Source organism: Ruminiclostridium sufflavum DSM 19573 (genome assembly GCF_003208175.1).
In the GTDB taxonomy this organism is placed as follows: Bacteria; Bacillota; Clostridia; order Acetivibrionales; family DSM-1351; genus Ruminiclostridium; species Ruminiclostridium sufflavum.
Genome location: NZ_QKMR01000015.1, coordinates 57,672 through 115,342 on the forward strand (window position 1 = coordinate 57,672; position 57,671 = coordinate 115,342).

General features: G+C 39.3%; 51 protein-coding genes (2 of these 51 cut by a window edge). 46 read left to right on the forward strand and 5 right to left on the reverse strand.

Annotated features, from left to right (window positions below):
* From purM to LY28_RS12725, 9 genes are all read left to right on the forward strand, one after another.
* A protein-coding gene (purM, locus tag LY28_RS12685; RefSeq protein WP_110462568.1) for a phosphoribosylformylglycinamidine cyclo-ligase crosses the window boundary here: on the forward strand, positions 1 to 464 show its end. The gene continues 559 nt to the left of window position 1, outside the view; only the last 464 of its 1,023 coding nucleotides appear in the window; its start codon lies off the left edge, out of view; it ends in the stop codon at positions 462 to 464.
* Positions 458 to 1,081 (forward strand): phosphoribosylglycinamide formyltransferase, encoded by a 624-nt coding sequence (gene purN / locus LY28_RS12690; RefSeq protein WP_110462569.1) that lies wholly within the window; start codon positions 458 to 460, stop codon positions 1,079 to 1,081. The genes purM and purN overlap by 7 nt, the downstream gene beginning before the upstream one ends.
* Positions 1,082 to 1,178: 97 nt before the next feature.
* Positions 1,179 to 2,723 carry a bifunctional phosphoribosylaminoimidazolecarboxamide formyltransferase/IMP cyclohydrolase gene (gene purH / locus LY28_RS12695; protein ID WP_110462570.1) on the forward strand — a complete coding sequence of 515 codons (1,545 nt, stop codon included), beginning with the start codon at positions 1,179 to 1,181 and terminating at the stop codon, positions 2,721 to 2,723.
* 44 nt (positions 2,724 to 2,767) lie between these two features.
* On the forward strand, positions 2,768 to 4,027 hold the full coding sequence (gene purD / locus LY28_RS12700; RefSeq protein WP_110462571.1) for a phosphoribosylamine--glycine ligase: 1,260 nt from the start codon (positions 2,768 to 2,770) through the stop codon (positions 4,025 to 4,027).
* A 220-nt stretch (positions 4,028 to 4,247) separates the two neighbouring features.
* Positions 4,248 to 4,865, forward strand: a complete 618-nt coding sequence (gene nadD / locus LY28_RS12705; RefSeq protein ID WP_110462572.1) for a nicotinate-nucleotide adenylyltransferase — start codon at positions 4,248 to 4,250, stop codon at positions 4,863 to 4,865.
* Between the two features lie 76 nt (positions 4,866 to 4,941).
* On the forward strand, positions 4,942 to 5,514 hold the full coding sequence (yqeK, locus tag LY28_RS12710; protein ID WP_110462573.1) for a bis(5'-nucleosyl)-tetraphosphatase (symmetrical) YqeK: 573 nt from the start codon (positions 4,942 to 4,944) through the stop codon (positions 5,512 to 5,514).
* Positions 5,515 to 5,562: 48 nt separating this feature from the next.
* Positions 5,563 to 6,078: a LytR C-terminal domain-containing protein gene (locus LY28_RS12715; RefSeq protein WP_110462574.1), complete on the forward strand. Its 516-nt coding sequence runs from the start codon at positions 5,563 to 5,565 to the stop codon at positions 6,076 to 6,078.
* A 290-nt stretch (positions 6,079 to 6,368) separates the two neighbouring features.
* Complete coding sequence (gene rsfS, locus LY28_RS12720) at positions 6,369 to 6,710, forward strand: ribosome silencing factor (RefSeq protein ID WP_110462575.1); 342 nt, start codon at positions 6,369 to 6,371, stop codon at positions 6,708 to 6,710.
* A gap of 59 nt (positions 6,711 to 6,769) precedes the next feature.
* Entirely contained in the window at positions 6,770 to 8,386 is a 1,617-nt protein-coding gene (locus tag LY28_RS12725) for an ABC-F family ATP-binding cassette domain-containing protein (protein WP_110462576.1), read from the forward strand.
* Positions 8,387 to 8,455: 69 nt separating this feature from the next.
* Here the strand turns inward: LY28_RS12725 and LY28_RS12730 are convergent, their stop codons facing one another.
* Complete coding sequence (locus LY28_RS12730; protein ID WP_110462577.1) at positions 8,456 to 10,177, reverse strand: AMP-dependent synthetase/ligase; 1,722 nt, start codon at positions 10,175 to 10,177, stop codon at positions 8,456 to 8,458.
* Between the two features lie 292 nt (positions 10,178 to 10,469).
* Positions 10,470 to 11,789: a D-alanyl-D-alanine carboxypeptidase family protein gene (locus LY28_RS12735; protein ID WP_110462578.1), complete on the reverse strand. Its 1,320-nt coding sequence runs from the start codon at positions 11,787 to 11,789 to the stop codon at positions 10,470 to 10,472.
* Between the two features lie 397 nt (positions 11,790 to 12,186).
* On the opposite strand from LY28_RS12735, the gene LY28_RS12740 reads away from it, so the two are divergent.
* The gene (locus LY28_RS12740; protein ID WP_110462579.1) at positions 12,187 to 12,960 is read left to right on the forward strand and encodes a ComEA family DNA-binding protein; all 774 of its coding nucleotides are present in this window, start codon (positions 12,187 to 12,189) and stop codon (positions 12,958 to 12,960) included.
* 183 nt (positions 12,961 to 13,143) lie between these two features.
* Here LY28_RS12740 and LY28_RS19145 read toward each other — a convergent pair whose 3' ends face one another.
* Complete coding sequence (locus LY28_RS19145) at positions 13,144 to 13,290, reverse strand: hypothetical protein (RefSeq protein ID WP_165835563.1); 147 nt, start codon at positions 13,288 to 13,290, stop codon at positions 13,144 to 13,146.
* Positions 13,291 to 13,472: 182 nt separating this feature from the next.
* On the opposite strand from LY28_RS19145, the gene LY28_RS12745 reads away from it, so the two are divergent.
* The 11 genes from LY28_RS12745 to dinB all read left to right on the forward strand — a co-directional run bounded on the left by LY28_RS12745 (position 13,473) and on the right by dinB (position 25,498).
* On the forward strand, positions 13,473 to 14,006 hold the full coding sequence (locus tag LY28_RS12745) for an ECF transporter S component (protein WP_110462580.1): 534 nt from the start codon (positions 13,473 to 13,475) through the stop codon (positions 14,004 to 14,006).
* A 604-nt stretch (positions 14,007 to 14,610) separates the two neighbouring features.
* Positions 14,611 to 16,518 carry a threonine--tRNA ligase gene (gene thrS, locus LY28_RS12755; RefSeq protein ID WP_110462582.1) on the forward strand — a complete coding sequence of 636 codons (1,908 nt, stop codon included), beginning with the start codon at positions 14,611 to 14,613 and terminating at the stop codon, positions 16,516 to 16,518.
* Positions 16,519 to 16,612: 94 nt separating this feature from the next.
* Positions 16,613 to 18,550 (forward strand): threonine--tRNA ligase, encoded by a 1,938-nt coding sequence (gene thrS, locus LY28_RS12760; RefSeq protein WP_110462583.1) that lies wholly within the window; start codon positions 16,613 to 16,615, stop codon positions 18,548 to 18,550.
* A 192-nt stretch (positions 18,551 to 18,742) separates the two neighbouring features.
* Positions 18,743 to 19,735 carry a glycosyltransferase family 2 protein gene (locus LY28_RS12765; RefSeq protein ID WP_110462584.1) on the forward strand — a complete coding sequence of 331 codons (993 nt, stop codon included), beginning with the start codon at positions 18,743 to 18,745 and terminating at the stop codon, positions 19,733 to 19,735.
* Between the two features lie 20 nt (positions 19,736 to 19,755).
* Positions 19,756 to 21,219 (forward strand): glycosyltransferase family 39 protein, encoded by a 1,464-nt coding sequence (locus LY28_RS12770; RefSeq protein WP_110462585.1) that lies wholly within the window; start codon positions 19,756 to 19,758, stop codon positions 21,217 to 21,219.
* 213 nt (positions 21,220 to 21,432) lie between these two features.
* A complete protein-coding gene (locus LY28_RS12775; RefSeq protein ID WP_110462586.1) occupies positions 21,433 to 22,227 on the forward strand; it encodes a thymidylate synthase in 795 nt (264 codons plus the stop codon).
* Positions 22,224 to 22,709, forward strand: a complete 486-nt coding sequence (locus LY28_RS12780; protein WP_110462587.1) for a dihydrofolate reductase — start codon at positions 22,224 to 22,226, stop codon at positions 22,707 to 22,709. Before LY28_RS12775 ends, LY28_RS12780 begins: the two co-directional genes overlap by 4 nt.
* A 269-nt stretch (positions 22,710 to 22,978) precedes the next feature.
* Entirely contained in the window at positions 22,979 to 23,473 is a 495-nt protein-coding gene (gene infC, locus LY28_RS12785; RefSeq protein ID WP_242981267.1) for a translation initiation factor IF-3, read from the forward strand.
* Between the two features lie 17 nt (positions 23,474 to 23,490).
* Positions 23,491 to 23,688: a 50S ribosomal protein L35 gene (rpmI, locus tag LY28_RS12790; RefSeq protein ID WP_110462589.1), complete on the forward strand. Its 198-nt coding sequence runs from the start codon at positions 23,491 to 23,493 to the stop codon at positions 23,686 to 23,688.
* Between the two features lie 18 nt (positions 23,689 to 23,706).
* Positions 23,707 to 24,060, forward strand: coding sequence for a 50S ribosomal protein L20 (rplT, locus tag LY28_RS12795; protein WP_110462590.1), 354 nt, complete (start codon positions 23,707 to 23,709; stop codon positions 24,058 to 24,060).
* A 235-nt stretch (positions 24,061 to 24,295) separates the two neighbouring features.
* Positions 24,296 to 25,498: a DNA polymerase IV gene (gene dinB, locus LY28_RS12800; protein WP_110462591.1), complete on the forward strand. Its 1,203-nt coding sequence runs from the start codon at positions 24,296 to 24,298 to the stop codon at positions 25,496 to 25,498.
* A 5-nt stretch (positions 25,499 to 25,503) separates the two neighbouring features.
* On the opposite strand, the gene LY28_RS12805 is transcribed toward dinB, so the two are convergent.
* Positions 25,504 to 26,211: a flagellar brake protein gene (locus LY28_RS12805; RefSeq protein WP_165835564.1), complete on the reverse strand. Its 708-nt coding sequence runs from the start codon at positions 26,209 to 26,211 to the stop codon at positions 25,504 to 25,506.
* 310 nt (positions 26,212 to 26,521) lie between these two features.
* Here LY28_RS12805 and LY28_RS12810 point away from each other — a divergent pair, with 310 nt between their 5' ends.
* From LY28_RS12810 to LY28_RS12825, 4 genes are all read left to right on the forward strand, one after another.
* Positions 26,522 to 26,818 (forward strand): YerC/YecD family TrpR-related protein, encoded by a 297-nt coding sequence (locus tag LY28_RS12810; protein WP_110462593.1) that lies wholly within the window; start codon positions 26,522 to 26,524, stop codon positions 26,816 to 26,818.
* Between the two features lie 5 nt (positions 26,819 to 26,823).
* Positions 26,824 to 27,228: a hypothetical protein gene (locus LY28_RS12815; RefSeq protein ID WP_110462594.1), complete on the forward strand. Its 405-nt coding sequence runs from the start codon at positions 26,824 to 26,826 to the stop codon at positions 27,226 to 27,228.
* 297 nt (positions 27,229 to 27,525) lie between these two features.
* Positions 27,526 to 30,267: a preprotein translocase subunit SecA gene (gene secA / locus LY28_RS12820; RefSeq protein WP_110462595.1), complete on the forward strand. Its 2,742-nt coding sequence runs from the start codon at positions 27,526 to 27,528 to the stop codon at positions 30,265 to 30,267.
* A 534-nt stretch (positions 30,268 to 30,801) separates the two neighbouring features.
* A complete protein-coding gene (locus LY28_RS12825) occupies positions 30,802 to 32,181 on the forward strand; it encodes a glycine--tRNA ligase (RefSeq protein WP_110462596.1) in 1,380 nt (459 codons plus the stop codon).
* A 140-nt stretch (positions 32,182 to 32,321) separates the two neighbouring features.
* Here the strand turns inward: LY28_RS12825 and LY28_RS12830 are convergent, their stop codons facing one another.
* Positions 32,322 to 32,927 carry a hypothetical protein gene (locus LY28_RS12830; protein ID WP_110462597.1) on the reverse strand — a complete coding sequence of 202 codons (606 nt, stop codon included), beginning with the start codon at positions 32,925 to 32,927 and terminating at the stop codon, positions 32,322 to 32,324.
* Positions 32,928 to 33,129: 202 nt separating this feature from the next.
* Between LY28_RS12830 and LY28_RS12840 the strand changes: the two genes are divergently transcribed.
* From LY28_RS12840 to cas3, 21 genes are all read left to right on the forward strand, one after another.
* Positions 33,130 to 36,630 carry a DNA polymerase III subunit alpha gene (locus LY28_RS12840; RefSeq protein ID WP_110462599.1) on the forward strand — a complete coding sequence of 1,167 codons (3,501 nt, stop codon included), beginning with the start codon at positions 33,130 to 33,132 and terminating at the stop codon, positions 36,628 to 36,630.
* 77 nt (positions 36,631 to 36,707) lie between these two features.
* A complete protein-coding gene (gene mtrB / locus LY28_RS12845) occupies positions 36,708 to 36,941 on the forward strand; it encodes a trp RNA-binding attenuation protein MtrB (protein ID WP_110462600.1) in 234 nt (77 codons plus the stop codon).
* Between the two features lie 20 nt (positions 36,942 to 36,961).
* A complete protein-coding gene (locus LY28_RS12850; RefSeq protein WP_479692085.1) occupies positions 36,962 to 37,165 on the forward strand; it encodes an LAGLIDADG family homing endonuclease in 204 nt (67 codons plus the stop codon).
* Positions 37,166 to 37,425: 260 nt separating this feature from the next.
* On the forward strand, positions 37,426 to 37,875 hold the full coding sequence (locus LY28_RS12855; RefSeq protein ID WP_110462602.1) for an acyl-CoA thioesterase: 450 nt from the start codon (positions 37,426 to 37,428) through the stop codon (positions 37,873 to 37,875).
* Between the two features lie 248 nt (positions 37,876 to 38,123).
* On the forward strand, positions 38,124 to 38,705 hold the full coding sequence (pgsA, locus tag LY28_RS12860; protein WP_110462603.1) for a CDP-diacylglycerol--glycerol-3-phosphate 3-phosphatidyltransferase: 582 nt from the start codon (positions 38,124 to 38,126) through the stop codon (positions 38,703 to 38,705).
* 200 nt (positions 38,706 to 38,905) lie between these two features.
* On the forward strand, positions 38,906 to 39,784 hold the full coding sequence (locus LY28_RS12865; RefSeq protein WP_110462604.1) for a DUF5685 family protein: 879 nt from the start codon (positions 38,906 to 38,908) through the stop codon (positions 39,782 to 39,784).
* Positions 39,768 to 40,412 carry a DnaJ domain-containing protein gene (locus tag LY28_RS12870; protein ID WP_110462605.1) on the forward strand — a complete coding sequence of 215 codons (645 nt, stop codon included), beginning with the start codon at positions 39,768 to 39,770 and terminating at the stop codon, positions 40,410 to 40,412. The genes LY28_RS12865 and LY28_RS12870 overlap by 17 nt, the downstream gene beginning before the upstream one ends.
* 61 nt (positions 40,413 to 40,473) lie before the next feature.
* Positions 40,474 to 40,989 (forward strand): hypothetical protein, encoded by a 516-nt coding sequence (locus LY28_RS12875; protein ID WP_110462606.1) that lies wholly within the window; start codon positions 40,474 to 40,476, stop codon positions 40,987 to 40,989.
* Positions 40,990 to 41,141: 152 nt separating this feature from the next.
* Positions 41,142 to 41,432 carry a hypothetical protein gene (locus LY28_RS12880; protein WP_110462607.1) on the forward strand — a complete coding sequence of 97 codons (291 nt, stop codon included), beginning with the start codon at positions 41,142 to 41,144 and terminating at the stop codon, positions 41,430 to 41,432.
* 217 nt (positions 41,433 to 41,649) lie between these two features.
* On the forward strand, positions 41,650 to 42,198 hold the full coding sequence (locus tag LY28_RS12885) for a helix-turn-helix domain-containing protein (protein WP_110462608.1): 549 nt from the start codon (positions 41,650 to 41,652) through the stop codon (positions 42,196 to 42,198).
* Between the two features lie 125 nt (positions 42,199 to 42,323).
* Positions 42,324 to 44,012: an AMP-binding protein gene (locus tag LY28_RS12890; protein ID WP_110462609.1), complete on the forward strand. Its 1,689-nt coding sequence runs from the start codon at positions 42,324 to 42,326 to the stop codon at positions 44,010 to 44,012.
* Between the two features lie 63 nt (positions 44,013 to 44,075).
* A complete protein-coding gene (locus LY28_RS12895) occupies positions 44,076 to 46,454 on the forward strand; it encodes an endonuclease MutS2 (RefSeq protein WP_110462610.1) in 2,379 nt (792 codons plus the stop codon).
* Positions 46,455 to 46,718: 264 nt separating this feature from the next.
* Positions 46,719 to 48,536, forward strand: a complete 1,818-nt coding sequence (gene typA / locus LY28_RS12900; protein WP_110462611.1) for a translational GTPase TypA — start codon at positions 46,719 to 46,721, stop codon at positions 48,534 to 48,536.
* A 219-nt stretch (positions 48,537 to 48,755) separates the two neighbouring features.
* Complete coding sequence (gene mltG / locus LY28_RS12905; protein ID WP_110462612.1) at positions 48,756 to 50,033, forward strand: endolytic transglycosylase MltG; 1,278 nt, start codon at positions 48,756 to 48,758, stop codon at positions 50,031 to 50,033.
* 182 nt (positions 50,034 to 50,215) lie between these two features.
* Positions 50,216 to 50,863, forward strand: coding sequence for an O-methyltransferase (locus LY28_RS12915; RefSeq protein WP_110462614.1), 648 nt, complete (start codon positions 50,216 to 50,218; stop codon positions 50,861 to 50,863).
* 97 nt (positions 50,864 to 50,960) lie between these two features.
* Positions 50,961 to 52,181, forward strand: a complete 1,221-nt coding sequence (locus LY28_RS12920) for a peptidase U32 family protein (protein WP_110462615.1) — start codon at positions 50,961 to 50,963, stop codon at positions 52,179 to 52,181.
* Between the two features lie 491 nt (positions 52,182 to 52,672).
* Positions 52,673 to 53,362 (forward strand): CRISPR-associated endoribonuclease Cas6, encoded by a 690-nt coding sequence (locus LY28_RS12925; protein ID WP_110462616.1) that lies wholly within the window; start codon positions 52,673 to 52,675, stop codon positions 53,360 to 53,362.
* A 26-nt stretch (positions 53,363 to 53,388) separates the two neighbouring features.
* A complete protein-coding gene (locus LY28_RS12930) occupies positions 53,389 to 55,143 on the forward strand; it encodes a hypothetical protein (protein ID WP_110462617.1) in 1,755 nt (584 codons plus the stop codon).
* Between the two features lies 1 nt (position 55,144).
* Positions 55,145 to 56,092: a type I CRISPR-associated protein Cas7 gene (locus LY28_RS12935; protein WP_110462618.1), complete on the forward strand. Its 948-nt coding sequence runs from the start codon at positions 55,145 to 55,147 to the stop codon at positions 56,090 to 56,092.
* Positions 56,093 to 56,097: 5 nt separating this feature from the next.
* Positions 56,098 to 56,859 carry a type I-B CRISPR-associated protein Cas5b gene (gene cas5b / locus LY28_RS12940; protein ID WP_110462619.1) on the forward strand — a complete coding sequence of 254 codons (762 nt, stop codon included), beginning with the start codon at positions 56,098 to 56,100 and terminating at the stop codon, positions 56,857 to 56,859.
* A 149-nt stretch (positions 56,860 to 57,008) separates the two neighbouring features.
* Positions 57,009 to 57,671 carry the 5' portion of a CRISPR-associated helicase Cas3' gene (gene cas3 / locus LY28_RS12945; RefSeq protein WP_110462620.1) on the forward strand. It continues 1,899 nt past the right edge of the window, so the window shows 663 of its 2,562 coding nt (coding positions 1-663); its start codon is at positions 57,009 to 57,011; its stop codon lies beyond the right edge, outside the window.

Sequence of the window (57,671 nt, forward strand, 5' to 3'; positions counted from 1 at the left end):
GTAACGGATATTCTCTGGTGAGAAAGCTGGTTAATCCCACAGAGCAGAATTTGAATGAGTATGTTGAGAAGCTCGGCTGCAAATTAGGAGAGGAATTGATAAAGCCTACAAAAATATACGTAAAGACTATACTTGATCTGATAAAGAAATTTGAAATCAAAGGAATTTCACATATTACAGGCGGAGGCTTTATAGAGAATATTCCGAGAATGCTTCCCGAAGGCTTGAGGGTAAATATTCAGAAGGGTTCATGGCCTGTGCTTCCTATATTTGAAATATTAAAGAGCTTGGGCAATATGGGAGAAAGAGAGATATATAATACCTTTAATATGGGTATTGGAATGGTTCTGGCTGTGGATGAGGTCAAAGCGGATGAAATAGTTTCCTACTTGAAGTCAAACGGAGAAGCTGCATATATTATAGGTTCGATAACCGAGGGTGAAGCAGGTGTGGACATATGTTAAACATAGGCGTACTGGTATCAGGCGGAGGCTCTAATCTTCAGGCGATAATGGACAGAATCGAAAGCGGATACTTAAAGAATGTTCAGATTGTTACGGTGGTTTCCAGCAAAACCGGAGTATATGCACTTCAAAGGGCACAGGAGCATGGTATTAATAATACCTGCATATCAAGAAAGTCCTTTGAAAGCATGGAGGCTTATGATGATGCCCTTATCAGGCACTTTGACGCACATAAGGCGGATTTGGTGGTTATGGCAGGATTTTTATCAATCTTAGGTGAAAGCTTTAATAAGTTTTACGATAAAAGAGTAATCAATATACATCCATCGTTAATTCCTGCATTCTGCGGAAAAGGCTTCTATGGAATTATTCCTCACAGGCATGTAATAGAGTCAGGAGTCAAGGTTACAGGAGCGACAGTACATTTCGTTGAATTGGAGGCAGACACAGGGCCTATAATTCTGCAAAAAGCCGTGTATGTAGAGGACGAGGATACACCCGAAAGCCTTCAAAAAAGGGTTATGGAGCAGGCTGAGTGGGAGATTCTTCCCGAGGCGATTAAGCTTTATGCTGAAAACAGGCTGGTTATTGAAGGCAGAAGAGTAAAAATAGTCTGAATAAAGATTTTAACGCATAAAGATAAGCTGAGGACAGAAAAGGAATACATAAATTATGTTAAGGTTTAAAAATTTAAATACATCGGAGGATTAAGTAATGATTAAGCGTGCATTAATTAGTGTTTCAGACAAGACAGGAATAATAGAGTTCGCTTCTGCACTGGTTGCAAAGGGAATAGAAATAATTTCCACCGGCGGAACCGAAAAAGCCCTTTCAGCTGCAGGAATAAAGGTGACAAATATCTCTGACGTTACAGGCTTTCCGGAATGTCTGGACGGAAGGGTTAAAACCCTGCATCCTAAGGTACATGCAGGAATTCTGGCTATGAGAAGCAATGAAGAGCATATGAAGCAGATAAAGGAATTGGGTGTGGACACTATTGATTTAGTAGTTATAAACCTATATCCGTTTAAGCAGACAATTCTTAAAGACGGCGTTGAGCTGGAGGAAGCAATTGAAAACATTGATATAGGAGGCCCTACAATGATCAGGGCGGCAGCAAAAAACTATCAGGATGTTGCGGTTGTTGTTGATCCGGCAGATTATGTGAAAATACTGGCAGAGATAAACGAAACAGGCGAGGTGGATGCAAAAACAAAATTCAGGCTCGCATACAAGGTTTTTGAGCATACAAGCCAATATGATACATTAATAGCCAAGTATCTGAGAGATACTCTGGGAGACCTTGATTATCCGGAAACTCTTTCGGTTACTTTTGAAAAGGCTCAGGAAATGCGTTACGGTGAGAATCCTCACCAAAGTGCTGTTTTCTATAAAGAGGTTGGAGCAAACAGGGGGCTTTTGCCAAGTGCGGTTCAATTGCACGGAAAAGAGCTGTCCTTTAACAATATAAACGATACAAACGGAGCACTCATGCTTCTGAAAGAATTTGACGAGCCGGCGGTGGTTGCCGTAAAGCATACAAATCCATGCGGAGTAGGAAGTGCGGACAATATATATGATGCTTATATAAGAGCTTACGAATCAGACCCTACTTCGATTTATGGAGGAATAATTGCCGCTAACAGGGAGATTGATTTAAAGACAGCAGAGGAAATCAACAAGATATTTATTGAAATAGTTATTGCACCGTCCTTCTCAGAGGAAGCTTTTGCAGTGCTTTCCCAGAAGAAGAACATAAGACTGCTCAAACTTGAAGCAATAGAAGAAAAAGCACCTGCCGGTATGCTTGACATGAAAAAAATTGCAGGAGGACTGCTGGTACAGAAGAATGATTCCTTTATTTTCAATGAAGAGGAGCTGAAATGTGTTACAAAGGTTCAGCCGACAAAGGAGCAAATGGAGGATTTAAAATTTGCAATGAAGGTGGTTAAGCATGCAAAATCAAATGCCATTGTTGTCGCAAAGGATATGAGAACCCTCGGAGTGGGCCCCGGTCAGACCAACAGAATATTGTCGGCAAGGGTTGCCATTGAATATGCGGGAGAGAGGTCAATCGGAGCAGTTATGGCTTCAGATGCGTTCTTTCCATTTTCAGACTGCGTTGAGGTTGCAGCGGGAGCAGGGATAAAGGCAATAATTCAGCCGGGCGGGTCTATAAGAGATCAGGAATCCATTGATGCATGCAACAAGTACGGAATTGCAATGGTGTTTACAGGAATGAGACATTTTAAACACTAAGTTCATTATTTTTGTGCCGGAACTCGGCGTGGAGGGTAATATATATGAAGGTATTAGTGGTGGGCGGCGGCGGAAGAGAACATACTCTTGTATGGAAGCTTGCTCAGAGCCCAAAGGTAAGAGAATTATATTGTGCGCCTGGAAACGGGGGAATTTCCAAGCTTGCCACATGTGTTTCAATAAAAGCGACAGATATAGACGGGATAGTAAACTACTCAAAGGAAAATAAAATAGATTTGGTAGTTGTGGCACCTGACGATCCTCTTGCGGCAGGGATGGTGGACAAGCTGGATGAAGCGGGAATCAGGGCCTTCGGACCTGTAAAGGCTGCTGCTGTAATTGAAGGAAGCAAGGCCTTTTCAAAGGACTTGATGAAAAAATACAACATACCTACGGCAGGCTACAGTGTATTTGAAAACAGCAGCGAGGCATTAAGCTATATTGATTCCTGCGGTGCTCCTATTGTCGTGAAAGCGGATGGCCTCGCACTGGGCAAGGGTGTTATAATTGCCGGAACTGTTGACGAGGCAAAAGCAGCCGTAAAAAGCATGATGAATGACAAGCTGTTCGGTAATGCGGGCAGCAAGGTAGTTATCGAAGAATATATCGAGGGCCCGGAGGTTTCAATTTTAGCATTTACAGACGGAAAAACGATTGTGCCTATGGTATCCTCTCAGGATCACAAGAGAGTATTTGATAACGACAGGGGACCGAATACAGGTGGAATGGGAACTTTTTCTCCAAGTCCTCTGTATGATGAAAAGCTTGCTGACTACTGCATGAAGGAAATCTTTATTCCCACAATTGAGGCAATGAATAACGAGGGACGTAAATTTAAAGGGGTACTGTACTTTGGATTAATGCTTACAAAGGACGGCCCTAAAGTTCTGGAATACAATGCAAGGTTTGGAGACCCTGAGACACAGGTTGTCATCCCGAGGCTTAAAACGGATTTGCTGGAAATATTTGAGGCTATTATTGATGAAAGGCTGGCAGATATCAATATTCAATGGGATGATAATGCCGCTGTTTGTGTAGTTGCGGCATCAGGAGGATATCCGGGGAAATATTCCACAGGCTTGGAAATAGACGGGCTTGATGCTGCGCAGGCAAACGGGGATACAATTATATTCCATGCGGGGACCTCGTTTAAGGATGGAAGGTTCTATACGGCAGGAGGAAGAGTATTGGGTATCACAGCTGTTGAAAAAACCATGGATAAAGCAATAGACAAGGCTTATGCAGGAATCGGGAAAATCAGCTTTGAGGGGATGCATTACAGAAAAGATATCGGAAGAAAGTAAAGATACAGACATAAAAGGGATCTTGTTATACTTAAATGTACAGCAAGGTCCTTTGCTTTTTCCAGTATTTGCTATTGATAAGAAGAGTCTGAGTTGAAAAATTTATGGGCTTTTATACACTGTTTTATGCTATAATATCTTTTGTATTATACTCAAAAGATAGATTTTTTGCAGCAGCGATAATAACTAATAATATATTTATTCTGGAAGGGATCTTTTGATGGAAGGGAAGAGCTTGAAGGTAGGAATTTGCGGAGGCACATTTGACCCTATTCATATGGGTCATCTTGCAATTACAGAGCTGGCAAGATGTGAACTGAATTTGGACAAGGTTTTGTTTATTCCTTCCGGTATGCCTCCGCATAAGGATTTAAATACTGTTACCAGCCCGATTCACAGGCTTAATATGGTCAGGTGCGCCGTCAGCGGCAATCCGTTTTTTGAGGCTGTTGACCTTGAAGTTGAGAGGAACGGATATACCTATACTGTGGATACATTGAATGAGCTTCATAAAATGTACCCGGAAGACACTGATTTTTACTATATAATAGGTGCGGATGTAGTGATGGATTTATTGACATGGAAGAGGACTGAAGAGGTTTTTGCCCTGACGAAGTTTATTGCTGTTATGAGAGCCGGATATCAGGACAAGGCTTTTATCGAACAGATTAAGGTTTTAAGGCAAAAATTTGACATAGAGCTGATACCCTTTGAAGCACCCTTGATTGAGATATCTTCAACGTTTATCAGAGAAAGAATAAGTAAAAATCAATCGGTTAAATACCTTGTGAGTGATTGCGTCGATGCTTATATAAAGGAAAATAACTTATACCGGTAAATAAGCTTGGGCGGCATGAAAATATTTATGGAAAGATACGGCTAAATAGATTTGGTACAAAAAGGAAAGGTTATCAATGAATATAATTGAAATGGATGCATTACTGAAGAGGTCACTCAGGCCGGGAAGGTATATTCATTCTGTAAACACAATGAAAGAGGCAATATCACTGGCGGAGCATTATGGTGAGGACAAGGCTGCCGCTGCTGTTGCAGGGCTTCTTCACGATTGCGCAAAGAATTTGAAGGATGAAGAGACAAGAGAATACTGCCGGGCAAATGGAATAAAATTGAATGAAATTGAGCAGCGACAGGTATTTTTGATGCACGGTGAGGTTGGGGCAATATTGGCAAAAGAACAATATGGTGTTGAGGACAACATTATTTTAAATGCAATAAGGTATCATACCACAGGTTTTGCCAAGATGAGCCCGATGGATAAAATAGTTTTTCTGGCGGATTATATTGAGCCGGGAAGAACCCATTGTGAGGCTGACGATGTCAGAAGGCTGGCATATGCAGACATAAATAAGGCGCTGGTATGCGCTTTTGACAATATAATTAAATATGTTATAATGCAAAATGGCTTGCTGCACCCATTTACAATTGAGGCAAGAAACAAGCTGTTACTGCAGAATAAAGATTTTTAGCATATTTGCATTGGACGGATACAGTAATGCTTGATTATGGAGGTAAAAATGGGTAAGATTTTAAGAATAGGATTTTATGCAATAGGAACCTTTTTATTGTTTTTTTCATCAATTATAGTAGGAGCTAATTTTTATAAGGATTCGGGTGTATTTGATAAAGAAGTGATAGAGGTGAAAAAGCAAGCTCAAGAGGCTGAATCAAGCTCCGGCAAAATAATCATAGATACTGAGCAGAAGAAGGAAACAACAAAGCAATCAGCCGAGCAAACACCCAGCCAGTCTTCGGTTAATAATGAAAAGCTGGTGGTTGAGGTTATAAACTGCACAGATAAAAGTGGCTTGGCAGAGGAAATCAGAGCAATGCTGGAAGCAAAAGGATACACAGTGAGTGCAGGAAATACATTTGACAGTACACAGGGTACATCAAAAATCCTGATAAGGAAAAAAGGAGCAAAAGCTGACGTTATACGTGATTCTCTGAAGATTTCCATAATTAAGGAAGAGCTTCAGCCTGACTCCAGATTTGATATAACTGTTATTGTAGGAGCGGATTTTAACCCGTAACAAATGCTGTCAGTTTTTTTAAGCTTACCAAAGTCAATTACAGTTAAGAGCCTTAGCACAATAAAATACCGGTACGGTATGCATTGCTTTTGACCTGTGGTAATTGACTAAAATCAATTACGGTTCAAGCCTTCGCGACGATATCGTATTTCAGCCTATAGTAATTGATTTTTAGTCAGCTGTTTTGTATATTTGTAAGAAATTAAAGTTGATGCTATAATTAACAGGGTTCTTGAATAGGCATGTCCGATTTACTAAATATATTAAGTGTTGAAGATGAGGTGCATATATTGGATTCAAAAAAATTAGCAGACAAGATAATGGAAGCGATGCAGGAAAAGAAAGCCAAGGATATCAATATGATTGATATTCATAATATTACAACAATTGCCGACTATTTTGTGATTTGCAGCGGTACATCCACTACACATATAAAAGCCATTGCGGATGAAATAGATGTCAAGCTCAATGAAATAGGAGTTGAACCTTACCACAAGGAAGGCTATGACACAGCAAGGTGGATTTTATTGGATTATGCGGATGTAGTTGTCCATGTATTTCATCAGGAGGACAGAGAGTTTTTTAATCTGGAAAGATTGTGGTCTGACGGCGAAATGACCTGTATAAGATAAAAATAAAAGAAAGTGTAGGCTAAAAAGGGTATACTATGCTTGGAAACGGAGATTGGTAAATGATTAGTGCAAACGGTGTTTCTCTGAGATATGGAGGACGAGCTTTATTTGAAAATGTAAACATTAAATTTACGCCGGGTAACTGCTATGGCTTGATAGGAGCCAACGGAGCCGGAAAATCAACATTTTTGAAGATTCTTTCAGGTGAGATTGAGCCCAGCAAGGGAGATGTAACAGTAACTACAGGTGAGAGACTTGCTGTGCTTAAACAGGATCACTTTGAATTTGACGAGTTTGAGGTTCTTAAAACTGTAATTATGGGTCATAAAAGACTTGTTGAAATTATGGAGGAAAAGGAAGTCCTCTATGCAAAAACTGATTTTACTGAGGAAGAGGGAATTAGGCTATCTGAATTGGAAGCTGAGTTTGTAGAGCTGAACGGCTGGGAGGCAGATTCTGATGCCGCTACCTTGTTAAACGGATTGAATATAAGTGAAGAGCATCACTATAAGAAAATGAAGGATCTGGATGCCAATATGAAGGTCAGGGTATTGCTGGCGCAGGCTTTATTTGGGAATCCTGATATTCTTCTTATGGATGAACCTACAAACCACTTGGATGTAGCTTCAATTACATGGCTGGAAAACTTTCTTTCAAATTTTGAAAATACTGTTATTGTTGTATCTCATGACAGGCATTTTCTCAATCAGGTTTGTACACAAATAGCAGACATAGATTTTGGGAAAATACAGCTATATACCGGTAACTACGATTTCTGGTACCAGTCAAGCCAATTGGCACTCCAACAGGCTAAAGACATAAATAAGAAAACAGAAGCAAAGATGAAGGAGCTTCAGGAGTTTATTCAAAGGTTCAGCGCAAATGCATCAAAGTCAAAGCAGGCAACCTCCCGCAAAAAGTTGCTGGATAAGCTGACGCTGGAGGATATAAAGCCTTCCTCAAGAAAGTATCCCTTTGTTGATTTTAAGCCTGACAGAGAAGCCGGGAATGATTTGCTTATGGCTAGCGGAATTACAAAAGAAATTGATGGTGAGCTGCTTTTGAATGATGTTAGTATTATTGTAAACAAGGGAGACAAAATTGCCTTTGTGGGGACATACGGAAAAGCTAAGACAACCATTTTTAAAATATTGATGGGAGAGACAGAGCCGGACAGCGGTGAGTATAAGTGGGGGATAACTACTACTCAGGCCTATTTCCCAAGTGATAATTCAGAATTTTTTGACGGCATAGATTTATCCTTAGTGGACTGGCTCAGACAATTTTCAAAGGATCAGACTGAAACCTTCCTGAGAGGCTGGCTGGGAAGAATGCTGTTTTCGGGGGAAGAAGCTCTGAAAAAGGCATCTGTATTGTCAGGAGGAGAAAAGGTCCGCTGTATGCTTTCAAAAATGATGCTTTCGGGAGCGAATGTTTTGATTCTTGACGAGCCTACAAACCACCTTGATCTGGAATCAATAACAGCGTTGAATAATGGCTTGATAAATTACAAAGGAACTATTTTGTTTACATCCCATGACCATGAATTTGTTCAGACAGTTGCAAACAGAATTATTGAAATTACTCCAAAGGGAGTTATAGACAGACAGATGACATATGACGAGTATCTGGAGAATGAGGATATAGCAGCACTTAGAAAGGAAATGTGGTCGTAAGATTATTATATTTGCCAAAATTAGAAAACCTCCCTTTAAAGGAGGTCTTTTATTTTTGGCTTTAATTGATCAGCCTATGTTTTCTGCATATCTTTTGATTTTCTTTGTTGTTGTTTTTATAAATTCCTCTTCACGTACGGTAAATTCCTTTACCCGTTTGTAAAGCGGCATTTGCTTATTTATTTCCTTTACTTCCGCTTGAATGATTTTGTATATTTCGTCCTTGGAAATAATGTTCAGATGAAGCTTTTCCTTTATTTCGTCCATATCAACAACAATTTGGGCATTAACTTCAGTTTCGCCGGATTCCTCGTCAAACCGGCCCCACACCAAGCTTTCTTTGACATATGACGACTTTGCCAGATAGGATTCAACCTCTTCGGGGAAAATGTTCTTGCCGTTTTTAGTAACAATAACATTTTTTTTCCTTCCTGTGATAAATATATAGCCCTCCTCGTCAATATAGCCTAAATCACCTGTATACAGGCAGCTGTTTTTTAATACCTTATGAGTTGCAATAGGGTTTTCATAGTAACCGAGCATTACATTATCACCTCGTATTACTATTTCTCCTATACCGTCATCACCAATATTATCAATCCAAATATCAATTCCTGCAAGAGGCTTTCCGGCAGAATCGCTTCTGTAGCCCTGATCATTGTTTACTGCAACAATGGGAGCACACTCCGTCAATCCGTAACCCTGTATAATTCTTATACCCATAGCGCATAAATCATTTGAAACATCAGGATTTATGGCGGCGGCTCCCGAAATAACCAGTCTTACTCTGCCGCCAAAGATATCGTGTACTTGTTTAAACAGCTTTTTACGAATGTCAATCTTAAGAAAATAGTATAAAAAATTACTTATTTCAATTGCGGCATTTAATTTAAGCTTGCTGAAAAAGGTACCTGATGCCTGCTTAATAATTTTTTTGTGCATATTCTCCAAGATAAGAGGAACCAGCATCAAAATTGTTGGTTTTACTTCCTGAAGATTTTTGACAATATACTTTAGTCCCTCATTGAATGAAAGGCAGCAGCCATTATACATCATTACAAGAAAGCCGGCTGTACATTCATAAGTATGATGCAGAGGCAAAATAGACAGAGCACTGTCAGCCTCGTTAATAGTGAGCATGGAACAAACCGCCATAATATCGGTTGCAAGGTTTTTGCTTGATAACATAACACCCTTTGCCAAATCAGTAGTTCCTGAGGTAAATATCAATGCGCACATTTCATTTTCATCTATTTCGGCATCCAAATAAGCCCTGTTACCCTTTTCAAGGGAGACTTTCCCCTTTTCAATAAGCCTTGAGTATGAAAGAAAATTATTGCCTTCATCATTAATTGCATCTATATCAATATAATACTCAATAAATTCGGATAATTTACTTAGCGACAGCATATCCTTTCGGTGCTTGGAGGAAAAGATTATAGCGCTGACTCCCGCACGGGATATAAGATTTTCAATTTCATTAAACGGCAATTCCCTGTCAAGGGGAACAACAACACCTACGCCTCCGGTGATAGTCAGATATGAGGTACACCATTGGGCACTGTTTTGAGACAAAATTGCGATTTTTTTATTTTTAAGTCCTAAATCAATAAGGGCAGTACCTAAGGAATCAATATCCTCCTTTAATTCTAGGTAGGTTCTGCCGTGATATTCACCAACATTGTTTTTTATTAAAAAAGCGTCTTTATTTCCAAATAAATTTACACTTTGAGAAATCATATCTTTTAAATCGGTGATTTTCCGTTGCTTGTAAATCGGTTCGGTTTTCATTAATTACACTCCTTTTATAAGCAATAATACCTAAGGTCAATTGCTGTTCTGAGACTATACATGATAAGCCTTCTGTTTTACGCAGCTTGGGTTTTACCTGCTTTCTGAGCTTCAAAAACCAAACTATCGACCGATATAACCGGTTATTCATCCGATAAGTAATTGACTTTATTGCCGTCGGCATAAGCTTGGATATTATTACATACAATAGATACAATACTATACTATAATATAAGTATATTTAAATTAAATCAATATATGAAATAAAAAAACTTTGTCAGTATTTATAATTTTATTTAAATCTTATTCTGTTTCTTTTCCTTCTTCTTGATATTATTCTCAATATTTTTCTTAAAATAAGGAAACATAAAACTACAATTATTACGATAACGATATATTTAAAAATAAGACTTCCGGTGATTTTATAAATAAAAGCTTTTACCTTTGCCTTAAAGCTTTGCTCAACCGTACGTGAAGAAACGACAGTTACTTTTCCTATAGAGGTGCCGTCTCTTTTATATTCAATATTTCCTAAAACATCCCCTTTTTTTATGGGAGCCTTTAAATCTGGTGTTATGGTTACCACCTTTTGAATATTCCATTCATCCTTATTATTCGGGAGCATGGCTTCAAGCTTACCGCTTGTTACAAGATCCAGCTTTCCATCGTCTGAAGCATCTTCTACCTGCACATTTTTAATTAATTCATTTCTGTCAATTATCATTTGATTGGAGAAGTTTTCATAACCTGCCTTTAATAAGGTTTTTGTAAAATCAAAGACAGTTCTGCCCGGTTTATTATTAACTCCGAGAATTACAGAAATTAATTCGAAGCCCTCCTTATTAACCGCAGAGGATATAAAGTTTGCACCTGCACGCATGGTTGAACCGGTTTTTAATCCGGTTATGGTGAACTGATTTCTGTCATCACCTGTGTCAGGGCCATAATTAAAGGATTGCCCCAACAGCTTGTTGGTATTGCTCAGCACATTCCACTTTTCATGCTTGTTAGTCGGAGGAAGCATATTTAGCTGCTTTTGACTGACAATCTCCTTGAATACGGGAAATGTAAGGCACTCCTTTGCTATAATTGCTAAATCTCTTGCAGTTGAAAAGTGCTCAGCATCCTTTTCATATTCATCAATACCGCAGGGATTGGTAAAAGTACTGTTTTTTGCCCCAATCTCGCCAGCCAGCTTATTCATTTCGTAAACAAAGTCTTCTCGGGTAGGATATAGATTTTCTGCAATAATATTGGCAGTTTCGTTAGCTGATGCTATCAGCATGGCGTGAAGCAGGTCATCCAGAGCCAGCTGCTCTCCTTCCATGATGCCGACATTCATTCCGCCTACTCCTATATCGGATACGGCTGCTTGACTTGCAGTCATTACCTGACTTAGCTCCCCTTTTTTTAATGCGACTAAGGCGGTCATTATTTTAGTAGTGCTTGCGGGACGAAGTCTGGTATCTGCATTATATTCATAAAGAACACTGCCTGTTTTTGCATCTATCAATATGTATGCACTTGCATCAATATCTAAATCGCAAAAGGCCGGTGAAACCTGAAGTGACAATATCAGTATAATAATAAGTGCGGTAATTACTTTCTTCATAATTTCTCCTTTGTATGACATTCTAGTAAATATTATAAAGCAAAAAGCTTGATTTTTAAACTCATATTTAATGTATTGAGCTAAAGTTTAAAAATTTTTAACAAATTTTAAGGACAGAGCTATTTTAGTGTGGCTATTATACATTATATGTATTATAATATTAATGTTGCTACGAAAAACCATATCAGCAATTACCAAAGGTCAAAATAAATTCAAACCCAAGCTGCGTTCAAAATCAGCGTAAAAGCTTAATTCGACTAAACCTGTTTCCAGTGCTCTTTTCTTTTAGCCGTATATTAAAAAGATTATTATACTTCAAATATTCGTATATTCATATTTTTATGTGTCTTTTTGCAATTGATTTCAGGCATTATCTTATTAAATTCAAGGAGGAATTATGGAAATAACCTTATTTGGGAGGAAAGTATTTATAAGCAGGGCCTTGTTTTTCTGTTTAATAATAATTCTTATTATTGGAACAGGTTTTTTGGGGTATTTTTTGAAGCAAGTATACAAGCCGCTGTCAGGTTATGAAATACCGGAGGTGAGTATAAGCGATACAAGCAAGGCAGACATAATCCAAGTCGAAGAAGCGGTTGCCGCAGCAGTAACAGAAGATACAGAGGAGGTGCCGGAAATAAAGGTATATGTTGTGGGATGTGTAAACAAACCCGGAATAGTAACAATAAAAAAAGGACAGTTGATTGATGATGCCGTAAAAATGGCAGGGGGAGCAACAAAAGAAGCAGATATTGAAAATATTAACATGGCATATATATTAGATGAAAACACCATGCTGAGAATAAGAGCCAAAGCTTCCGGCTCTAAACCGGCGGAGGATGCAAAACCGGATGGCATACAGAAAAGCAGTGAAGATACGAATAAGGAAAAGAAGCTCAACAGCGGTGTTGACATTGTTACAGACAGCATGGAGGCTGTTGTTGAAGAAAAAAGAGCAGACAGTAAAGCAGAAGGCAGTCTGATAAATATTAATGAGGCTTCACAGGCAGAGCTTGAAAAACTGCCGAATATAGGGCCTGCAACTGCAAAGGCAATAATTGCCTACAGAGAGGAAAAAGGTAAGTTCGATAGCATTGCAGATATAATGAAAATTACCGGGATTAAACAGAAAACCTATGACAAAATTAAAGCTTGCATATGTGTTGAGTAAAATAAACCTGATTTCAAACAAAAAAACCGACTTTCGCCGGTTTTTAAATAATTTTTAAGGAGGAAAATCTTTTAATTTTCAAACCTATTATAATATGTTTTTTCTATAATTCAAATGGCATAAATAAACGATATTTGAGTCGAAAAAGCCAAAATAATATACAAAATCAACAACTGAAAAATTTTATGCAAAAATCGGAATAATAAAAATCTCTGCCAGAACATAAGTAAGGATTAGTGCCATTACAGGTAAAATGAATCCGAACAGCAGCAGCTTGACGTTTTTTTTCTGCCTGAATTTTTTATATTTTTTTAATCTTGTATTTCTCAATTGCTTACCTCCTGAATGTATATGAACTTTTTAAAATAATATTTACTAATATTAATAACTTACGCGGAATTAATGCTATAATAGCTATATTAAACCGTAATACCTATATTATTGCACGAATTGGTGTTTTTATTTGTGTTATGGCAAATTTTGTTTTTGCTTCATTGGAAGGGGTATATATCATGAATGAAAGAGTTTTATGGATTACAAGAACAGCCGCTCTTACAGCCTTGCTTATAATAATGCAGGCGGTGACTTCGACCTTTGGAAATACATTGGTTACAGGTTCGATTGTCAATTTGATATTGATTGTTTCGGTTATGACCTGCGGTGTATCCACGGGGATAACGGTTGCTGTGATTTCTCCGGTATGTGCAAAGTTTTTTGGAATAGGACCTTTTTGGTCGTTGATTCCATTTATAATTGCAGGCAATATTGTCTTGGTGATTCTCTGGAAGCTTATCGGAAAGCATACGATTAAGAATTTGAAAATTTCATATGCAATAGCCTTAGTTGCGGCTGCGGTGTCAAAATTTCTGGTTCTGTATTTAGGTATTGTTAAAATTGCAATTCCGGTTTTATTGAAGCTGCCTGAACCCAAGGCGGCTGTGATTTCCAGTATGTTTTCGGTTCCGCAGCTGATTACGGCACTTATAGGCGGTGTCCTTGCGATTATTATACTGCCGGTATTGAACCGCGCCATTAAGACTAAATAAATATGCCGTACATAGCTTTTGCTAAAAAGGCAGTTCCAAGCCTATGCTAAAAAATATAGAAAATGACAAATGTTGAAGTATTGACACATTAAAATTGTGAGAATATAATTAAGAGAAGATATTTTTAAATGCAAGGTCATAAATATTGAAATTAGCGCTGATGAGAAGAGTACGTAAAAATCAGGGTTTCAGAGATTGAGTGTATCAGCTGAAAGCACTCAGACCTATGCTTTACGGAAGACCACCTCTGAGCTATATCGTTGATTACGTTATAATCATGTGCATAGACGCATATAAGCAATGTGGCGCAAGAGATTGCAGCTGCATATCAAAACAGCATATCGCAGAAAAGGTATATATGGCATTACAATGGCACAGCCGGTAAAGAGCATATATACGCGTAATCCAAAAGGGTTTTACGCTTTAATACAGCGAAGCGCATGTTATGCACGTACAATGAGCAGCAAGTAGGGTGGAACCGCGGGAATTACTCTCGTCCTTATATATAGGACGGGAGTTTTTTATTTGTGAATTTCTTCTGCCGTATTTAAAGATGATTGATTTCTAAGACAGGTTTGAATATGTATTAAACGGAGGTATTGCTATGATAAGAATTACTTTAAAAGATGGCAGCTCAAAGGAGTACAATGACGGTATCACAATAAGGGAGATTGCCGAGAGTATCAGTGCCGGGCTTGCAAGAGCTGTTCTTGCCGGTGAGGTTGACGGAAGGGTAAAGGACTTGAGCTTCCAGCCCGAAAAAGACTGTACACTGAAGCTTCTGACTTTTGATGATGAGGGCGGGAGACTGGCATACAGGCATACCGCATCACATGTTTTGGCTCAGGCGGTAAAAAGACTGTTTCCGAATGTCAGGCTGGCAATAGGACCTGCCATTGACAACGGCTTCTACTATGACTTTGATACGGAGAAAAATTTTACACCCGATGACTTGACTAAAATTGAAAAGGAAATGGAAAGTATTATAAAAGAGGATATTTCTTTGGAGAGATATACCCTTTCCCGGGATGAAGCTCTCAGATTTATGGAAGAGAAGGGTGAGCCATATAAAGCGGAGCTTATCAGAGAGCTTCCGGAAAATGAAGAAATATCCTTTTATAAGCAGGGCGATTTTACAGACCTCTGTGCTGGCCCGCACCTGCCTTCAACCGGCAAGCTAAAGGCAATAAGGCTGATGAGTGCTACCGGTGCATATTGGAGAGGCAATGAGAAGAATAAAATGCTGCAGAGAATATATGGTACCGCATATCCTAAAAAGAGCCAGCTGGAGGAATATCTTTTCAGAATGGAAGAGGCTAAAAAACGTGACCACAGAAAGCTGGGAAAAGAGCTGGATTTATTTGATATCATGGATGAGGGCCCGGGATTTCCTTTCTTTATGCCAAAAGGAATGGTGCTTCGGAACTTGCTGGAGGACTACTGGCGCAGTGAGCATAAAAAGGCAGGATATCAGGAAATAAAAACTCCTATGATTCTCAATAAGGATTTATGGGTAAGGTCGGGCCACTGGGAAAATTACAGAGAAAATATGTATACAGTTGAGATAGATGAACAGGATTTTGCAATTAAGCCTATGAACTGTCCGGGAGGAATGCTGGTATATAAAAGAAAGCTTCATTCCTACAGGGATCTCCCCATAAGGGCAGGCGAGCTTGGGCTTGTGCACAGGCATGAGCTGTCAGGAGCACTTCACGGATTGATGAGAGTAAGATGCTTTACACAGGATGACGCGCATATATTTATGACACCTGAACAAATTAAAGATGAGGTAATAGGTGTAATTAATCTGATAGATGATTTTTATAAGGTGTTTGGCTTCAAATACAAGGTTGAGCTTTCGACAAGACCTGAAAAGTCAATTGGCTCGGATGAAATGTGGGAGCTGTCAACGTCAGGTCTTAAGGAAGCGCTGGATGCCAAGGGCATAAGCTACAAGATAAATGAGGGAGACGGGGCTTTCTACGGCCCTAAAATAGATTTCCACCTTGAGGATTCAATAGGCCGGACATGGCAGTGCGGAACCATACAGCTGGACATGAACCTGCCCGAAAGATTTGATTTGACTTATGTGGGAGCAGACGGTGAAAAGCACAGGCCTGTAATGATTCATAGAGTTGTATTCGGAAGCATTGAAAGGTTTATTGCCATATTGACCGAGCACTTTGCCGGCGCATTCCCGGTATGGCTGTCTCCGGTACAGGTCAAAATCCTTCCTATTGTTGACAAGCACTATGACTATGCTTATGAGGTGAAAAAGTTGCTTGAACAGAAGGATATCAGAGTTGAACTTGACACCAGAAATGAGAAAATCGGCTATAAGATAAGAGAGGCTCAGATGGAAAAAACGCCGTATATGCTGGTTATAGGAGATAAGGAAACAGAAGGCAGGGCTGTTGCGGTAAGATCCAGAAAGGACGGTGACATAGGTGCTATGTCCGTTCCGGATTTTATTAATAAAATTATTGAGGAAATAAAAACTAAAGCAAAATAGAAGTAAGCTGGATTTTGGAGAGGCTTATTTACAAAAGCTTCTCCGCGGGAATGCTTTACAATATTTTAAGCCTGAAGCAGGCATGGAGGTTATGATGATTAAAATTACTTTGAAAGACGGAAGCTCTAAGGAATACCAGAATGGAACCACAATAAAAGAGGTTGCTGAAAGCATAAGTGCCGGACTGGCAAGAGCAGCACTTGCAGGAGAGGTTGACGGCAAGGTAAGGGATTTGAACTGGAAGCTTGAAAAGGACTGCAATTTGAGCTTGCTGACATTTGCCGATGAGGGAGGCAGATTTGCATACAGGCATACCGCATCACATGTTCTGTCACAGGCAGTAAAGAGATTATTCCCTGATACTAAGCTTGCAATAGGGCCTGCAATTGAGAATGGCTTTTACTATGACTTTGAGACTGAAAGGAATTTTACACCCGAGGATTTAGCAAAGCTTGAAAAGGAAATGGAAAAAATTATAAAAGAGGATCTTCCGCTTGAGAGATTTACACTTCCGAGGGATGAGGCAATAAGGCTTATGGAGGAAAAGGGAGAGCCTTACAAGGTTGAGCTTATCAAGGAGCTTCCCGAGGAGGAGGAGATATCCTTTTATAAGCAGGGGGACTTTACAGACCTGTGTGCAGGTCCGCATCTGCCGTCGACAGGAAAGCTCAAGGCAATAAAGCTGATGAGTGCTACCGGGGCATACTGGAGAGGCAACGAGAAAAATAAGATGCTTCAAAGAATCTATGGAACAGCCTTTCCTAAAAAAAGTGAATTGGATGAATATGTAACCCGGCTGGAAGAGGCCAAGAAGCGTGACCATAATAAGCTGGGAAGAGAGCTGGAGCTTTTTACCACCTGTGAACAGATAGGTCAGGGGCTTCCCTTGCTTATGCCGAAGGGAGCAAGAATTGTACAGACTCTCCAGAGATTTGTTGAAGATGAAGAGGAAAGGAGAGGATATGTTCTTACCAAGACTCCTTTCATGGCAAAAAGCGATTTGTACAAGCTTTCCGGTCATTGGCAGCATTACAAGGACGGTATGTTTGTATTGGGCGACGAGGATAAGGATGAGGAGGTTATGGGCTTGAGGCCGATGACCTGTCCGTTCCAATTTATGATATACAATGCAAAGCTTCACAGCTACCGTGATTTGCCCATAAGATACGGGGAAACTTCAACCTTGTTCAGAAATGAAGCATCAGGAGAAATGCATGGCTTGATTCGTGTACGCCAGTTTACTATTTCAGAAGGCCATCTGGTCTGTACACCCGAGCAATTGGAGGAGGAATTCAAGGGTGTTGTCGATTTGATTAAATACATGATGAATACTCTCGGAATTGCAGATGACGTAACCTACAGATTTTCCAAATGGGACCCGAATAATAAGGAAAAATACATTGGAAGTGCTGAGGAATGGGAAGCTGTTCAGGACAAAATGAGGACAATTCTTAATCATTTGAATATAGACTATAAGGAGGCAGAGGGCGAAGCGGCATTCTACGGCCCGAAGCTTGATATACAGGCAAAAAATGTTCATGGCAAGGAGGATACTATAATAACCGTACAGGTTGATTTCGCTCTTGCGGAAAGAATGGATATGGTTTATGTGGACAAAAACAATGAAAAGAAGCATCCTTATATTATCCACAGGACATCTCTGGGGTGCTATGAAAGAACTCTTGCAATACTTATTGAAAAGTATGCGGGAGCATTCCCCACATGGCTTTGCCCTGTTCAGGCAAAGCTGCTTCCGCTGGTTGACAAGCACCATGATTTTGCTTACCAGGTTGCCGCCATACTCAGGGATAAGGGAGTCAAGACTGAGGTTGATACCAGAAATGAAAAGATTGGCTACAAAATCAGAGAAGCACAGATGGAAAAGATACCTTATATGCTGGTAATAGGCGACAAGGAAATGGAAGGTAACGGAGTGTCGGTCAGATCCAGAAAGGACGGGGATCTCGGAACCTTATCAGTTCAGGAATTTGCAGACAAAATTGCTGAGGAAATCAGAACAAGGGCAAGATGATACTTCCCGGATTGCAGGAAACGGGCGGAATCCGAGAGGATTCCGCCCTCATTTATTTTTTGCTCAAATAGTACTATTAAACAATAAAAATGATAATAATTATAAATATGTGTCATTTATTATAGATTAGAATTGTTGATGTGTTATAATTGGTTTTGTGAAAAACACGGCTTGAAAGTGAGGAATATGGATATGCAAAAAAAACTGCTGTCAATAGTTGTTCCTGTTTACAATGAGCAGGAGGTCATAGATGAAACATTTAGGAGATTATCAGATGTATTCGGAGACTATTTTATGCAGGTTGAATACATTTTTATAAATGACGGGAGTAAGGATGATACATACCGCAAGCTTACTCAAATCGCAAAAAACAGGCCTGAGGTACGCGTTATTAATTTTGCGAGAAACTTTGGGCATCAGATAGCCATAACAGCAGGTATGGACTACGCCAAGGGCGATGCGGTCGTTATAATTGATGCGGATTTGCAGGACCCTCCGGAGGTTATTTTGAAGATGGTGGAAAGGTGGCAGGAGGGCTATGAGGTTGTATATGGAAAAAGGCTGCAAAGAGAAGGAGAAACCTTTTTCAAGAAGTTCACCGCCAAAATGTTCTACCGCTTTCTCGACAGTATGACAGATGTGAAGCTTCCTGTTGATGTGGGTGATTTCAGGCTGATAGACAGAAAAGTATGCGATACGATGAAGCGCCTGCCCGAGCGCTCCAGATATGTAAGAGGGCTGGTAAGCTGGGTTGGATTCAAGCAGACAAGTGTTGAGTACAGGCGTGAAAAAAGGTTTGCCGGAGAAACAAAATATCCCCTTAAAAGGATGGTTAAGCTTGCGGGAGACGGCATATTTTCTTTCTCATATAAGCCTTTGAAGCTGGCGACATTTACCGGAATGATTATTTCGGCATTTAGCTTTATTTATCTTATAGTGGTTTTAATTCAGAAGTTTACAAAAAATGATGTGGCATCAGGATGGGCATCCTCTATGGCTGTTTCTCTGTTTTTTAACGGGGTAATGCTTATTGTTCTAGGTATTATGGGAGAATATGTGGGGAGAATATATGAGGAAGTAAAGGCCAGACCTTTATATATTGTCGGAGAGCTGTTGGGCTTTGACACAAAAAATATTGAGGAAAATGATAAGACGGATAAAGATGAAGGAAAAAATATCGGATAAAAAAACTGAGGCAGATAAGAATGGCTAGATACTTCCGGCCTAATACCGAAACGAAAACAGGGGCTTTCATTGTCAAGGCCTTAATTTCTGTTTTAGCTTTATATTCATTGTATTTAATTTTACTGAATTTTATATGTGCAGTCAGCTGTAAGGCTGTGTCATATGCAGGGTATGCGGCTCTGGCTCTGATTCTGTTTGCATTTGCCTGCTTTATAGCATACAAGGCAGAGGTTTCGCCGGCGGCTTTTGTGCTTGCTGTTTTTGTTCTGGGCTTTCTGACAAAAAGCATACCGGCGTTTTTGACAGATATAAAGCCTGTTTCGGATTTTGATGTTTTTTATCAATATGCATTAAAATTGCTGAATGGCGGCAGGTCTCTCGAAGATATGGAATACTTCAGAACATGGGCTTACCAGACAGGGCCTGTTATTTATTACGCCGCCTTAATGAAGCTTTTTGGCACAGGTCTGCTGACTTTAAAGCTTGCAAATTGCTTCTTTATGGCGGGCACAAATGTATTTATATACCTGATAGCACGAAAAATATCAAATGATTATACTGCCAGAGCAGTATCGCTTTTATATCTTCTGTATCCTGCACCTTATTTTCTGGCACCTGTCTTGACAAATCAGCATTTTGCTGCATGTATGTTTTTATCGTCAATATATGTGCTTCTCATTGAACGGCTGAATTGGGCAGTAAAGGGTATTCTTGCAGGAGCGGTAATTGCTGTCGGAAATACTGTCAGGCCTATAGGAATTGTTATTATAGCTGCTTCAATAATATGGGAGATAATTGAAATAATACGGTCTGGAAAACTTCTAAAAACAGGCAGTGTTATAATGCTGCTGCTTTCTTATTTGCTTGTAAGCTATGGATGCTCGGCTGCTGTAAAACATGCGGATATTAATTCAGAAGGACTTGCAAACAATTTTCCTCTCTGGAAATTTGTTGTTGGTCTTAATTATGAGGCTAAGGGACAATTTTCATATGAGGACGAATATGAAATATACAGAATACAGGATTTCAATAAACGCAATAAAGCTGCAGAACAAGTTATTAAACAGCGCCTGTCCGTCGGAATTAAGAAATTGGCTGGGCTGATGAATGCAAAGCAGATAGCAATGTGGGCCGGAAGCGACACTTTGAGCTGGGGGTTTTACCAACAGATAGATGGGCAGCTTGTACCTTCAGAAGAAGTAAAGAAGATTGAACCTATTATTCTGAAATCAGAAAAAATGTATTATATATTTATTTTTATCCTCATGCTTGCGGGTTTTTGCAGATCAGCTTGGGAAAATAAAATCAATCATGGCGTAGCCCTGCTTTCATTGATACTTTTATGCTACTTCGGAATACATTTTTTTATAGAAATACAGGTCCGGTACAGGTATTTTGCAATGACAATAGTATTTATTCTGGCTGCAAAGGGCTGTGAAGCAGTTTTTTACAGTCTAAGGGAGTACAGGGAAAGGTATCCGTGAATATAATGCGGTTATTCCTAGCTTGCCGGCACAGGCAAATTTTTAGAATATTTATTATTGCTTTTTATACCGGTATTATGAAATAATAGCTATTATAAAAATATTAAAGCAGCTATTTGATTGATTTTTGAGTTTAGCTCAAACAGGACTTGGCAAAGCTGAGCCTGTATTTTCAGGGCTTATTTCAAATATAGAGCGGGAGGCAGGGCGAAAATGAAGCAATATCTGGATTTGTGCAGGCATATATTGGCAGACGGTATAAAAAAGGAAGACAGAACAGGTACGGGGACAATCAGTACCTTTGGAAATCAGATGAGATTTAATCTGCAGGATGGATTTCCTTTGATTACAACTAAAAAGGTGCATTTGAAGTCAATAATACATGAACTGCTGTGGTTTATAAGCGGTGATACAAATATAAGGTACTTAAAGGATAACGGTGTTTCCATATGGGATGAATGGGCTGACAAAAATGGTGATTTGGGCCCTGTATACGGGCATCAGTGGAGATCCTGGCCTGCTGCCGGAGGCAGGAATATTGACCAGCTCAGCGAGGTTATTGAGCAGATAAAAAACAATCCGGACTCGAGAAGGCTTATTGTGTGTGCGTGGAATGTGGGAGAGATAGATAAAATGGCTTTGCCGCCCTGTCATTGTTTTTATCAGTTTTATGTGGCAAACGGTACTCTTTCATGTATGCTGTATCAGAGGAGTGCCGATGTGTTTCTCGGAGTTCCCTTCAATATAGCATCATATGCATTGCTTACAATGATGCTTGCACAGGTATGCGGTTTAAAGGCCGGAGAGTTTGTTCACACCTTGGGAGATACGCATATTTACTTAAATCATGTAGAGCAGGTAAGGCTTCAGCTTACAAGAGAACCGAGGATGCTTCCGAAGATGCTTGTAAACTCTGAGGTTAAGGACATATTTGATTTTAAATATGAGGATTTTACATTGACGGGCTATGATCCGCATCCTCTTATAAAAGGGGCTATTTCAGTATGATTTCAATAATATTTGCTATGGGCAAGGATAATGCTATAGGATACAAAAATAAAATGCCTTGGCATCTTCCTGCGGATTTGGCTTACTTCAAGAGGGCTACAATGGGACAGCCGGTTATTATGGGCAGGAAGACATTTGAATCAATAGGCAGGCCACTGCCCGGAAGGACGAACATTGTTATAACGGGAAATAAGGAGTTCTTTCGGGACGGATGTATAATTGCAGATTCGGTTGAGAAAGCCGCTGAGACAGTTAAAAGCACTGATTGCTTTGTGATAGGCGGTGCGGAAATATACAGAGCCTTTTTGCCAATTGCCGGTAAGCTGTATATAACAGAGATAAATCAGGCTTTTGAAGCGGATACATTTTTTCCTGAGCTTGATTATTCGCAGTGGAAGCTGGTATCCAGAGAGCCGGGAGTAAAGGATGAAAAAAATCCTTATGACTATGCTTTTCTGGTATATGAAAGGATTGAGCCGTAAAATAGAAAAATAGTTTGACAAAGGGAAAGGTTTCTGATATCATAGATATGCAAAACAAGAAGAAGTTTTCCACTTCTCACCTGGCGAACATTTGATTTGCAAGGTAAATATCAGTTCCATGCGTATTATACGTTCAAGACTTAGATATTATTGTGGATATTTCTTCTATCCACTTTTTTTATTGTGATTTTTAAATAATGCAGGACTTGAAGAGTAATCTTCCAGCCTATTAAATTTCGGAGGTGTCAATTATCAGCAAAAATGAATTAATGATCAATGAGGAAATTCGAGACAAAGAAGTCAGACTTATAGATTCTGATGGTACAATGCTTGGCATTATATCAATTAAAGAAGCCCAAACACTTGCAAGCACTAAAAATCTTGATTTGGTAAAGATTGCACCGCAAGGGGTACCGCCTGTTTGTAAGATTATGGACTATGGCAAATATATGTTTGAGCTTGCTAAAAAAGAGAAAGAGGCAAGAAAAAATCAGAAGATCATAAATATAAAAGAAGTCAGATTCTCACCTTCAATAGAGGCCCATGATTTTGAATTCAAGGTTAAGAATGCATATAAGTTCTTACAAAACGGAGACAAGGTAAAGGTATCTATAAAATTCAGGGGGAGAGAAATGCATTACACCTCAATAGGACACGAGATACTTGATAAGTTTGCAGAAGAAGTAAAAGATGTTGGAATAGTTGAAAAGAAACCAAAACTTGAGGGCAAAAGTATGATAATGATACTTAATCCAAAGCAGTAGGACAGGAGGAGAAAATTATGCCAAAGTTAAAAACACACAGTGCATCAAAGAAAAGATTTAGAGTTACGGCTAGCGGAAAGATAAAATGCGGACATGCATGGAGAAGCCACAGACTTGTTTCTAAGGCTACAAAGGCTAAGAAACACCATAGATTAGGAGCTTATGTTTCAGACGCAAATTTAGCTACAGTAAAAAAACTTATTCCATATAAATAAGAAGGAGGACAAAGGGTTATGGCAAGAGTAAAAGGTGCGATGAGAACTCGTGCAAGACGCAGAAAAATGCTGAAGCTCGCAAAGGGATATTTCGGAGCAAAGAGCAAGCTCTTTAAAATGGCTAAGCAAGCCGTTATGAAATCCGGAAATTATGCATATAATGACAGAAGATTAAAAAAGAGAGATTTCAGACAGCTTTGGATAGCAAGAATAAACGCTGCTGCAAGAATAAACGGTTTATCATATAGTAAATTTATCGGTGGCTTGAAAAAGTCGGGAATAGAGCTTAACAGAAAAGTTCTTGCCGATATGGCGGTAAATGATGCAGATGCATTTACAAAGCTTGCTGAGCTGGCAAAGGGTGCCAAATAATATATATTAAAATATAGGGAGTCCGGATAGGGCTCCTTTTTGGTATAATCAAGGCAATAGGGCAGAAGTGCCTGCAAAGCGAAGATTGCTTTCGAGCCGGCTTGAAGCTCAGATTGTCTTTGCTTTTGATTTAAGGCAGATATATAAGTGCTACAGCTCTTAGTTCCAGCGTTTTCAAGCGTACATGTATTTCCGTGCGGGATTATAGGATTTATGCACCTGAGGGGAAAAGCAGATGCAAAGAGTAGTTTTTTTAGTTGATATGAATGCTTTTTTTATAAGCTGTGAAATGACAAGAAATCCTGAAATAGCAGGCAGACCGGCTGCAGTTGCGGGAAACCCGAAAAAAAGGACAGGCATAATACTTGCAGCCAATTATGAGGCAAGAAAATTCGGCGTGAAAACAACAATGGTTATACATCAGGCTTTAAAGCTATGCCCGGATATGGTGCTTGTTCCTCCTGACCATTATTTTTATGAGTCAAAATCAAGGGCTGTAATGAATTTGCTGGGAAATTATTCACCGGTTATCGAACAAAACAGTATTGATGAAGCATGGCTGGACATGACAGGTACGGAAGGACTATTTGGTTCACCGGTTGAGGCTGCAGAAAGGATAATGACAGAAATTAAGAACGGACTAGGGTTATGGTGTTCCATAGGGATTTCGGAAAATAAGCTTCTTTCAAAGATTGCATCGGAAATAAAAAAGCCTATGGGGATAACCGAGCTGTGGGTAAGGGATGTTCCGGCAAAGCTATGGCCTCTTTCTGTTACAGCCTTATACGGAGTAGGCAGGCAGACGGGTATAAGGCTTAATAATATCGGGATACAGACAGTGGGAGATTTGGCAGGCTTTAATGCAAGGACATTATGTAAGGCCTTAGGCAAACAGGGAACAGAATTGCAAAGATTGGCAAACGGCATTGATAATTCCCCTGTGACACCTCATACCGCAGGAGAAATGAAGTCAATAGGAAGATCAAATACCCTTGCTGAAGATATAACTGAGGTAGAGGAAGTCAGAGCTGTTTTTCTTGAAATGTGTGAGGAAATTGGCTTTGATGCAAGAAGATACAATAAAAAGGCAAAAACCATTCAGATTACAGTGAAATACTCGGATTTTCAGAGTATAAACAGGCAAATTAGCATAGAGCCAACATGCTTGACAAGGGATATATATGAAAAAGGCTTTGCCCTGCTTAAAAAAAACTGGAACAATGTAAAACCTGTGCGATTGATAGGTATTAGTATAAGCGGGTTTGAACAGGAATGCTCCTGCAGGCAGCTGTCACTTTTTGAACAGGAGGATATTTATGATGATAATTATAATGCGTCACAAAAGGAAGAAAAAATTGAAAAAGCCATAGATGGCATACGGCTGAGGCTTGGTACAAAAGCTGTAACCCGTGCGGCACAGATAAAAAAACCTGAATAATTTTGCTATTTAAATTTTGAAGGCATTTTGTTCTTCAGCATAAGCCGCTGCTTTGCAAAAATAAATTTTGTCAAGATCTGAGAGTCATGGGAATCTATTTTTATGTAACGCAGGCCTGCCATGTAATGCTTGCTTTCTATATGGTGTGAACGTTTTACTTGAGCAATTACCTTTATGCTTGAGCCTTCTTCAAGGTCAACAATAATATAAAGAACCGTACCTGCTTCAAGTGCTTCATCAACATGCAAAGAAATTCCGTTGCTGCTTATGTTTGTCGTTGCTGCGGTTTTTAAATCTGCAATGGGTATTTCCGGGGAATTACTGCTTTCGGTGATTGGAAGCCGGGAATCAATAATTGTATATTTGCAGCTTAGTGCGGTATCTAATCTATAAGCCTCTCTTCTTTGGAGCTTTTTTATTTCACTGGTAATGGTAATATCAAAGGCTTCAATGGGACCATTCTTGCGGTGACCCTTAACAATTGCATTAAAAAATAGAAAGTCCTTATGTTCATCCAGAAAGAATACAAATAAATCCAGACCCATATTAAGATACTTGAATTTGCCCTCACTTATCGGGGCTGCAATGCTGACTGTTTTCCTGTCAATAATATCGATTAACTGACTTGTATATGTATTTGAGGTATCACTGTTACCGTTATAAGGTATTTTTATTTCCAGCTTTGTTCCAAGCGCTATCATATTTGCATCCATCTGATATCTCCACAGCAAGTCCATACTCTGAGTTTAGGTACGTACATCAATAAAGCACCAGCATGGACTCAGTTTATAATTATAAAGCTTACACTATAAGTATAATACCATATTTATTTTAAGAATACCATATTAATACAGGAAGTATTGCATCTGTAAACATATAACCTTGACTGTTTTTGAAAAAACTGTTATTGTATTTTATAAAGGGTATTGTTCAGATTTCCTTAAAGCGTTATAAGCTTATTTGCTTGTACGGAAGTGCCGGTTTTCAGGAGTATGCCGGTTTATTACTAGGAGTGCTTTTATTATGAATTCCAAAATACAGGATAAACATACGGATAGCCTTTTTGATGCTATCTTGCTTTTGAAGAACAGAGAAGAATGCTATAAATTTTTTGAAGATATTTCTACTATATCTGAGATAAAAGCATTAGCCCAAAGGCTTGAAGTTGCAAAGATGCTTCGGGACAGGAAAACCTATACCGACATAAGCGAGCAGACGGGCGCAAGTACTGCAACCATAAGCAGAGTAAACAGATGTCTGGTTTACGGGGCAGACGGGTACAATCTTGTTTTAGACAGACTTGAAGAAAAGGATAAGTAGCATACATGTTAAGAAAATTATTTTTAAGCATAATAATATTGTCTACTTTAGCTTCAGAGAGTGGGGTTTATTGCTCTGAGCAGTTAATCAATTACTATTTGTTTAACCTTTCCTATTTGGATGTAATGCAAGATAACATTAATGTTATCTCTGATTTTAATATAAGGAAAACAGGCACATTAGAAAGAAAGGGTACACCAGCAGCTTTTTACAAGCTGATTTCTCAGGATACAATTGATTCAAAAGCTAAAAACGGCAGCAGCCATTCTGAGACCCTTGGGATTTGCTTTATAACAGCTTTTTTAATTTTTGCTGTCGCCTTATTTATTTGTTCTAATAACAGATTATCAGTTATCTCACGGCGTAATCTGTTATGTCTTGGAGACTCTTCTCCACCGGCTTGTTGCTGATCTGCTTTCTTTAAATATTATTTCATACAGCAGTTACATCTTGTCGGATATGTGTACAGCCATGCCTGTAAATCACTCTTTTTGCGGCAATTATGGTAAAAGACTGTAAAAACAAGCAAGCAGCTTTTTACAGATTAGCCCTATTATTGATGCTGCAGACCGATAGCCGCTGTCTTGATATTTTAAATTAACCTTAGTTATAAAAATGCTGAATAAGAGTTAAAGCTCAGCTTATTTTGTGGGAGCTGATTTGTTTCAAATTTTAAAAACATGTATTTGTGAATGGAGAGTATAATTATGGGAATCAAAAGTATTGTTGAAAAAGTAATAGGCTCATATAGTGACAGAGAATTAAAAAGAATTTATCCGATTGTTGACAAAATAGATGAATTTGAACCTTCAATTCAAAAGCTGACAGATGCTGAGCTGAAGGCAAAAACGCCTGAATTTAAAGAGCGTATAGCAAATGGGGAGGCTCTGGATGATTTATTGCCCGAAGCTTTTGCTGTTGTTCGTGAGGCTTCGAAAAGAGTACTGGGAATGAGGCATTTCCGGGTTCAGATGATTGGCGGTATTGTTCTGCATCAGGGAAGAATATCGGAAATGAAAACAGGTGAAGGTAAAACCCTTGTTGCGACATTGCCTGTATATCTGAATGCTCTTGCCGGAAAGGGAGTACATGTTGTAACTGTTAATGATTATCTGGCCAGACGTGACAGTGAGTGGATGGGTAAGGTTTACAGCTTTTTGGGCATGACGGTAGGCTTGATAGTTCATGATATGGAAAATGAAGAAAGGCGTGCTGCATATAACTGTGACATCACTTATGGAACAAACAATGAGCTGGGCTTTGATTATCTGAGAGACAATATGGTTATTTACAAGCAGGATATGGTACAGAGGGATTTGCATTATGCAATTGTGGATGAGGTTGACTCCATCCTTATTGATGAAGCCAGAACACCTCTTATCATTTCAGGGCAGGGAGACAAATCCACTGACATGTACAAAAGAGCTAATGCCTTTGCCTTGACACTGAAGGCAAAGATTATCAAGCAGATGGATGACAAGGTTGACAGTGATGAAATGTTTGACGAGGACTATATTGTTGATGAAAAGGCACATACAACTGTGATAACCTCAAACGGTATTAAAAAGGCAGAGAAATATTTCGGTATTGAAAACCTGTCGGATCCGGAAAATATGACTATATCGCATCATATCAATCAGGCACTGAGAGCCCATGGCCTTATGAAAAACGAAAAGGACTATGTGGTCAAGGATGGAGAGGTTATCATTGTTGATGAGTTTACCGGAAGAATGATGTACGGCAGACGTTACAGTGACGGCTTGCATCAGGCTATTGAAGCAAAAGAAGGGGTTAAGGTGGAGAGGGAAAGCAAAACTCTTGCGACTATAACCTTCCAGAACTATTTCAGGATGTACACAAAGCTTTCGGGTATGACAGGTACGGCACAAACAGAGGAAGATGAATTCAATACGATATATAAGCTGGACGTAATAGTAATTCCGACAAATAAGGATCTGGCAAGAAAAGACCTTTCCGATGTTGTATACAAAAATGAAAAGGGCAAATTAAATGCAGTAATCGAGGATATCGTTGAGCGGCATCAAAAGGGTCAGCCGGTATTGATTGGTACCATTTCTATTGAAAAGTCAGAATTACTGAGCTTGATGCTCAAGAGAAAGGGAATTCCTCATCAGGTGCTTAATGCAAAATACCATGACAAGGAAGCGGAGATTATAGCTCAGGCAGGTAAGCTTGGGGCTGTTACTATTGCAACCAATATGGCAGGCAGAGGTACTGATATTGTACTTGGCGGTAATGCCGAGCATATGGCTAAACAGGAAATGAGAAAGATGGGCTATCCAGAGGAGCTGATAAGTGCCTCCACAAGCTACAATGACACGGATGATGAGCTGATTTTAGAGTCAAGAGAACGATTTGGCAAGCTTGACGAAAAATATAAGGAAATTACAGGTACAGAACGTGAAAAGGTTTATGAAGCAGGCGGCCTTCATATTATAGGTACCGAAAGGCATGAGTCAAGGCGTATTGACAATCAGCTGCGCGGTCGTGCAGGACGTCAGGGAGACCCCGGCTCCTCAAGATTTTATATTTCTTTGGAAGATGACCTTATGAGGCTTTTCGGCTCGGAAAGATTAACCAAGATAGTTGAGACCTTGGGCCTTGAAGAGGATCAGCCGATTGAGCACGGTATGCTGACAAATGCTATAGAAAATGCCCAAAAGAAGGTTGAGGGAAGAAACTTTGATATCAGAAAGAGAGTCCTTCAATATGATGATGTTATGAATACCCAGAGAGGAGTTATCTACGAGCAGAGGAGAACTGTTCTTAACGGAGAAAATCTAAGAGATTCATTTATAAAAATGTTTGAAAGTATTATAGACGGTGTTATTGCCACATATTGTGCAGAGAGCGAATATGCGGATATGTGGGACTGGGAAGCAATGATGAGCTATCTTGAAAGCGTTTTCCTGCCGCAGGGAGCCTTGGAGGTAAGCAAGGAGGAACGTGACTCCTTTGATAAGCAAGACTTGAAAGAAAAGCTTATGGAAATTGTTGATAAAATATATGAATTCAAGGAAGCTGATATTGGAACTGAGCTTATGAGAGAGCTGGAAAGAGTTGTTTTGCTGAGAATTGTTGATCAGAAATGGATGGATCATATTGATGCAATGGATCAGCTGAAAAACGGAATAGGTCTCAGGGCATACGGGCAGAGAGATCCGGTTGTAGAATATAAATTTGAAGGCTACCAGATGTTTGAGGAAATGATAAAGAGTATACAGGAGGATTCGGTAAAGCTGCTTGTAAGATCAAGAATTGACAGAGAGCATGCTCCCCAGCGTGAGAAGGTTGCCGAGCCTGTTAATGCCAGTCATGGTGATGAGCCCAAGAAGCCTGTTACAAATAGCAGCAGGGTGGGAAGAAATGACCCCTGCCCATGCGGAAGCGGTAAAAAGTATAAAAAGTGCTGCGGAGCTAATGAGTAAGCAATCTGCAGGATAATAGTCTATTACAGCCGCATTGAAGAAAGGAATCGGAATGTACCCGAGGTGGTGAATCCAGGATGGGTTTTATCTGCTCCGGGTATTTTTTTGCCGGGAGCCTCTATTATTGGCTGTAACAAATTTAAATTACTCTTTAAATAAAGTGACACACGTAATAATTTGTGTTATAATTTCGATTGTTAAGACTCTGGGTAGTATAAATATTCACAAAAATATGAATATACTATAAATATGCTAAATATAAATGAATTTAATGCTGCCGAAGTCCGATGTTAAACCGGTTTTCATTAAAATGGAGAGTCGTATTCAAGATACCAGAAGCAGCACTGCGGGAGTTTACGCCTGCAAGTGCTGTCTTATGCTGTAAGCTTTGGACTATGAAGCTGTGTAGTCTCAGGCTGTTAAAATACAGCTTTTTATATTTTAAATGAAAAAGGGTATATTATTTGGCAGGTTTAAAATAATTATAATATGGGAGGATATGTGGTAGTAGCTTTTATCACATAGTATTGGAAGATGAAAAAGATGATGATGGAAGATATGGTTGCATATTGCAATCAGTACGGGTTTATTTTTCAAGGAAGCGAGATATACGGCGGATTGGCTAACACATGGGATTACGGACCGCTGGGAACAAGGCTGAAGAATAATATTAAAGATGCATGGAGATACTTTTTTATTCAGAGCAGAGACAGCAGCTTTGAGTTAGATTCTGATATATTAATGAATCCTACTGTATGGAAAGCAAGCGGACATCTGGACAGCTTCTCGGATCCGCTTCTCGACTGCAAGGAATGTAAGACAAGACACCGTGCGGACAATCTTATAGGTGACTTCGATGAAGAGGCAAAGGCTGACGGAATGACTACCGAAGAAATGATTCAGTATATCAGAACAAATAATGTTCCGTGTCCGAAATGCGGCAAGTCAAACTTTACTGACATAAGGCAATTTAATCTTATGTTTGCCACTGAAAGAGGAGTAACACAAAATTCCACCAATACAATATATCTAAGGCCTGAAAATGCACAGGGCGAATATGTAAATTTCCTGAATGTTCAGAGAACAATGAGAGCAAAGCTTCCTTTCGGAATCGGACAGATCGGAAAGGCATTCAGAAATGAAATAACCCCCGGAAACTTCACCTTCAGAACAATTGAATTTGAGCAGATGGAATACCAGACCTTCTGCAAGAAGGGTACAGACGAGGAGCTTTATGCTTTCTTCAAGGATTACGGAATCAAGTTTTTCAATTTGCTTGGACTGCCAAGTGAGAATTTAAGATTCCATGACCATGAAAAGCTTGCACATTATGCAAAGGCTGCCTGCGATATTGAGTATCTGTTTCCTTTCGGATGGGGAGAAATTAACGGAACCCATAACAGAACCGACTTTGACTTATCAAGGCACTGTGAGTTCTCAGGAAAGAGATTGGATTATATAGATTTGCTGACAAACGAAAAGTATATTCCGTATATTATCGAATCAACCTATGGAGTAGACAGAATAGTTCTGGCTGTGCTGTTTGAGGCACTTCAGGAGGAAGAGCTGGAAAGCGGAGACACAAGGATTGTTCTCAAGATTTCTCCTGCATTGGCACCTATAAAGCTGAATGTACTTCCTGTAATGAAGAAAAAGCATGGGGAAAAAGCACTTGAAATTTATAATAATGTTAAAAAGCATTTCATGGCAACCTATGATGATGCAGGAAATATAGGAAGAAGGTACAGAAGAGGAGATGCTATCGGTACTCCGTATGCAATCAGTATTGACGATGACACAATAAATGATGGAATTGTAACCCTCAGAGAACGTGATTCTATGAAGCAAATCAGAATTAAAACCGAAGAATTGGTTGATTATTTAAATGACAAGGTTAAGCTGCCTGTAGTTTAAGCTGAAAGCATATTTGATGCCCTCTTTATCGGCAATTGAAGCAAGCATGTCTGTTAAAGAGGGCAAATATATTGTTTGGGCTATAACGGATATACGCCGGCAAAAAGGCAATTACTATCGGACGATAGCAATTGCCTTTTTTATGATACTTTGGACAGGTCGGAACCTGCGGAGAAGCATTTGTTCAAGGTATCATAGATTTTAATGCATTTTCCTGCCTTAAGGGAATTTTGGATATTAGAACAATGATTATAGAGTTCCTTATTAACGCACGCACATATATGGCAAGGAAGGCTTCCTGTGCATTGGCCTGTTACTATTCCTTCCAGCGCCTCCAGCTTGATAACGCTGCTGTTTAAGTCAAAGGAAACAAAATTTCTGAAATAATGCTTGAAATCCAAAACCTCGAAATTCAGGCAGGTTTCTTTAAATAACCACGGAGTCTGAGCCTCCTCTTCAATATAGGTTTTGCTTGACATATAAGAGGAATCCGGAATAATGCATGGAAGCAGTGAGCTGCAGGCCTCGTATTCACCATGGGAGCATATGTATTTTTTTATAAGCTTATCATAAGAGAGATAACGGCAAAAGGCGCATGACCTGTAAGATGTCACCTTATGCCTGTAATACAGCTTTGAACCGAATATCTGCATGAAATACAATCTATAGATAAAATCCATTGAAATTAAATTGGTTTTTTCCATCAGTCTTAAAAAGGAATTCAACCTTTTTTTAAAATATTCCATATATTTCCACCCCCTGAAAACAATTTTATCACTAAAGCCGAAAAAATGGATATATTTCCCGTAAAGTTTGATTGTAACCGGCTGCAGCCTCCTGAAATAAGAAAGGAATTGATTATAAAATAAAAGTTGGCTATTTTCATGTATGTTATAATTAAAAGAGTTATAATATATTTATTATGATTTTGATTTGAGGAGAACAGAAATGGGAGATTTCGTACATCTGCACGTACATACACAATACAGTCTGCTTGACGGAGCAAACAGGATAACTGATTTGGTGCAAAGAGTAAAGGAACTGGGAATGGACAGCTGTGCAATAACTGACCACGGTGTTATGTACGGTGTTGTTGAATTTTATAAGGAAGCCAAGAAAAACGGCATAAAGCCTATATTGGGCTGTGAGATATATACCGCAAAAAGAAGCATGTACGACAAGCAGGCAGGAATAGACTCGGATTACGGACATTTGGTTCTGCTGGCTGAAAGCTATACCGGATATAAGAACCTTATGAAGATTGTAACCTTAGGCTGTACTGAAGGCTACTACTACAAGCCGCGTGTCGACTATGAAACTCTCTCAAAATATTCCGAGGGGATAATAGCTCTGAGTGCATGCTTGTCGGGGGATGTTCCGGCAGCACTTTTAAATAACGATTATGACAGGGCAATAGAGCTTGCAAAAAGGCTTAACGATATATTCGGTCAGGATAATTTTTATCTTGAGCTGCAGCATAATGGCATAGCTGACCAAAATATGGTTAATCAGCAGCTTATCAGGCTGTCCGGTGAGCTTGATATTCCTCTGGTTGCCACAAATGATGCACACTATCTGATGAAGGAATCTGCGGCATCCCATGAGATACTTCTGTGCATTCAGACAGGAAAGACCATAAATGATGAAAACAGAATGCGTTTTAACACAGATGAGCTGTACATTAAATCACCTGAGGAAATGTACGCGCACTTTAAAAATGTGAAGCAGGCACTTGACAATACCGTTAAAATTGCCGAAAGGTGCAATGTTGAGCTGGAGTTCGGAAAGCTTCACCTGCCAAGCTTTGATGTAAAGGAAGGCTACACTCCCTATGAATATTTGAAGGAGCAGTGTTATAAGGGGCTTGCCGAAAGATACGGGGAAAATTGTGATGAAGCTGTAAGGCAAAGGCTCGAATATGAGCTGTCTGTTATCTCACAGATGGGTTATGTCGATTATTTTCTCATTGTTTGGGATTTTATAAGATATGCACGTGAGAAGGAAATTATGGTAGGGCCGGGAAGAGGCTCGGCAGCAGGAAGTATAGTTTCATACTGCCTGAAAATTACAAGTATTGATCCTCTCAAATATAACCTGCTGTTTGAAAGGTTTTTAAATCCGGAACGAATCAGTATGCCTGATATAGATATTGACTTTTGCTATGAAAGAAGGCAGGAGGTTATAGATTATGTTATCAAAAAGTACGGCAAGGATAATGTTTCCCAAATTATAACCTTTGGTACAATGGCTGCCAGAAATGCCATAAGGGATGTGGGCAGAGCGCTGGATATTTCATATGGGAATGTTGATACCGTTGCCAAAATGATTCCCTTCCAGCTGGGTATAACAATTGATAAGGCATTGGAGATTAACCCTGAGCTTAAGAAAAAATACAATGAGGAAGAGGAGACAAAATTGCTGATAGATATGGCAAGAAGCCTTGAAGGCTTGCAGCGCCATGCATCTACTCATGCGGCAGGAGTTGTAATCTCTAAAAAGCCTATTGTGGAATATGTTCCCCTTCAGATGAATGACAACAATGTAACCACACAGTTCACAATGGGTCTTCTTGAGGAGCTGGGGCTTTTAAAAATGGACTTTCTCGGGCTCAGGACGCTTACAGTAATAAGAGATGCGGCAGAGCTTATAGAACAGGTGCATAACAAGAAAATAGATATTTCGAAAATAGACTATGATGATAAAGATGTATATAAAATGATAGGAGAGGGTAAAACAACAGGAATATTCCAGCTTGAAAGCGGAGGAATGACTCAGTTTATGAAGGAGCTGCAGCCGAATTCCCTGGAGGATATCATTGCGGGCATATCCTTGTACAGGCCCGGTCCTATGGACCAGATACCCCGATACATAAAAAACAAGAACAATCTCGGAGAGGTGAAATATGATCATCCGCTGCTGGAAAACATATTGAATGTAACTTATGGCTGTATGGTTTATCAGGAACAGGTTATGCAGATTGTAAGGGAGCTGGCAGGCTACTCTATGGGCAGATCCGACCTTGTAAGACGTGCCATGTCCAAGAAAAAAATTGCTGTGATGGAGCAGGAGCGTAAAAACTTTATTTACGGGATAACAGATGAGGACGGAAACGAAGTAGTTAAGGGAGCAGTTAAGAACGGGGTAGATGAAGCTGTTGCAAATAAAATATTTGATGAAATGATGGATTTCGCAAGCTATGCCTTCAATAAATCACATGCCGCGGCATATGCCGTAGTCGCGTATCAGACGGCATGGCTGAAGCATTATTACCCCACTGAGTTTCTGGCGGCTTCATTAAACAGCTTTCTGGGCTCAAGCGATAAGGTTTCACAATATGTAAATGAATGTAAGGCACTTAATATACAGGTATTGCCGCCTGATGTCAATGAGAGCAGCGTTAAATTTACAGTAGTCGGCAGCAAAATTCGCTTCGGGCTTGCCGCAATAAAAAATGTCGGAGAGAATGCCATACTTTCTGTGATCAGGGAACGGTCGGAAAACGGATTGTTTACATCCTTTATGGATTTCTGCCAAAGAATTGACGGACGTGAGATTAACAAAAGATGTATAGAAAGCCTTATTAAGAGCGGAGCGTTTGACTCCCTCAATATATACAGATCAAAGCTGATGGCTGTGTATGAAGGAATTCTTGACGGAATAGCGCAATCAAGAAAGAAGAATATGGAGGGTCAGCTGTCTATATTTGATTTGATGCAGGAGCCTCAGGAATCAGTGCAGGAGGATTATCCGGATATTAAGGAGTATGCAGCGAATGTTTTGCTGGCTATGGAAAAGGAAATGCTGGGGTTGTATGTTTCAGGCCATCCGTTAAGCGAGTATCAAAGCATACTGGATAAAAATGTTAATCTATTCAGCAAGGAGTTGTTTGTTGACGATACTATTGCGGAAGATACGAACGAAATCGGGCTGAAAATGAAAAAACTTGAGGATTCTATGAAAGTTACAGTCGGGGGTATAGTTAACTCAAGAAAAACAAAAACTACAAAGAATAACAACCTTATGGCATTTATAGGTATTGAGGATTTGTTCGGTTCCATGGAAATAATAGTTTTTCCGACTATATACGAAAAATTTTCTTCTTTGCTGCAGATGGAAAGTGTGGTGATAATAAAAGGAAGACTAAGCTTGAGAGAAGACGAGCAGCCTAAAATAATATGTGAAGAGGTGTTTCCGATAAAGAGTCTTGAAAGGATGAATTCAGAGGAAAAGGGAGTGTATATGACCTTTGAGAAGCCTTTTTCTAAAGAGGAAAGCTCCTCTTTCAGAGCACTGCTTAAATATTTCAGCGGGAATACTCCTACTTACATCAGTATGAAAAATGAAAAAAATTTTAAAAAACTTGGAAGGCAATACTGGATTGATGTCAATAATGTTATAATAGAAGAGTTAGAATGTCGCTTGGGTAAGGAAAATATAATGTTGAAATAATATAAAAATAACATATTACAGTGCTTAATATTGATTTTTGGTGGAAAATAATATAATATAAATGTCGAGGTGGTTATATGGACAGCCTGGAGGATAAAATTTCCGGTGAGTATGTTGCTGTTAAGGCAGAGGAAAACGGAGTCACAATTATTGGTTTGACACGGGGAAGGGATACTAAATTTCATCATACAGAAAAACTTGATAAAGGTGAATTGCTGCTTGCGCAATTTACAGAGAATACATCTGCGATTAAAATAAGAGGTAAGGCTACTGTTTATTGCAGATATGGTACTATTCAATGCGGTGAATAACAATTTGAAAGGTAGTGTAGATTACGATGTGGACAGTGGTATATATGGCCCAGAGCAAAGAGGTGGCTAATCAGCTGCAGAATCTTTTGTCCAATGAAGGTATTCTAGTAAAATTAAGGCCAATTAGTAAAAATCATGAGAACAATGATAATTACTTTGAAGTCCTTGTTCCTGAGGCAGAAGTTGAGGAAGCACATAGCGTTATTATAGAAACGGGTTACTAATAAAATTATGTATGATAGCTTCGTGCATATATTGCTCGAAGCTATTGCTGTTTTTTAAAATAAATATATTTGTTGTGAAGCTTGGGTCAGTGTTAAGACCTACTCAAAATGAGATTCTAAACAATAAATATATTATTTTTTATGCCGATACCGGGAGAGAAGGTTAGCGAAAAGGAATGTGGATATTTGGCAGTAAATAGGCTGCGTACCTCCACGTTTACAACAATAATTTTAATGCGTATTTAGATGTGGAGGTTAGGATGGTTTATATTGATACACCCATAACAGTAAGATATGCTGAAACGGACAGAATGGGGATTGTTCATCATTCAAATTATGCGATATGGTTTGAAGCCGGAAGAACTGAGCTCATAAAGAAATGCGGTATCTCATATACAGAGGTTGAGGCAAAAGGAATACTTTTACCTTTGCTTGAGCTGAGATGCAGGTTTATCAGCTCGGCGGCATATGAAGACAGGCTTATAGTGAGAAGCAGTATCAAAAGCTATTCCAAAACAAGATTGGAATTTTTTTATCAGGTATTTAAGGAACAGGATATGAGTAAGCCCATAACCACCGGAGAAACAGTTCATGTGTGGACAAGCAGGGATTTAAAGCCTATAAACTTGCAGAAACATTTTCCCGAACTTTATCATATAATAAATATAAATGCTGCTAAGGATTTGGCTAAAGCTGATTACGGTTTATAAGCCTTCGTACGGGGAAACACCGGAGGATGAATAATTGACTTGCCAGAAAATACATCATTAATAAACGTAAAATCAGGTGAATATATTCAGGTGAATATATTCAAGTGAATATATGGAAAAAAATAATACTATCCGGCTGTTAAAGCAAGAATATATTGCATAATGCAATGAATTTATGGTAGACTATGCTTGCTTATACTTTGGCATATCAATGCGAAGCTGAATTTAGTAAATCAGGTGGTGATTCCGTGATAATTAACATTCCAAATATATTGACAGCATTAAGGCTGATTATTGTTCCTATACTTGGATATTGTATGAACAGTGAAATGTATATTCTTTCTATAATTCTTTTTACCGTAGGTGGAATTACCGACATTGTAGATGGATATATTGCAAGAAAATTCAACATGATAACAAAGTGGGGAAAGTTTTTTGATCCGTTAGCAGATAAGCTGATGCAAATAACAGCATTAACATTTTTGGTGATAAAGGATTTTATTCCTATTGTTGTTCTTATTATTGTGGTATTAAAAGAATTATTGATGCTGACAGGTGGGATACTTCTCTATACCAAGGGTAAAACCGTTATTGGTGCAAACTGGTACGGGAAGCTGGCTACCGTTATTTTTTATTTTGCTATTATTGCAACTATAATCCTTAAAATAGAAAGCTTAAGCAGCAGCTATACAATAATTGCTGTTAATATAGCTCTCGGATTGGCTGTTGTATGCACACTATTTGCATTAGTCAGATATATAATTATTTATTTGAGGTTTTCAAAGGATTATGACAAGGATGCCCAATCAAATAAAGATATTAAGCCGTAATATCCTGTCATACGGAAGGAATAAGTACATACATTCACAGCTCTGAGGTGTGTTGCTTTGCTGTGTTTGGAGGTTTTAAGGTACACTTGATGATATAGTGTACTTTTTTACTAGGATTTTTATACAAGTGCGCGTTTGGGTTAATATACAGTTAATAAATTAGTAATATTTTTATGATATAACTAATTTGGAGGGCACAAATGTTTGGATATATAATTCCAGAGAAACCGGAACTGAAGATGAAGGAATTTGATATGTACCGTGCTTATTACTGTGGAGTATGCAAATCCATAGGAAAGCGGCATGGTCAGATAAAGAGGATGACACTTACCTATGATGCTGCCTTCCTTGCTTTACTTCTGTGCTCTGTATTAAAGGTTGAAACAAAAATGAGGAAAGAACGCTGCATGATACATCCCACAAAAAAATCGTTTATTATCTTCAATGAAATAATTGATTATTCATCCGACATTAATATAATTTTAGCGTATAATAATATTGTAGATAAGTGGAAGGACGATAAATCAAAAACAGCATTAGCAGGCTTGGTCGGGCTTAAAAGAGCATATAAAAGGCTTACGGTAAAATATTCAGAAAAATGTGCTATAATAAGCAAAAGACTGGAGGAGCTTTCTCTTCTGGAAAAGGATAATTGCGATTCCATTGATGCTGCGGCCGAGCCTTTTGCAAGGCTTATGGAAGAGGTGCTGGACTATAAAAAGCTTGATGACAATACAAGACGGGTTCTGAGATGGATGGGCTATAATCTTGGGAAATGGATTTATTTGATAGATGCATTTGATGATTTGGAGGATGATATCAAGAATTCCAGTTATAATCCGTTTGTGACACATTTTAAATATGACGGGTCGGATGTAAGTGAATTCAGAAGTAAAATAAAGGAACAAGCCGAATTTACATTGCTATATTGCTTGGGTGAGACATCTAAGGCATTTGAGCTGTTGGAAACAAAAGAAAATAAAGGTATTTTAGAAAACATATTATATATAGGCATGTTGAGCAAGACTGACAAAATTTTATGCCAGAGGAGTTGTGTTAAAGGTGAAAAATCCATATGAGGTACTGGGAGTTAAAGAAGGAGCTTCTGAAGAAGAGATAAAAAAAGCATATAGAGAGCAGGTAAAGAAATATCATCCGGATCAATATCAGGATAATCCTCTTTCAAAGTTAGCGGAAGAAAAGCTAAGAGAAGTAAATGAAGCATATGAATATCTGACAAGAGGCCAGAGTGCGGCCAGCAACGGGTGGAACGGCAGAAATGCAGGAGCAGGTTCCAATCAGAGCGGAGGCTCGTACAATAACAGTACTTATAGTACCGGCGGGGATAATTTCGGTCAGGTAAGAATGAACATAAACAATGGAAATATATCGCAGGCAGAAGCCTTGCTGGAGGCTATCGGAAACAAGAATGCAGAATGGTTTTACCTGAGGGGCTTAATATTTATGAAAAAGGGCTGGTACAACGAAGCCTCAATGAATATAAAGCAGGCTGTAAATATGGATCCCTCAAATTTTGAATACAGAAATACATTAAACAGAATGAATTCCAGTAATAATATGTACAGGGGAAATGCAGGCTCCAGAGGATATAATTCAGGTCCAAGCTTCTGTGATATGTGCACATGTTTATGGTGCTCGGATTCCATGTGCGAATGCCTTGGAGGAGACTTGATATCCTGCTGTTAAAATATTTCGAAGTTTAATTATTTTTGTTCCTGAAAAGCTGAGGGGAGGCTATTATTTTTAAATGAATAACAATAAAAGAGTAAAAGGTCTTGCATCGGGAGGTATTCTGCTTGCTTTTACGGTAATATGCGTTTTCCTTGCATCTATTCTTCCTACAAGTGTGCTTTCTTTGTACGCTGTCAGCTCGTTATTTATTTCAGTTATTATAATTGAGTTCGGTACAAGGGCCGGTTGGACCTTCTATTTGGCATCGGGTATATTGTCGGCAGTTTTGGTGCCGAGACTTGAGGTGATACCGTTTATTGTTTTTTTTGGAATATACGGATTGATAAAATTTTATATTGAAAAAGTGCGAAGCAGGGTATTGGAGTATGTACTAAAGTATATTTATTTTAACTTATGTCTGGTGTTGGGACTGTTTTTCCTGAAGGAATTAATACTTGGCGGGATAAACCTCTCTGTGCCTGTTTATATTGTTGCTGCACTGTCGGAGGTTGTTTTTGTACTGTATGATTATGTGTATACCTCCTTTATAAGGTTTTATGGGACGAGCCTGAAACCAAGGCTAAAGCTGTGAGCATGTTTTAAAGCAGACGGACAGATTATACTGAGTTATGCGTGTACAATAAAATTGCGGAAATAATTGAAATAAAGCGCTGCGTATATTACAATAATTGTAACTACAGTGCTTTTTTGTTTTTATTTGCAAAGCCGTCGCGGAGGTTGCCTATGAGCCCAGCTTTTTCATATTCCATTGCTGTTTTTCTCATTATTTTTGTAGCAGGCTGTTCTGTAAATTTGCTGAGGCAGCATTATATATTTCAGCTGATTGGCATAGCCTTTTTCTTTACATATATAGTGGTTAATTCTGCCTTGTTTGTTGAAAGGACAATAAACGTAACCTTCAGACAGCTGTTCTACAGGTCGCTTCCAAGCCTTTTCGGCATGTCCGCATGCCTTATTTGCCTGACACTGGGAGTGTGGGTATTTCCTGCAATCAGAAGCAAATTCAAGGAATAGCTGCATAATTAACAAGAAAATTTGACAACCGGATAATAATTAACAGCCCTGATGACTCAGGGCTAATTTTATTTTAAATCATGATTAAAATGTAAATAGTACTAATTATTATGATATAATAAAAAATGTTTGTTGAATTTTGAAAAAATATAGTAATTGACTTTTTGACAATAAAAATAATTGATATTAATTATAACGGAAGGATTGGTTAATAATTATGAACGAAAAAGTAAAGGACATTGCAGTCAGAATTAAAGGCTTGAGGCTGTTGGCGGGAGATTCCGAAAAGGCAGTGGCAGGTGCGGTCGGATTGAAGGTTGAGGAATACTTAAAATATGAAAATGCCGAGGATGACATTCCCGTCAGTATATTATATGAAATAGCCGAATATTACAAGGTGGATATGACGGAAATATTAACCGGCACATCACCTAAGCTTCATGATATCAGCTTTGTAAAAAAGGGTGAAGGGTTAAAAATCGAGAGATATGACCAATACAAGTTTGAAAGTCTTGCGTACAAATATTCAAACAGAAAGATAGAGCCTTTGCTTGTTGAGCTTGACCCTGAAAATTCTCCCGAGCTTGTCTCTCATAAGGGACAGGAGTTCAATTTCTGCCTTGAAGGCAGGATGCAGGTGGTAATAGGCAAGGAAACCTTTAATCTTGAACCGGGTGATGCTTTGTATTTTAATTCCACGCTGCCCCATAAGCAGCTGGCATTAGACGGGAAGCCTGCAAAATTTGTAACAATTATTTTGCTCTGAAAATCAGTTTGGAGCTGAGAAGAAGGATTCAGTATAAAAAATATTAATTAATCAGCAGCCGGATACGCTGCAAAGGGGAAGCATAGATAATACACCGGTTGATTAGGTATTGGAGGATATATATAATGGGACTGGAAGAAAGATATTTAGAAAGAACCGAATTTGATTCATATGAGGATTTCAGCAGGAATTTTAAGCTCAGGGTTCCTGAAAATTTTAATTTTGCGTATGATATTATAGATGGATATGCAGAAAGTGAGCCTGAAAGACTTGCTCTTGTTTGGTGTGACGATAAGGGAAACGAGAGAAAGTTTACTTTTAGGGATCTGAAGTATTGGTCTGATAAGACGGCAAATTACCTTAAAGCAAAGGGGATTGGAAAAGGTGATAAGCTGATTTTTATTTTGAGAAGAAGGTTTGAATTCTATTTCTTTGCATTTGCTGCCTGTAAGATAGGGGCTGTTTTTATTCCGTGTACCAACCAGCTGATGAAAAAAGACATAGTATACAGGAACAACGCGGCAGGAGTTAAGGCGATTATTGCATACAATGATGATGGGATTCCAGAGCATGCAGACAACTCCAGACTAGATTCCCCGACAGTTGACACCTATATTATGGTGGGAGGAAGCAAAGAAGGCTGGTTTGACTATGACAGTGAAATTGAGTCCGCCGGGGCTGAATGGTCAAGACCGGAGGGTGACGGGAACACAACAAATGAAGATTTGATGATGATATATTTTACATCGGGAACAACCAGTATGCCTAAAATGGCAATGCATGATTTTACATACCCGTTGGGGCATATTGTGACTGCGAAGTATTGGCACAGAGTTGTAGATAAAGGACTTCACATTTCTGTCGCAGAATCGGGATGGGCAAAATTCGGATGGGGAAAGCTGTTTGGACAGTGGATATGCGGTGCTGTTCAGTTCCTGTATGATATGGAAAGATTTGACCCGTGTAATTTGCTTGAGAAGCTGTCAAAATATGATGTAAAAACATTTTGTGCCCCGCCTACAATTTACAGGTTTCTGCTGCAGCATGATATTGCCGGATATGATTTGTCGTCTCTGAATCATTGCTCCACAGCGGGAGAGCCATTGAATCCTGAGATATTCAACAGATTTAAGAATATAACCGGACATGAAATTCTTAACGGCTTCGGGCAGACTGAAACCACTGTCATTGTCGCGAATTTTGAGTGGCTTAAGGTGGATCCGGGTGCAATGGGAATGCCGAATCCTGCATATAATATTGACGTGGTGGATGAGAATAATAATTCCTGTCCGGCAGGTGAGGAAGGCGAGCTTGTAATAAGAGACGTAGATACCGCAAAGCCTGCGGGATTATTCTGCGGCTATTACAAGGACTCTGAGTCAACCGCAAAGGTATGGTATAACAATACGTATCACACAGGAGATGTGGTTTATAGAGACGAGCATGGTTTCCTATGGTTTGTGGGAAGAAATGATGATGTCATAAAGGCGTCAGGATACAGAATAAGTCCTTTTGAGGTTGAAAGCGCACTGATTGAGCATCCGGCTGTACTTGAGTGTGCGGTAACGGGAGCACCTGACAGTATAAGGGGAACTGTTGTTAAGGCAACTGTTACTCTTTCCAAAGGATATGAACCGTCTGAGGAACTGAAAAAGGATATACAGAATTATGTTAAGAAGGTTACCGCTCCGTATAAATATCCAAGAATTATAGAATTTGCAGATGAATTGCCTAAGACAATAAGCGGAAAAATAAAGAGAGCGCATATTCGTCACGAGGATAATAAAAATATGGCACAAAATAAGGGACACTAAATGATAAGCCCCTGAAATAATGGTAAGTTATTTAAATGTTCCTGAGAAAGGAATTGCTTTTTGATGAACGAAAAGACACTTAGAGTGCTTGAATATTGGAAAATCATAGATAAACTGAAGGGCCTGACCACATCTGAATTAGGAAGAGAGCTGGTGGAGGAGCTGTCTCCTCAAACTGATTTTAATACGGTGGAAAGGCTTCTTTCTGAAACAAATGACGGAGTAAGCTGCATAATGAGGCGCGGCTCTCCTCCTCTCGGAGGCATTAATGATATCAGACCCAGCTTAAAGAGGCTGGATATAGGCGGTATTTTAAATCCGGGGGAATTGCTGCGCTTGGGCGGAGTGCTGCGTGCTGCCAGAAAGCTGAAGTCATATGCAAATGACAGAGTGAATGAGGACACTGCAAATTGTGTTAATGAATTAATAGCCTGTCTTGAGTCTAATGCCAGACTGGAGCAGAAAATTGACATGTGTATTATCAGTGAAGAGGAAATAGCAGATAATGCAAGCCCCGCACTGAATACTGTCAGGCGTCAGATAAAGGAGCATCAGGCTTCTATCAAGGACAAGCTGAATGACCTTATTCGCTCCACAAAATATCAGAAATATATACAGGAGGCAATTGTCACTATAAGAGGAGACAGATACGTAATACCTGTAAAGCAGGAGCACAGAAGTGACATTCCGGGACTTGTGCATGATTCATCCTCAAGCGGTGCGACGCTTTATATAGAGCCGATGGCTGTCGTTGAAGCAAATAACAGTATTAAGCAGCTGAAAATAAAGGAACAGACAGAGATTGAGAGGATTTTGGCCGAGCTTTCTCAGGAGGCTTCATTGATATTGCCGCAGCTCAGCGCAAACATGAGTATAATGGCAAAGCTGGATTTTATTTTTGCAAAGGCAAGGCTTGCTGTTGATTTTAATTGTATATGCCCCAAAATAAACCAAGCCGGAAGGATTATTATCAAAAAGGGCAGGCATCCTTTGCTGGATGAAAAAAAAGTAGTTCCGATAGATTTCTGGATAGGTGAGAAATTCAACTCACTGATTGTAACAGGCCCTAATACCGGAGGAAAGACTGTGTCCCTTAAAACAGTGGGACTGTTTACTCTGCTGACACAAAGCGGCTTGCATGTTCCTGCCAATGAGGGAACAGAAATGAGCGTGTTCAACAAGGTTTATGCCGATATTGGTGATGAACAGAGTATTGAACAGAGTCTGAGCACTTTTTCTTCACACATGAAAAATATAGTTGAAATACTGAAAAATGTTGACAGCAGGTCACTGGTTATGTTTGACGAGCTGGGTGCAGGAACAGACCCTACGGAGGGAGCGGCTCTTGCAATGGCGATTCTTGAATGCCTTCACCAAATTGGAGCCGTTACTCTTGCAACAACCCATTACAGCGAGCTGAAGGTATACGCGATCTCATCTCCCGGTGTCGAAAATGCCTCCTGCGAATTTGACGTTGAAACCTTGAAGCCCACATATCGTTTGCTTATAGGTGTCCCCGGAAAAAGTAATGCTTTTGCTGTATCAAAACGGCTGGGACTTACCGATGATATTATTGAGAGGTCAAAGGAATTTCTTTCTCAGGAGGATATACGGTTTGAGGATATATTGCTGAGTATTGAAAAAAACCGTAATGAAGCCGAGAGGGAGAAAATGAGAGCTGAAAGCTACAGGCTTGAGGCTGAACGTTTGAAGAAGGATTTGGAGGAGCAGAAGAGCAGGCTGTCTGCTCAAAAGGAAAAAGAGCTTAGAATGGCCCGGGAGGAAGCCCGCCAAATTCTGATGGCTTCAAAAAGAGAAGCGGAAGAGCTGGTTTCAGAAATGAAGAGGCTGGCAAAGGAGCAGGAGGAAGCAGAGGTCAGAAGGCAGACAGAGGAGCTGCGCCAAAGAGTAAGCAAAAGCATAAGCAAGCTGGAGGATTCCCTTGTGGAATCAATTATGCCAAGGCAGGGACTGGTCAAGCCTCCTAAAAATCTTAAGCCGGGAGATACAGTGCTTATTGTAAATCTCAATCAGAAGGGTACTGTCCTTACAGTGCCGGATAAGAGCGGAGAAGCGCAGGTTCAGGCCGGAATAATGAAAATAAATGTGCACATATCAAATCTCAAGCTTGTTGATGAACAGAAGCAGCAGGTCCAAAAAACCGGCATGGGCAGGATAGGAGTTTCAAAGGCTCAGAATATGTCCTCCGAAATTGATTTGAGAGGAATGCTGCTGGATGAAGCTGTGGATGCCGTTGACAAGTATCTGGATGATGCCAGTATTGCAGGCATGGGAGAGGTCACGCTTATACACGGAAAGGGAACGGGAGCCTTGAGAGCGGGACTGCAGCAATATCTGAAGCATAACCCTCACGCAAAAAGCTTCAGGCTAGGCAAGCTGGGAGAAGGCGAAACGGGTGTGACGGTTGTTGAGCTTAAATAAGATAAGGCTGCTATGACAGTATGCCGAAGATAATGCACGGTTGACATTTTTGCTTCAGTAAATTAGAATAAATAGTGGCTTATTTATCGAAAGTCAATTATTATCGGCTAGAACTGATTATATCGGACGATCATATCGTTTATTTAGCCTAAGTGACTTTTATGCCGGACATTTATATGTGTATGTATAAAGCTAAATAGGTTTATTAAAGATGTTTTTTATTATAGAGGTTAAAATTTTCGTAAGCTGCGAAGGAGAGTTTTTGTGGATATTAGACAGGATATAAGAAATATTGCTATAATTGCACACGTTGACCACGGCAAGACAACGCTTGTGGATGCTATGCTTAGACAAAGCGGTATATTCAGAGCAAATGAAGCTGTTGTAGAAAGAGTAATGGATTCAAATGATTTGGAAAAGGAAAGAGGTATTACAATCTTATCAAAGAATACTTCTGTACAATACAACAGTACTAAAATTAATATTGTTGATACGCCCGGCCATGCTGATTTTGGAGGCGAGGTTGAGCGTGTTCTGAAAATGGTTGATGGTGTGCTGCTTCTGGTTGATGCGTTTGAAGGTGCCATGCCTCAGACAAGATTTGTTTTGAAAAAAGCGCTTCAGCTCAATTTAAAGCCTATTGTTGTTGTAAACAAAATTGACAGACCCGAAGCAAGGCCTGATGAGGTTGTTGATGAAATTATCGAGTTGTTTATCGAGCTGGGAGCCGATGATGATCAGCTGGAATTCCCTGTGGTATATGCCTCTTCCAGAGAAGGCTTTGCCGTATGTGATTTATATGGAGAAAGAATAGACCTCAAGCCTTTGTTTGATGTAATAATTGACAAGGTTCCGGCACCAAGGGGTGATATGAAAGGAACACTGCAATTGCTGGTTTCAAATGTTGACTATGATGAGTATGTAGGAAGAATAGCAATAGGAAGAGTTGACAGGGGAAGGATTAAGCTCGGACAGCCGGCAATCATCTGCAAGACAGAGGGGCATCAGGTTAATGCGAGAATAACAAAGCTGTACAAATTTGAGGGACTGAAGCGTGCTGAAACGGATGAAGCCATGCTTGGCGATATAGTTGCGGTATCCGGAGTTACCGATGTAACCATCGGAGACACAATCTGTGATTTGGGTGCTCCTGATCCTCTCCCGTTTGTTGCCATTGATGAACCTACGCTTTCCATGACATTCAGTGTAAATAACAGCCCGTTCGCGGGGAGAGAAGGACAGTTTGTAACATCAAGGCATTTAAGAGACAGACTGTTCAAGGAATTAGAGACGAATGTCAGTCTTAAAGTCGAAGAAACGGATGCTGCGGAGACCTTTATCGTTTCGGGAAGAGGAGAGCTTCATCTTTCTATATTAATAGAGACAATGAGAAGGCAGGGCTACGAATTTCAAGTATCAAAAGCCAGAGTTATTAATAAGGAAGTAGAAGGCCAGATTTTGGAACCTATAGAGTATCTTATGATTGATGTGCCGGAAGAGTATATGGGTGTTGTAATGGAGAAGCTGGGCCAGAGAAAGTCCGAAATGGTTAACATGACTTCTGCTAATCAGGGATATGTCAGGCTTGAATTTAAAATACCGGCAAGAGGCTTAATCGGATATCGGTCAGAGCTGCTTACGGATACAAAGGGAAATGGAATAATGAATCATGTTTTCCACAGCTATGAGCCGTACAAGGGTGAGATTCCAATGAGACAGAGAGGCTCTCTGGTAGCATGGGAGGACGGAGAGGCTATCACTTACGGACTTTATAATGCACAGGAAAGAGGAACTCTCTTTATAACGCCGGGCACAAAGGTCTATGAAGGCATGGTGGTGGGTGAAAATGCCAAATCCGATGATTTGGTTATAAATGTCTGTAAAAAGAAGCATATTACAAATACCAGAGCCTCAGGAAGCGATGATGCACTCAGACTTACTCCTCCGCTGAACTTGAGCCTTGAGCAGGCTTTAGAGTTTATTGCCGAAGATGAGCTTGTTGAGATAACTCCCAAGAATATTCGCTTGAGGAAGAGAATATTGGATTCTGAAATGAGAGCAAAGAACAGGAGCAAAATGTAGGAGTGCTGATAGTGGTTGACTAAAGTCAATTACGGTTCAGTCTTTGCGATGATGGAATATTGATAGTAATTGACTAAAGTCAATTATGGTTCAGCTTTTACGACGATGGAATATCAGGACGATATAATCTAAGTAATTGACTTTGGAAATATGGACAAATTCTCAAAACAATATTATAGTAGATATTATTGATGTACTATAAGGATTGGAGTAATGCCAATGAATAAAAAATTGAAGGTTGCCTTGGTGGGTATTCTGTTAGTTTTGATAGGAGCATTTTTATCCATACCCAAAATTGTTAGCTTTGGCGGAACGGTATTGGGAGGTTACAGTGCGTCCTACGGTGTTTTAAACGCAATATTGACAGTGATCGGAATCTCATTGATTTTATCAGGCATATTTTTAATATCGGCCGGTTTGAAGAAGCTTACATTTGTATTAGCTTCAATAATTGTATTTGTTATTATATTTTCCGTGGGAACTATTTTTTCCTTCAAAAGTATAATATCTGTCAGTGATGATGAACAAGCTGCCGAGATTAAGATTGAGGCTTCATCTCCGGATGCGGTGCCGGTCGAAATACCCATGGGGTCGGATACAAAAGCAATTGCTGACATACTGAGTGAGGATGGGATTATAACTAAGCCTCAGGTTTTTAAAATTGTTTCAAAGCTTAATGGATATGACGGAAAATATCAGGCGGGTACCCATATTTTAAAAAAGGGTCTTGATTTGAAATCTGTAATGGAAATACTTGTTTCAAAGCCTGAAAGTGTTAAGATTACTATTCCGGAAGGACTCACCTATAAGCAGATTGTTGGAAAATTCGTGGCAAAGGGCATAGCAATCGGGGATAAATTTGACTATGCCATGAAGTATGAAAAGTATGATTACGATTTCGTAAATCAGATTAAAAATATCAATAATCGTGAGTTTATTTTAGAGGGATATTTATTCCCGGATACTTATGAGTTTTCCATGAACCCGGGTGAGAAGAAAATAATAAACATAATGCTGAGCAATTTTGACAGCAAGCTGACAAAGGAGCATTATAAAAGGGCTCAGGAATTAGGAATGACAATGGATGAAATTATTACGCTTGCATCTATTATTGAGAGAGAAGCAAGCACAAGTTCCGACAGAAGATTGGTTTCCGCTGTTTTTCATAAGAGGCTAAAGAGTAAACAGGCATATCTGCAGAAATTGCAGTCGTGCGCCACACTTCAGTACATATTCCTCAACAGAGAGGGAAAGGTACATGAACAAATAACATACGAAGATACTAATGTTGAGGATGCTTACAACACATATATTCATCCGGGGCTTCCGCCGGGGCCTATTTGTTCCCCCGGTATGGACTCTATAAACGCAGCTCTGTATCCTGATGAAGATACTGATTATATGTTCTTTATAGCAACGGGAGACGGTACCACCAAGTTTACGAAGTCCTATGAGGAGCATTTAAAAGCCATGAAGCAGTATGGTCTGGCAAAATAGCTTGTCTGTTATTATGTATGTTTTATATATTATAGGTTTGGGGTGGCTGTATGCCACCCTAATTTCGTCAGGCAGGAAGGCTCGGGCTGTATGGGTGCAAGACCCTAATATAATTTATTGCCGTAAGCTTTATACGGCTTCCTTTATTTTTAAAGATAAAACCTTGTTAAAGAGTGAAAACTATGATTAATTATGATTATATAATTGAATATATCAGAGCAACTATAAAACCAAGCACAGGGCTGCTTGCAGAGCTGGAGGAATATGCTGCCGTAAAGCATGTGCCGATAATCCAGCCGGAGGTTGCTGCTTTTATGAAGGTAATAGGACAATTGAAGCAGCCTTTTAGGATACTTGAGGTGGGTACTGCTATCGGGTACTCATCCATACTGTTTTCGGAATTTTTAAAGCAGGGCGGGATTATAGATACAATAGAAAGAAATGAAGAAATGATTGAGCTGGCAAGAAATAATATAAAAGCGGCGGGCAGGCAAAATACCATTAATGTTATAGCAGGTGATGCATCAGATGTTCTTGCTTGTCTGGATAAAAGCTATGATATGATTTTTATGGATGCTGCAAAGGGGCAGTACGGCGAATTCTTTGAGCAGTGCAAAAGAATGCTTGCTCCGGGTGGTTTGCTGGTATCCGATAATGTATTGTATAAGGGCATGATAGCAAGCGAGGACTTGGTCGCAAGGAGGAAAAGAACTATTGTTGCCAGAATGAGAGAGTTTCTGCAAATGCTTTGCGAGGATGAAGCCTTTGAAACAAGTATTATTCCTATAGGGGACGGAGTGGCGCTGAGCTTCAGAAAGCCCTGCGGATAAAGGAGGATTTTGTCATCCGGAAATTATCCGTTCTAGGTTGATTTCAGAACAATTTATCTATATGCAAGAATATTTTACGGACTGTTTGGAGGAAATTATGAGAAAGGTTGAACTTCTGGCTCCTGCCGGGAATCTGGAAAAATTAAAGATGGCTGTTTTATACGGTGCGGATGCTGTGTATATCGGCGGGCAAAGGTTTGGACTTAGAGCCCAGGCCGATAATTTTTCCCTTGAGGATATGAGGCAGGGCCTAAGCTTTGTCCATGACAGAGGCTGCAAGCTTTACGTCGCGGTAAATATAATTCCGCATAATGAAGATCTGGAGGGCTTGCCTGAATATATTGAGCAATTATATGAGCTGGGAGCAGATGCATTGATAGTTTCGGATCCGGGGGTTTTTTCCGTTGTCCGCAGGACTGTGCCCAATATGGAAATACACATAAGCACTCAGGCTAATAACACCAATTATCAAAGTGCAAATTTCTGGCATGAGCTTGGTGCAAAGCGCATTGTGGTTGCAAGAGAGCTTTCATTGGAAGAGATAAGGGAGATTAATGCAAGAACTTCGGAGAGCTTGGATATAGAAGCCTTTGTGCATGGTGCAATGTGCATCTCCTATTCGGGAAGATGCCTGCTGAGCAGTTATATGACCGGAAGAGACTCAAACAGGGGAGACTGTGCCCAGTCCTGCAGATGGAAATATCATCTTATGGAGGAAAAGCGTCCGGGAGAATACTATCCTGTGTATGAGGATGAAAAGGGAACGTATATTTTTAATTCAAAGGATTTATGCATGATTGAGCATATACCTGAGCTTGTTGAGGCCGGAATATACAGCTTCAAGATTGAAGGCAGAATGAAAAGCTCCTTTTATGCGGCAACGGTTGTAAATGCATATCGAAGAGCCATAGATGCATATCTGGCTGATCCCCAGAATTACAAATTCAATCCGGAATGGCTGAGGGAGCTTTCGAAGGCAAGCCACAGAGAGTATACGAAGGGCTTTTATTTCGGCAAAACCACCGGAGAGGATCAGATATATCATACCAGCTCGTATGTAAGAGACTATGACTTTGTAGGTTTGGTCCTGGATTATGACAGGAAAACGAAAACAGCAAAAATCGAACAACGGAACAGGATGATTGTGGGAGATGAAATTGAGGTTATGAGCCCTAACAAGGATTATTTTGTACAGACAATTGAGTCCATGAAAAATGAAGACTTAGAGGATATCAGAACTGCCCCCCATGCACAGATGGTTGTGTATATGCCTATGACTGAGGAGGTTGAGCCTTTTGCTATTCTGAGGAGGAAGTAACCTTGAAAAGTCGGCAGTACTTTAAGTATCTGAAATCAAAGGAATAATATAACTAAAGTTAATTATGATGTACTTTATTGTAAACTCCATTTGTGTCAATTAATTTGATGCGGGTGGGGTTTTTGTATTCTGGAAGTAATATTGAAGGAAGGGCACTTAAAATTTCAAGTGCTCTTCCAAAATATAATATACATCATGATAAGTCAAAGTTATCGGAACTTTATTCATTGAAAGATTAAGGTATAAACCAAAAAACTCGTATCAGTAATGGGAAAGGTCTACATAGGTAATTCAGAGTACTTGCATTTGCAAGTACTCTGATATCTAAAACAGATTATATTTACGACTGTAAAAATGAAATTAAAATATAAATAAATTCAATAGTTGACAAAATATAACATATACGGTATTCTGTCATATGAATATGTCAAATAATTATATATAATTACAAATTACTGGATTATGAATTGCTTTGAAAGGAGGTGGTAAATGTGCTCTATTATGAAGCGAAAATAAGTATCTGCCTCAAGGCGGATACACCTGCGGACAATATTTACAAAGTTATCAGCAATACTATTAATTACACATTCCTTAAAGATGAGGCTTTAAAGAAAATGCATGAGGAGAATTCTTTTAAGGGCTATACCTTCTGCAACCCTTATCCTGTAGAGAAGGAAAAGGTATATCTGGCTCAAAAGGTTTACTTGTTCAGGCTTAGAAGTATTGACTTGAAATTTATTTTGAAGGTCAAAAACCTGCTGCCGAAATGCGATGAATACTTCAAAGTTTTAGCCTTTGAGCTGTATAATTGCAAGCCTAAACACACAGATAAAATTAAGACTCTTACACCGGCTGTTTCTACTTTATATAATAGAAACTGGACTAAGGAGGACGGGATAGAAATTATTAGGGAAAGGATACATAATAATGCCGTCAGAAAGATTAAAAGCTTTTCAAAAAACGGATTTCAGGAGCCTGCGGAGAATTTTATCCAATGTATTGTCCAGACCAACAGAAAGCCTATAGTGGTACCATATAAAGAAAGCTCGTTAATAGGAAATAAATTTGAGCTGAGCATAAAGCCTGATCCTGCTTCTCAGGAGCTGGCGCAGGTGATACTGGGAGCAGGAGTATTAGAAAAAAACAGCTTGGGGCTGGGTTTTTGCATAGCCTCTGCATAATTTTATAAAGAAACGGAGGTGATAGAATGTTTGTTGATTTGATAAGGCTTTTCTCAGAAATCCCTGATTTCCGGCAGGTGGTATTGGACAACTACCGGCTTGGAAACGGAATGTATATCGTTGTTGAGGATGGGCGGATTGAGACTTTAACTAATATTGATAAAGACACGGATTGTTCGGAATATGACTGGCTGAAGTCAGCTGATTATTACAGTCAGCTTATAGATATGAATAAGGCTGTAGACTCCAATAAAAAAATTCACAGCTGTTCTCCGTTTGCGGTATTTATAAAGGCGGATACATTGCCGGAATATGGGACAGGCGACAAGGTCCTTTCTATGGAAGAATTTGAGCAGGCTATTATAAGATATTACGGAATTTTAACAAGTAACGGCAAAGCAGACAGTAAGGCGGCAGAAATATTAAAAACCGCTGATTTGCCCGAAGCAGATGCAGGCTTGTTTGAGAGCTGCAAAAACTGGCTTTTGAATAATTTAAATGAAATTATTCAAGCTGTTAAAGAGAAGCCTCCTGTAAAAGGCTCCTACCTTAAAATTTTCTTCAAGCAGGCTTTGGAAAAATACGAAATCGAGTACAGGCGTTACCTGCTGCCGAAAATATTCAATAAAAATGATTATAACATTGTGGAAAATGGTAAGCTTTTGGGTTTGTCAAATTATAATATGGGACTTAATGCAAAAAAACCATATCTGGAATTAATGGGTACAAGGTTTAAGGTACCGTTCAGAATTGGTCTTGATGACTCAATGACCTTAAAGTGCTTTTTTGAATGGATTCAGGACTACAAGACCTCGGAGGGGAAGCACCCCAATTCTGTGTACCTGCCTTCGGGAGAAAGAGAAGCTCTTGATTTTTCTAAGGATTTCAACAAATTTGTATCAGGCTATTTTTTAAACTTCAAACAAAAAAAAGATGGCATATATATTGCGGATTTTGAATGTCTTCCGTCTGATCCTGATGAAAAGCCGTTTTTCAGGATAGAAAATTGTCTTGGGGCAGATAATTGGAGATATACTAATTTGTATGAGGTCTGGCAGTTGGAAAAAATTACAGATGATGTTTTTTTCTCAAAGAGGCTTATTAAAAACTATACAGTGGATACCGGTGATATGCAGTCTGACTATAAGGCCGGTGAATATACCAAGAATCTGGAGAATCTGATGCTAAGGTATCGCAAGGCACTTCATAATTATTTCAGAAAGGGTGACAGAAAAGCTCTGGAATATTGTGCCGATGCAATGTCTAAGAGTATGGTGCTTGAAATATTACGGTTTGATGAAGAGAATGGGTATTGGAAGGCAGCAGCGGCGTTTAATTTACGCATGGCCTTGCTGAAGCAAATAAAAACAGGAGGGGATGGAGGAATGGGTGACTTTATTATTGAGTTAAGCGAGATTGTAAGGAAAAAACGAGATTTTCAGGGGGTACAGCCCCAATGTGATAATGATAAGGAATTCTTTTTTTTATGTGGGCAACTGGTAAGATACTTATTTTCATTGTCAGAGGCTTCAAATCCTAAACACAGCTTTGCAGAGAGCTTTTTAAAGGCAAAGGATTCGGCTGTTTTGAAAAGGAAGCTAAGGGAGCTGTATATTACATACGGGCATAAAATATTATTAAAATCAAGCCGCTTTGATAATTTGATGAGCATGGCTGTCGGATATGAAGCGGACACCCTGCTTAGGGATTATGAGGACTATTTTCTTGCAGGGTTCTTGAGTAAAAATTTACTATATGAGAAGAAACAGGAGGCTGAATAAAATGAAAATGAACAATAGAGTCTATGGTATTGCGGGAATAAAAAGCTGTATGGCGAACTGGAATGCTGATTTTACAGGCAGGCCGAAGGCTGTAAGCAGCGGCGATATTTTCGGAAGCGATAAGGCCTTTAAATATCCGTGCAAGAAGATGTGGCAGAATGAAGGCGAAAGGATAATGTATATCAAAACCTATAAGATTGGAACAAAGGGAAAGGGAGAGGATGCCGAAAAATTACAGCCCAAGGAGCTTAAGGAAAGATATGAAGAGCTGTTTGGCTATGAATTAAATAAAAAATTACCGTCTGATAAGGTCCTGCGTGATTTGTTTTCATGCATGGATGTAATGAATTTTGGCGCCACTTTTGCTCAGGAGGGTCAGAATATAAGTATCACAGGTGCTGTTCAGGTAGGGCAGGGCTTCAATAAATATAATAATACAGTGGTTGAGGTTCAGGATATTTTGTCACCGTTCCGTAATTCAAAGAAGGAGGATGCAGATGCATCAAGTCTTGGAAGTAAGGTAATGGTGGATGAAGCCCATTATGTATATCCGTTTTCGGTAAACCCTGATAATTACAGTGATTATGTAAAGCTTATGGAGGGCTTCGAAGGCTATACAAGGGAAGCGTATGAAAGATTCAAATCAGCATGTTTGGTAGCGGCTACTGCATTTAATACAAACAGCAAGTCAGGCTGTGAAAATGAATTTGCAATATTTATTGAGTTTAATGAAGACTCCAAGGCATATCTTCCCCCTTTAGATCAGTATGTTGAATTTGTAAAGGGAGATACTATTAACAGGCTTGATTTGACAAGGCTGTCGGAGCTCCTTAAATCTGTGGGGGATAAAATTCAGGCTGCCGAGATTTTCTATAATCCGTTTACTTTTGAAAAGCCGGAACTGCAAGGGGTTAATTACAGTGCGTATTCATTATTTGAAAGGGCGTGAGCCTTATGCAGACACGTGAAGCATTAAAATTTGATTTAAGGGGTAAAAGCGCCTTTTTTAAAAAGCCTGATGCAAACACATATGCTTATTTTACATATAATAATATTCACAAAATTGCTTTGCTGGGGCTTTTGGGCGCTGTTATAGGCTTGGGAGGATATATACGGCAGAAGGAAACAAGTTCATTTGGTGAAAAGCAAGCTTTTCCGGAATTTTACTCAAAGCTTAAAGACTTGAAGGTTTGTATAATACCAAATACCAAGTACGGATATTTTTCCAAAAAGATTCAGCAGTTCAATAACAGTGTCGGGTATGCCTCAAAGGAAGAGGGCGGTAATCTTATTGTCAGGGAGCAGTGGCTGGAAGGGCCTTCATGGACTATTTATCTGCTGAAGGATGGTGGTGCGGGGGAATATTTTGAGAGGCTTGCAGAAAATTTGCTGAATGGCAGATGTGTGTATATTCCTTACTTGGGTAAGAATGATCATCCTGCAACCATTGAAAATTGTTCTGCTGTCAGGCTGGAGCCGGCTGAATGTGAGTATTTTTCCTGCCTTTTTCCAAATGATATGGGAGAAAGAGGGATTGACACCTCTGATGGAAGCGAGAATGGGTTTTTGTTTAAGGAATATGTTCCTTATTCGATGAGTTCAAGCTTAAATTTCTATGAGTTCAAGGAGTTTGCTTTTACTAATTTTATTTTTAAGCGGAGTATTTTTACTGATTTGACTTTTACAGACTGTGAAAAAAAGCTGGTTTTTTATTGATTTTCTGCGGGGGCTGTTTGGATAACAGCCCTTTGCTTAAATCAAAAGGTTAATCCTGTTAGTCTCAAGATATAAGGCAAGCTGTTATTGATTGTGAAAAATAATGAAAGGGGCTGCCTGTTCCGGTATTTAAAAAGAGTTTCGTCCGAATGCCGGATATGGAAATGTATTTATATGTTATGAAGGAAATTTTGATTGATTTTGGAAGCTATGTTGAGAATATAGGCGATTTTTGGGCACATACATCTTGTAAGCTTCAGACCGGGAAAAAGGAGGAGCCTATTATTGAGCATATGAAGCTTACAATGGAATATTATGAGCAGCTGTGTTTTGATAAGGGCATGGATACTATTGCAAAAGGAATTATTGACAGGCTGGTTATTGATGGGAAGCCCTTGCCGGACGAATACAGGCTGTTGATTTACAGGCTGTTTGTCAATGCTATTTATCTGCATGATACAGGCAAAATAAATCCGTCTTTTCAGGCTAATGTGCTCAATAATAAAAGGGTTAACTGTAAAAAAGATTTGCCTGAGGAGCATTCCATTTATTCCGCACTTATTTATATTGATATATTTACTCCTGAAATTAAATGCATCAGGGATAGGCTATCAAGAAGTTATATTTTTAATGTTTTGTATTCCTTTGCATATTCCATTTCGAGACATCATGGGAGTCTGAATGATACGGAGGGTTTTATTGATTCTCTCTATAAAGCTCAGAGTAATGCGAAAAGAGGTGCGCTGGCCTATTATAATAGTAAAACTGTTAATGATATAGATTTTACAAAGGGCGGTGAAAATCCATTCAAA

Coding starts and splice junctions, on each gene's coding strand:
- purN (WP_110462569.1), top strand. CDS start 458: ATGTTAAACATAGGCGTACTGGTATCAGGCGGAGGCTCTAATCTTCAG.
- purH (WP_110462570.1), top strand. CDS start 1,179: ATGATTAAGCGTGCATTAATTAGTGTTTCAGACAAGACAGGAATAATA.
- purD (WP_110462571.1), top strand. CDS start 2,768: ATGAAGGTATTAGTGGTGGGCGGCGGCGGAAGAGAACATACTCTTGTA.
- nadD (WP_110462572.1), top strand. CDS start 4,248: ATGGAAGGGAAGAGCTTGAAGGTAGGAATTTGCGGAGGCACATTTGAC.
- yqeK (WP_110462573.1), top strand. CDS start 4,942: ATGAATATAATTGAAATGGATGCATTACTGAAGAGGTCACTCAGGCCG.
- LY28_RS12715 (WP_110462574.1), top strand. CDS start 5,563: ATGGGTAAGATTTTAAGAATAGGATTTTATGCAATAGGAACCTTTTTA.
- LY28_RS12725 (WP_110462576.1), top strand. CDS start 6,770: ATGATTAGTGCAAACGGTGTTTCTCTGAGATATGGAGGACGAGCTTTA.
- LY28_RS12730 (WP_110462577.1), bottom strand. CDS start 10,177: ATGAAAACCGAACCGATTTACAAGCAACGGAAAATCACCGATTTAAAA.
- LY28_RS12735 (WP_110462578.1), bottom strand. CDS start 11,789: ATGAAGAAAGTAATTACCGCACTTATTATTATACTGATATTGTCACTT.
- LY28_RS12740 (WP_110462579.1), top strand. CDS start 12,187: ATGGAAATAACCTTATTTGGGAGGAAAGTATTTATAAGCAGGGCCTTG.
- LY28_RS12745 (WP_110462580.1), top strand. CDS start 13,473: ATGAATGAAAGAGTTTTATGGATTACAAGAACAGCCGCTCTTACAGCC.
- thrS (WP_110462582.1), top strand. CDS start 14,611: ATGATAAGAATTACTTTAAAAGATGGCAGCTCAAAGGAGTACAATGAC.
- thrS (WP_110462583.1), top strand. CDS start 16,613: ATGATTAAAATTACTTTGAAAGACGGAAGCTCTAAGGAATACCAGAAT.
- LY28_RS12765 (WP_110462584.1), top strand. CDS start 18,743: ATGCAAAAAAAACTGCTGTCAATAGTTGTTCCTGTTTACAATGAGCAG.
- LY28_RS12770 (WP_110462585.1), top strand. CDS start 19,756: ATGGCTAGATACTTCCGGCCTAATACCGAAACGAAAACAGGGGCTTTC.
- LY28_RS12775 (WP_110462586.1), top strand. CDS start 21,433: ATGAAGCAATATCTGGATTTGTGCAGGCATATATTGGCAGACGGTATA.
- LY28_RS12780 (WP_110462587.1), top strand. CDS start 22,224: ATGATTTCAATAATATTTGCTATGGGCAAGGATAATGCTATAGGATAC.
- infC (WP_242981267.1), top strand. CDS start 22,979: ATGATCAATGAGGAAATTCGAGACAAAGAAGTCAGACTTATAGATTCT.
- rpmI (WP_110462589.1), top strand. CDS start 23,491: ATGCCAAAGTTAAAAACACACAGTGCATCAAAGAAAAGATTTAGAGTT.
- rplT (WP_110462590.1), top strand. CDS start 23,707: ATGGCAAGAGTAAAAGGTGCGATGAGAACTCGTGCAAGACGCAGAAAA.
- dinB (WP_110462591.1), top strand. CDS start 24,296: ATGCAAAGAGTAGTTTTTTTAGTTGATATGAATGCTTTTTTTATAAGC.
- LY28_RS12805 (WP_165835564.1), bottom strand. CDS start 26,211: ATGGATGCAAATATGATAGCGCTTGGAACAAAGCTGGAAATAAAAATA.
- LY28_RS12810 (WP_110462593.1), top strand. CDS start 26,522: ATGAATTCCAAAATACAGGATAAACATACGGATAGCCTTTTTGATGCT.
- LY28_RS12815 (WP_110462594.1), top strand. CDS start 26,824: ATGTTAAGAAAATTATTTTTAAGCATAATAATATTGTCTACTTTAGCT.
- secA (WP_110462595.1), top strand. CDS start 27,526: ATGGGAATCAAAAGTATTGTTGAAAAAGTAATAGGCTCATATAGTGAC.
- LY28_RS12825 (WP_110462596.1), top strand. CDS start 30,802: ATGAAAAAGATGATGATGGAAGATATGGTTGCATATTGCAATCAGTAC.
- LY28_RS12830 (WP_110462597.1), bottom strand. CDS start 32,927: ATGGAATATTTTAAAAAAAGGTTGAATTCCTTTTTAAGACTGATGGAA.
- LY28_RS12840 (WP_110462599.1), top strand. CDS start 33,130: ATGGGAGATTTCGTACATCTGCACGTACATACACAATACAGTCTGCTT.
- mtrB (WP_110462600.1), top strand. CDS start 36,708: ATGGACAGCCTGGAGGATAAAATTTCCGGTGAGTATGTTGCTGTTAAG.
- LY28_RS12855 (WP_110462602.1), top strand. CDS start 37,426: ATGGTTTATATTGATACACCCATAACAGTAAGATATGCTGAAACGGAC.
- LY28_RS12865 (WP_110462604.1), top strand. CDS start 38,906: ATGTTTGGATATATAATTCCAGAGAAACCGGAACTGAAGATGAAGGAA.
- LY28_RS12875 (WP_110462606.1), top strand. CDS start 40,474: ATGAATAACAATAAAAGAGTAAAAGGTCTTGCATCGGGAGGTATTCTG.
- LY28_RS12880 (WP_110462607.1), top strand. CDS start 41,142: ATGAGCCCAGCTTTTTCATATTCCATTGCTGTTTTTCTCATTATTTTT.
- LY28_RS12885 (WP_110462608.1), top strand. CDS start 41,650: ATGAACGAAAAAGTAAAGGACATTGCAGTCAGAATTAAAGGCTTGAGG.
- LY28_RS12890 (WP_110462609.1), top strand. CDS start 42,324: ATGGGACTGGAAGAAAGATATTTAGAAAGAACCGAATTTGATTCATAT.
- LY28_RS12895 (WP_110462610.1), top strand. CDS start 44,076: ATGAACGAAAAGACACTTAGAGTGCTTGAATATTGGAAAATCATAGAT.
- mltG (WP_110462612.1), top strand. CDS start 48,756: ATGAATAAAAAATTGAAGGTTGCCTTGGTGGGTATTCTGTTAGTTTTG.
- LY28_RS12915 (WP_110462614.1), top strand. CDS start 50,216: ATGATTAATTATGATTATATAATTGAATATATCAGAGCAACTATAAAA.
- LY28_RS12920 (WP_110462615.1), top strand. CDS start 50,961: ATGAGAAAGGTTGAACTTCTGGCTCCTGCCGGGAATCTGGAAAAATTA.
- LY28_RS12930 (WP_110462617.1), top strand. CDS start 53,389: ATGTTTGTTGATTTGATAAGGCTTTTCTCAGAAATCCCTGATTTCCGG.
- LY28_RS12935 (WP_110462618.1), top strand. CDS start 55,145: ATGAAAATGAACAATAGAGTCTATGGTATTGCGGGAATAAAAAGCTGT.
- cas5b (WP_110462619.1), top strand. CDS start 56,098: ATGCAGACACGTGAAGCATTAAAATTTGATTTAAGGGGTAAAAGCGCC.